The 55,727-nt window shown below is 73.3% G+C and carries 50 protein-coding genes, 2 pseudogenes and 1 riboswitch (1 of these 53 running past the window's edge); of the genes and pseudogenes, 30 read left to right on the top strand and 22 right to left on the bottom strand.

Features of this window, described 5'->3' with window-relative positions; translation table 11 throughout:
- Positions 1–467, bottom strand: the 5' portion of a protein-coding gene (locus AB0472_RS29190; RefSeq protein ID WP_366360604.1) for an aminotransferase class I/II-fold pyridoxal phosphate-dependent enzyme. It extends 706 nt beyond the left edge of the window; 467 of the gene's 1,173 nt are visible here — the first part of the coding sequence; it begins with the start codon at positions 465–467; its stop codon lies beyond the left edge, outside the window.
- A 190-nt stretch (positions 468–657) separates the two neighbouring features.
- On the opposite strand from AB0472_RS29190, the gene AB0472_RS29185 reads away from it, so the two are divergent.
- The gene (locus AB0472_RS29185; protein WP_366360602.1) at positions 658–2,031 is read left to right on the top strand and encodes a S1 family peptidase; all 1,374 of its coding nucleotides are present in this window, start codon (positions 658–660) and stop codon (positions 2,029–2,031) included.
- A 100-nt stretch (positions 2,032–2,131) separates the two neighbouring features.
- Here the strand turns inward: AB0472_RS29185 and AB0472_RS29180 are convergent, their stop codons facing one another.
- Together AB0472_RS29180 and AB0472_RS29175 are read right to left on the bottom strand one after the other, a co-directional pair.
- On the bottom strand, positions 2,132–2,287 hold the full coding sequence (locus tag AB0472_RS29180) for a hypothetical protein (protein WP_351500593.1): 156 nt from the start codon (positions 2,285–2,287) through the stop codon (positions 2,132–2,134).
- Between the two features lie 153 nt (positions 2,288–2,440).
- Entirely contained in the window at positions 2,441–3,586 is a 1,146-nt protein-coding gene (locus tag AB0472_RS29175) for an ROK family transcriptional regulator (protein WP_366360600.1), read from the bottom strand.
- Between the two features lie 141 nt (positions 3,587–3,727).
- On the opposite strand from AB0472_RS29175, the gene AB0472_RS29170 reads away from it, so the two are divergent.
- The gene (locus AB0472_RS29170; protein WP_366360598.1) at positions 3,728–4,927 is read left to right on the top strand and encodes a Gfo/Idh/MocA family oxidoreductase; all 1,200 of its coding nucleotides are present in this window, start codon (positions 3,728–3,730) and stop codon (positions 4,925–4,927) included.
- Between the two features lie 28 nt (positions 4,928–4,955).
- Here AB0472_RS29170 and AB0472_RS29165 read toward each other — a convergent pair whose 3' ends face one another.
- Positions 4,956–5,651 (bottom strand): L,D-transpeptidase family protein, encoded by a 696-nt coding sequence (locus tag AB0472_RS29165; RefSeq protein ID WP_366360596.1) that lies wholly within the window; start codon positions 5,649–5,651, stop codon positions 4,956–4,958.
- 202 nt (positions 5,652–5,853) lie between these two features.
- Between AB0472_RS29165 and AB0472_RS29160 the strand changes: the two genes are divergently transcribed.
- Positions 5,854–7,248, top strand: coding sequence for a pyridoxal-dependent decarboxylase (locus AB0472_RS29160; protein WP_366360594.1), 1,395 nt, complete (start codon positions 5,854–5,856; stop codon positions 7,246–7,248).
- Here the strand turns inward: AB0472_RS29160 and AB0472_RS29155 are convergent.
- Positions 7,234–8,052 (bottom strand): SDR family NAD(P)-dependent oxidoreductase, encoded by an 819-nt coding sequence (locus AB0472_RS29155; protein WP_366360592.1) that lies wholly within the window; start codon positions 8,050–8,052, stop codon positions 7,234–7,236. The genes AB0472_RS29160 and AB0472_RS29155 overlap by 15 nt on opposite strands.
- 50 nt (positions 8,053–8,102) lie before the next feature.
- Between AB0472_RS29155 and AB0472_RS29150 the strand changes: the two genes are divergently transcribed.
- A complete protein-coding gene (locus AB0472_RS29150) occupies positions 8,103–8,633 on the top strand; it encodes a hypothetical protein (protein WP_366360590.1) in 531 nt (176 codons plus the stop codon).
- A gap of 34 nt (positions 8,634–8,667) precedes the next feature.
- On the opposite strand, the gene AB0472_RS29145 is transcribed toward AB0472_RS29150, so the two are convergent.
- Both AB0472_RS29145 and AB0472_RS29140 read right to left on the bottom strand, forming a co-directional pair.
- Positions 8,668–9,297 (bottom strand): MBL fold metallo-hydrolase, encoded by a 630-nt coding sequence (locus AB0472_RS29145; RefSeq protein WP_366360588.1) that lies wholly within the window; start codon positions 9,295–9,297, stop codon positions 8,668–8,670.
- Positions 9,297–10,385, bottom strand: a complete 1,089-nt coding sequence (locus AB0472_RS29140; protein ID WP_366360586.1) for an S-(hydroxymethyl)mycothiol dehydrogenase — start codon at positions 10,383–10,385, stop codon at positions 9,297–9,299. The genes AB0472_RS29145 and AB0472_RS29140 overlap by 1 nt, the downstream gene beginning before the upstream one ends.
- Positions 10,386–10,603: 218 nt before the next feature.
- On the opposite strand from AB0472_RS29140, the pseudogene AB0472_RS29135 reads away from it, so the two are divergent.
- The 3 genes and pseudogenes from AB0472_RS29135 to AB0472_RS29125 form a co-directional block, all read left to right on the top strand.
- Positions 10,604–11,950, top strand: a pseudogene (locus AB0472_RS29135) (MBL fold metallo-hydrolase); the annotation flags it as partial.
- Complete coding sequence (locus tag AB0472_RS29130; RefSeq protein ID WP_366360749.1) at positions 11,948–12,271, top strand: rhodanese-like domain-containing protein; 324 nt, start codon at positions 11,948–11,950, stop codon at positions 12,269–12,271. The pseudogene AB0472_RS29135 and the gene AB0472_RS29130, both read left to right, overlap by 3 nt.
- The gene (locus tag AB0472_RS29125; protein WP_366360584.1) at positions 12,268–13,020 is read left to right on the top strand and encodes a sulfite exporter TauE/SafE family protein; all 753 of its coding nucleotides are present in this window, start codon (positions 12,268–12,270) and stop codon (positions 13,018–13,020) included. Before AB0472_RS29130 ends, AB0472_RS29125 begins: the two co-directional genes overlap by 4 nt.
- Positions 13,021–13,329: 309 nt before the next feature.
- Here the strand turns inward: AB0472_RS29125 and AB0472_RS29120 are convergent, their stop codons facing one another.
- On the bottom strand, positions 13,330–13,617 hold the full coding sequence (locus AB0472_RS29120; protein ID WP_366360582.1) for a metal-sensitive transcriptional regulator: 288 nt from the start codon (positions 13,615–13,617) through the stop codon (positions 13,330–13,332).
- Between the two features lie 91 nt (positions 13,618–13,708).
- On the opposite strand from AB0472_RS29120, the gene AB0472_RS29115 reads away from it, so the two are divergent.
- Complete coding sequence (locus AB0472_RS29115; RefSeq protein WP_366360580.1) at positions 13,709–14,290, top strand: rhodanese-like domain-containing protein; 582 nt, start codon at positions 13,709–13,711, stop codon at positions 14,288–14,290.
- Positions 14,291–14,414: 124 nt separating this feature from the next.
- Positions 14,415–16,136 carry an ABC transporter ATP-binding protein gene (locus AB0472_RS29110; RefSeq protein WP_366360578.1) on the top strand — a complete coding sequence of 574 codons (1,722 nt, stop codon included), beginning with the start codon at positions 14,415–14,417 and terminating at the stop codon, positions 16,134–16,136.
- 70 nt (positions 16,137–16,206) lie between these two features.
- Here the strand turns inward: AB0472_RS29110 and AB0472_RS29105 are convergent, their stop codons facing one another.
- Complete coding sequence (locus tag AB0472_RS29105; protein WP_366360576.1) at positions 16,207–16,503, bottom strand: hypothetical protein; 297 nt, start codon at positions 16,501–16,503, stop codon at positions 16,207–16,209.
- Between the two features lie 173 nt (positions 16,504–16,676).
- On the opposite strand from AB0472_RS29105, the gene AB0472_RS29100 reads away from it, so the two are divergent.
- Entirely contained in the window at positions 16,677–17,042 is a 366-nt protein-coding gene (locus tag AB0472_RS29100; RefSeq protein WP_366360574.1) for a nuclear transport factor 2 family protein, read from the top strand.
- 172 nt (positions 17,043–17,214) lie between these two features.
- Positions 17,215–17,297, top strand: a riboswitch (ZMP/ZTP riboswitch).
- Positions 17,298–17,322: 25 nt separating this feature from the next.
- Positions 17,323–18,171 (top strand): bifunctional 5,10-methylenetetrahydrofolate dehydrogenase/5,10-methenyltetrahydrofolate cyclohydrolase, encoded by an 849-nt coding sequence (locus AB0472_RS29095; RefSeq protein ID WP_366360572.1) that lies wholly within the window; start codon positions 17,323–17,325, stop codon positions 18,169–18,171.
- 3 nt (positions 18,172–18,174) lie between these two features.
- Here the strand turns inward: AB0472_RS29095 and AB0472_RS29090 are convergent, their stop codons facing one another.
- The gene (locus AB0472_RS29090; protein ID WP_366360570.1) at positions 18,175–19,143 is read right to left on the bottom strand and encodes a CU044_5270 family protein; all 969 of its coding nucleotides are present in this window, start codon (positions 19,141–19,143) and stop codon (positions 18,175–18,177) included.
- Complete coding sequence (locus AB0472_RS29085; protein WP_366360568.1) at positions 19,136–19,678, bottom strand: sigma-70 family RNA polymerase sigma factor; 543 nt, start codon at positions 19,676–19,678, stop codon at positions 19,136–19,138. Before AB0472_RS29085 ends, AB0472_RS29090 begins: the two co-directional genes overlap by 8 nt.
- A gap of 105 nt (positions 19,679–19,783) precedes the next feature.
- On the opposite strand from AB0472_RS29085, the gene ctaD reads away from it, so the two are divergent.
- Both ctaD and AB0472_RS29075 read left to right on the top strand, forming a co-directional pair.
- Positions 19,784–21,382, top strand: a complete 1,599-nt coding sequence (gene ctaD / locus AB0472_RS29080; protein WP_366360566.1) for a cytochrome c oxidase subunit I — start codon at positions 19,784–19,786, stop codon at positions 21,380–21,382.
- Positions 21,379–21,726: a hypothetical protein gene (locus tag AB0472_RS29075; protein WP_366360564.1), complete on the top strand. Its 348-nt coding sequence runs from the start codon at positions 21,379–21,381 to the stop codon at positions 21,724–21,726. The genes ctaD and AB0472_RS29075 overlap by 4 nt, the downstream gene beginning before the upstream one ends.
- A 56-nt stretch (positions 21,727–21,782) precedes the next feature.
- Here AB0472_RS29075 and AB0472_RS29070 read toward each other — a convergent pair whose 3' ends face one another.
- Positions 21,783–23,762, bottom strand: a complete 1,980-nt coding sequence (locus AB0472_RS29070; protein WP_366360562.1) for a ricin-type beta-trefoil lectin domain protein — start codon at positions 23,760–23,762, stop codon at positions 21,783–21,785.
- Positions 23,763–24,121: 359 nt separating this feature from the next.
- Entirely contained in the window at positions 24,122–24,781 is a 660-nt protein-coding gene (locus AB0472_RS29065) for a TetR/AcrR family transcriptional regulator (protein ID WP_366360560.1), read from the bottom strand.
- Positions 24,782–24,957: 176 nt separating this feature from the next.
- Between AB0472_RS29065 and AB0472_RS29060 the strand changes: the two genes are divergently transcribed.
- On the top strand, positions 24,958–26,205 hold the full coding sequence (locus tag AB0472_RS29060; RefSeq protein ID WP_366360558.1) for a YncE family protein: 1,248 nt from the start codon (positions 24,958–24,960) through the stop codon (positions 26,203–26,205).
- A 59-nt stretch (positions 26,206–26,264) separates the two neighbouring features.
- Here the strand turns inward: AB0472_RS29060 and AB0472_RS29055 are convergent, their stop codons facing one another.
- A complete protein-coding gene (locus AB0472_RS29055; RefSeq protein ID WP_366360556.1) occupies positions 26,265–28,121 on the bottom strand; it encodes a cellulase family glycosylhydrolase in 1,857 nt (618 codons plus the stop codon).
- Between the two features lie 326 nt (positions 28,122–28,447).
- Positions 28,448–28,945, bottom strand: a pseudogene (locus AB0472_RS29050) (lantibiotic dehydratase); the annotation flags it as partial.
- A gap of 91 nt (positions 28,946–29,036) precedes the next feature.
- On the opposite strand from AB0472_RS29050, the gene AB0472_RS29045 reads away from it, so the two are divergent.
- From AB0472_RS29045 to AB0472_RS29015, 7 genes are read left to right on the top strand one after another with little or no spacing between them, the layout of a single operon-like run.
- Complete coding sequence (locus AB0472_RS29045) at positions 29,037–29,519, top strand: (2Fe-2S)-binding protein (RefSeq protein ID WP_366360554.1); 483 nt, start codon at positions 29,037–29,039, stop codon at positions 29,517–29,519.
- Positions 29,516–31,993: a molybdopterin cofactor-binding domain-containing protein gene (locus AB0472_RS29040; protein ID WP_366360552.1), complete on the top strand. Its 2,478-nt coding sequence runs from the start codon at positions 29,516–29,518 to the stop codon at positions 31,991–31,993. The genes AB0472_RS29045 and AB0472_RS29040 overlap by 4 nt, the downstream gene beginning before the upstream one ends.
- Complete coding sequence (locus tag AB0472_RS29035; protein WP_366360550.1) at positions 31,990–32,844, top strand: FAD binding domain-containing protein; 855 nt, start codon at positions 31,990–31,992, stop codon at positions 32,842–32,844. The genes AB0472_RS29040 and AB0472_RS29035 overlap by 4 nt, the downstream gene beginning before the upstream one ends.
- Positions 32,845–32,859: 15 nt before the next feature.
- On the top strand, positions 32,860–33,735 hold the full coding sequence (locus AB0472_RS29030) for a MoxR family ATPase (protein ID WP_366360548.1): 876 nt from the start codon (positions 32,860–32,862) through the stop codon (positions 33,733–33,735).
- Positions 33,736–33,741: 6 nt separating this feature from the next.
- Positions 33,742–34,950 (top strand): VWA domain-containing protein, encoded by a 1,209-nt coding sequence (locus AB0472_RS29025; protein WP_366360546.1) that lies wholly within the window; start codon positions 33,742–33,744, stop codon positions 34,948–34,950.
- Complete coding sequence (locus AB0472_RS29020; protein ID WP_366360544.1) at positions 34,943–36,049, top strand: XdhC/CoxI family protein; 1,107 nt, start codon at positions 34,943–34,945, stop codon at positions 36,047–36,049. The genes AB0472_RS29025 and AB0472_RS29020 overlap by 8 nt, the downstream gene beginning before the upstream one ends.
- Before the next feature lie 28 nt (positions 36,050–36,077).
- A complete protein-coding gene (locus AB0472_RS29015) occupies positions 36,078–36,695 on the top strand; it encodes an SRPBCC family protein (protein WP_366360542.1) in 618 nt (205 codons plus the stop codon).
- Between the two features lie 403 nt (positions 36,696–37,098).
- Here the strand turns inward: AB0472_RS29015 and AB0472_RS29010 are convergent, their stop codons facing one another.
- Positions 37,099–37,599: a metallophosphoesterase gene (locus AB0472_RS29010; RefSeq protein WP_366360540.1), complete on the bottom strand. Its 501-nt coding sequence runs from the start codon at positions 37,597–37,599 to the stop codon at positions 37,099–37,101.
- Positions 37,600–37,695: 96 nt separating this feature from the next.
- Here AB0472_RS29010 and AB0472_RS29005 point away from each other — a divergent pair, with 96 nt between their 5' ends.
- From AB0472_RS29005 to AB0472_RS28995, 3 genes are read left to right on the top strand one after another with little or no spacing between them, the layout of a single operon-like run.
- Positions 37,696–38,133 (top strand): MarR family transcriptional regulator, encoded by a 438-nt coding sequence (locus AB0472_RS29005; protein WP_351711812.1) that lies wholly within the window; start codon positions 37,696–37,698, stop codon positions 38,131–38,133.
- On the top strand, positions 38,130–39,554 hold the full coding sequence (locus tag AB0472_RS29000; protein WP_366360538.1) for an MFS transporter: 1,425 nt from the start codon (positions 38,130–38,132) through the stop codon (positions 39,552–39,554). The genes AB0472_RS29005 and AB0472_RS29000 overlap by 4 nt, the downstream gene beginning before the upstream one ends.
- A gap of 8 nt (positions 39,555–39,562) precedes the next feature.
- Positions 39,563–40,147, top strand: a complete 585-nt coding sequence (locus AB0472_RS28995) for a hydrolase (protein ID WP_366360536.1) — start codon at positions 39,563–39,565, stop codon at positions 40,145–40,147.
- A gap of 80 nt (positions 40,148–40,227) precedes the next feature.
- Here AB0472_RS28995 and rfbD read toward each other — a convergent pair whose 3' ends face one another.
- The 5 genes from rfbD to AB0472_RS28970 form a co-directional block, all read right to left on the bottom strand.
- The gene (gene rfbD, locus AB0472_RS28990) at positions 40,228–41,109 is read right to left on the bottom strand and encodes a dTDP-4-dehydrorhamnose reductase (protein WP_366360534.1); all 882 of its coding nucleotides are present in this window, start codon (positions 41,107–41,109) and stop codon (positions 40,228–40,230) included.
- Positions 41,109–42,107 carry a dTDP-glucose 4,6-dehydratase gene (gene rfbB / locus AB0472_RS28985; protein ID WP_366360532.1) on the bottom strand — a complete coding sequence of 333 codons (999 nt, stop codon included), beginning with the start codon at positions 42,105–42,107 and terminating at the stop codon, positions 41,109–41,111. Before rfbB ends, rfbD begins: the two co-directional genes overlap by 1 nt.
- Positions 42,104–43,171, bottom strand: coding sequence for a glucose-1-phosphate thymidylyltransferase (locus tag AB0472_RS28980; protein ID WP_366360530.1), 1,068 nt, complete (start codon positions 43,169–43,171; stop codon positions 42,104–42,106). Before AB0472_RS28980 ends, rfbB begins: the two co-directional genes overlap by 4 nt.
- Before the next feature lie 138 nt (positions 43,172–43,309).
- Positions 43,310–43,585, bottom strand: coding sequence for a hypothetical protein (locus AB0472_RS28975; protein ID WP_366360528.1), 276 nt, complete (start codon positions 43,583–43,585; stop codon positions 43,310–43,312).
- Positions 43,586–43,637: 52 nt separating this feature from the next.
- Positions 43,638–46,085 carry a SpoIIE family protein phosphatase gene (locus tag AB0472_RS28970; RefSeq protein ID WP_366360526.1) on the bottom strand — a complete coding sequence of 816 codons (2,448 nt, stop codon included), beginning with the start codon at positions 46,083–46,085 and terminating at the stop codon, positions 43,638–43,640.
- Between the two features lie 197 nt (positions 46,086–46,282).
- On the opposite strand from AB0472_RS28970, the gene lanKC reads away from it, so the two are divergent.
- From lanKC to AB0472_RS28950, 4 genes are all read left to right on the top strand, one after another.
- Positions 46,283–48,874 (top strand): class III lanthionine synthetase LanKC, encoded by a 2,592-nt coding sequence (lanKC, locus tag AB0472_RS28965; protein ID WP_366360524.1) that lies wholly within the window; start codon positions 46,283–46,285, stop codon positions 48,872–48,874.
- Positions 48,875–48,932: 58 nt separating this feature from the next.
- A complete protein-coding gene (locus AB0472_RS28960) occupies positions 48,933–49,049 on the top strand; it encodes a SapB/AmfS family lanthipeptide (protein WP_093506696.1) in 117 nt (38 codons plus the stop codon).
- 85 nt (positions 49,050–49,134) lie between these two features.
- Complete coding sequence (locus AB0472_RS28955) at positions 49,135–50,841, top strand: ABC transporter ATP-binding protein (protein ID WP_366360521.1); 1,707 nt, start codon at positions 49,135–49,137, stop codon at positions 50,839–50,841.
- Positions 50,838–52,520: an ABC transporter ATP-binding protein gene (locus AB0472_RS28950; protein WP_366360519.1), complete on the top strand. Its 1,683-nt coding sequence runs from the start codon at positions 50,838–50,840 to the stop codon at positions 52,518–52,520. The genes AB0472_RS28955 and AB0472_RS28950 overlap by 4 nt, the downstream gene beginning before the upstream one ends.
- On the opposite strand, the gene AB0472_RS28945 is transcribed toward AB0472_RS28950, so the two are convergent.
- Positions 52,497–53,105, bottom strand: a complete 609-nt coding sequence (locus AB0472_RS28945) for a response regulator transcription factor (RefSeq protein ID WP_366360517.1) — start codon at positions 53,103–53,105, stop codon at positions 52,497–52,499. The two genes, AB0472_RS28950 and AB0472_RS28945, sit on opposite strands and share 24 nt — an antisense overlap.
- Before the next feature lie 346 nt (positions 53,106–53,451).
- Here AB0472_RS28945 and AB0472_RS28940 point away from each other — a divergent pair, with 346 nt between their 5' ends.
- Together AB0472_RS28940 and AB0472_RS28935 are read left to right on the top strand one after the other, a co-directional pair.
- On the top strand, positions 53,452–55,608 hold the full coding sequence (locus tag AB0472_RS28940; RefSeq protein ID WP_366360747.1) for a SpoIIE family protein phosphatase: 2,157 nt from the start codon (positions 53,452–53,454) through the stop codon (positions 55,606–55,608).
- Positions 55,605–55,727, top strand: a 123-nt coding sequence (locus AB0472_RS28935) for a phosphopantetheine-binding protein (protein ID WP_366360745.1), incomplete at its 3' end; no start/stop codon positions are given. The genes AB0472_RS28940 and AB0472_RS28935, both read left to right, overlap by 4 nt.

The following is a 55,727-nucleotide window of genomic DNA, read 5'->3' as shown; positions in this document are numbered from 1 at the left end:
TCGAGGTCGATCCGGCCGTCGCTGCCGAGCGGAGCCTCCACCACCTCCCGGTCCAGGTGCGCGACGAACTGGTAGAACGGCGGGTACACCGGCGAGTTGACGACCACCGGGTCGCCGGGCCCGGTGACCAGCTTCAGCATCTCGACCACGCCGAGCATCACGTCGGGGACGATCGCGGTGCGGGTCACGTCGAGCCCGTGCCAGCCCCAGCGCTTCGCGGCGAACCCGGCGAGCGCCTCGGCGTAGCCGGTGCCGGCCGGGTAGCCGGTGTCGCCGAGTTCCATCGCGTCCGTGACGGCGCGGACGACGGCGGGGGCGAGCGGCACGTCCATCTCGGCCACCCACACCGGGAGCACGTCCTCGGGGTAGGTGCGCCATTTCATGCTGGTACGACATCGCAGCCGGTCGAGGGTGAGGGCGCGCAGCGGGTTCGGCTCGCCCGGAGTCTCCTGCGGGATGCTGGTCATGGGCTCAAGATAGGCGGCCGGGGCGGCCCCGGGAACGAGGCGTACGGCCGTGCCGTACTGCCACGGGATCGTAAAGATCACTGTCGCCGTGAACACCCCGGAGGCCGCCCGCGTATGGAGAGCAGGGCGCTCGACGACCGGAGGGCCCCGCGGTGCAGGCACCGCGCGTTCGGGGTTTCGGGAGCCATGGATGAGGCACGCACGACGACGGGTCGTCCGGCGGGGGACACAGCTGGCGGCGGTCGGCGGACTCCTTCTGGGGGGCGCGATGGTCACCACGGCCATGGCGAGCGAGACGCCCGGCACGTCCGCCGTCCCGTTCAGTGCGGGCTCCGCGACCGAGGCGGGCAACACCGGTGCGGCGCTGGTGGCGAAGCTCGGCACCGCCCGTACGGCGGGCAGCTGGATCGGCGCCGACGGCAAGCCGGTGGTCGCGGTGACCGACGCCGAGGCCGCGGCGGCCGTGAAGCAGGCCGGCGCGGAGCCCAGGATGGTGTCGCACAGCATGAACGAGCTGAAAGCGGCGACCGCCACGCTGAAGGCGGCGCCCCGGGTGGCCGGCACCGCGTGGGCGGTGGACTACAAGACCAACCGGGTGATGGTGGAGGCCGACAGCACGGTCTCCGCCTCGGACTGGTCGGACCTGAGCCGGGTCGCCACGGGCATCGGCAGTTTCGTGCAGATGCAGCGCTCCGAGGGCCGGTTCACCACCCGGCTGAACGGGGCGCAGCCCATCCTGTCGACGGGCGGCCGCTGTTCGGCGGGGTTCAACGTCACCAACGGGACCACCGACTTCATCCTCACCGCCGGTCACTGCGGTCCCGCCAACACCATCTGGTTCGACGAGGGGCAGGGCAACGACCAGCAGGTGGGCACCACCATCGACACGCAGTTCCCGGGCAACGACTTCTCGCTGATCCAGTACGCGTCCGGGAAGGCCGGTGACAACGCGGACGTGGTCGCGATCGGCAACGGCCAGGGCGTGCGGATCACGGGGGCGGCCGACCCGACGGTCGGCGAGAAGGTGTTCCGCAGCGGCTCCACCAGCGGGCTGCACGACGGCACGGTGACCGCGCTCAACGCGACCGTCAATTACCCCGAGGGCACGGTCACCGGGCTCATCCAGACCAATGTGTGTGCCGAACCGGGCGACAGCGGGGGCCCGTTGTTCTCCAACGGCATCGCGCTGGGAATGACCTCGGGCGGCAGCGGTGACTGCACCACGGGCGGGGTGACGTTCTTCCAGCCGGTGACGCGGGCGATGGCGGCGCTGAACGTGCAGCTGATCGTGGAGAAGCAGGCCGCCGGGCAGGGCGCCGCGCCCGCGCCGTCCGCGTCGGCCAACCACAGCGCCATCGCGCCGAGCGCGGCCTCGCCGGGTTCGACGGCGCCGGTCACCGGGGACGACACCGGCCTGATCGCCCGGCTCACGGACACCCGCAACATCGGACCGGGTCTGCTGGTGATCGGGGGCAGTCTGATCGCGCTGGTGGGCACACGCTTCATCCGTGCCGAACAGGACCGCAAGGCGTACCAGCGCTACTACTCGGCCACTTGGGGCTGACGGGGGCGGTGCGAGGTCTGCCGCGCGAGGTCTTGCGAGAAGGGGCACCCGGCCGCTGCGGGTGCCCGGGAGGGGCAGGTCAGGCCGTCTGGCCCGGCTGCTACGGGGTCGCCGCCGCCCATTCGAGGACGAGCCGCTGGTACTCCTCGCGCTGCTCGGTGCTCAGTGTCCCGCCCGACCGGAGCCACAGGGCCCGGATCTCCTCGTTGACCTCGTCGGCCGATCGCTCGGTGACGGTTTCAACAGTGGTGGACATGGTGTGAAGCATATGCCGCTCGACGTGAAGGCGCCGTGAGTAAGTACGACCGATGCGGACATATCGGACCGTGTTACTCATCACGTCAATGCGTCCGGCACGGGCGGGAGTTCGATGCGGTCCGGCAACGCCCGCACCTGCGGAAACGACAGTTCAGCCACCGGCACGGCCGAGCACCAGGACCTGGATCGCCAGGACGGCCGCACCCCGCGCCCAGTCGTGGAAGTCGGAGACCTTGGTCTCCAGGCCGATCGGGACGGCGAGCGGATGCCGGTGGGCGCGGACCGTCTCCCGCACCGTGTCGCCGGCCACCTCCATCAGGCCGACCCCCTCCCCGGCCAGCAGGATCTTCTGCGGCATGGCGAAGTTGGCGATCTGCGCGAGCAGCATGCCCAGGGCCCGGCCGGCCTCGCCGACCACCCGCGCGGCCATCGGCTCGCCCGCGGCGGCCCCGGCGAGGATCTCCTCGTACGAGGCGTCGCGGCCGGTGGCGGCGCGGACCTGGTAGCGGATGCTGGGGATGGTGAGCAGCGACGCGGCGCTGCCGCGCTCGCCCTGCGGGGTGAGCGGGCCCAGGGGGTCGATGATCCAGTGCCGTCCGAAGCCGCGGTCCTCCTCGGCGCAGGGGACCCGCCTGCCGCCGAGCACCAGGCCGTAGCCGATGCCGGCGCCGATGGTCAGGACGACGAAGCGGTCCAGTCCGCGGCCGGCGCCGAACCAGGTCTCGGCCTCGACCAGGGCGGCCACGTCGTTCTCCACGACGACCGGCAGCCCGGTACGCTCCCGCACCAGTCCGGCCAGCGGGACGTCGCGCCAGGACAGGTAGGGCGACTCGCCGACCACCGCGTTCTCCCGCACGAACCCGCCGACACCGATGCCGATGCCCGCGATCGCGGGGTGCCGCCCGGCGAGCTCGGCGGTCATGTCGGCCAGCAGGTCGGCGACGTACTTCGGGTCGTGGCCGGTGAGCGGCCGGTCGAGGCGGTCGACGATGTCGCTCCGGAGACTGGTGACGACGGCGTAGACCATCTCCTCGGTGATCTTGAAGCCGAGGAATGACCGGGACTCGGCGACCACGGCGAGCGGCTGCGAGGGCCGGCCCTGCCGCGCCTCCGGGGCGCCCGTCCAGGGGGCCTCGACGAGCAGACCGGACTCGATGAGCGGCTTGGTGAGGCGGGTGAGGCTGCCCTGGGAGAGATTCAGCCGACGGGCCAGCTCGGTACGCGACAGCGGGCCGTTGACGAGCACCTCGATCGCCACGGAACGCTCCGCGGAGCTCAGCGGCAGCCAGTCGGTCACGGTATTCCTTTTCTTCCGGAACTGAAGCAACCAAGCCACCCTACTGTGCGCCGGGTGCGCCGCATAAGCGCCCTGTCCGCACCTTTCTGACTTCCTTCCGCCCCTTGACGCCAAGATTCTTCCGCGACGAAAGTAACCCCCATGACTTTCTCACTCGGCATCGTCGGCGCCGGACAGTTCTCCGGCCAGTTCGCCACGCTGTTCCAGGCCCATCCCGGCGTCGGCGACGTGTACGTCACCGACCTGCTGCCCGAGCGGGCGGAGAAGCTCGCCGCCGCCCAGGGTCTGGCGGGCACCTTCCCGTCGTACGAGGCCATGCTGGAGTCGGGCGTCGACGCGGTCGCGATCTTCACCCAGCGCTGGACGCACGGCCCGCTGGTCCTGCAGGGCCTGAACGCCGGCAAGCACGTGTACTCCGCGGTCCCCATGGCGATCACGACCGAGGAGATCGCCGCGATCATCGACGCGGTCAAGGCGACCGGGCTGACGTACATGATGGGCGAGACCAGCCAGTACAACCCGGCGACCGTGCACGCCCGCAACCAGATCGCCAAGGGCGCCTTCGGGCGGCTCTTCTACGCCGAGGGCGACTACGTCCACGACATGGACCTCGGCTTCTACGACGCCTACCGCTACAGCGGCGGCGAGAACTGGAAGGCGACCGCCAGCTATCCCCCGCTGCTCTACCCGACGCACGCGGTCGGCGGGGTGCTCGGCGCCTGGCAGACGCACGCGGTGAGCGTGTCGGCGATCGGGGTCGTGGACGACCGGGGCGACGGCGTCTTCGACAAGGAGGTCAGCCAGTTCGGCAACGACGTCTCCAACGCGACCGCGCTGTTCGAGGTGGCCGGTGGCGGCTCGTTCCGTACCAACGAGTTCCGGCGGGTGGGCTACCCGTCGCACATCCGTGAGTCCCGCTTCCGGTTCTTCGGCACGGAGGCGAGCATGGAGCAGCTGGCGACGGTGGCGCTGTGGCAGGACAAGAAGGGCGTGCAGGACATCAGCGAGCTGCTGGAGCCCAAGCCGACCATGTCCCCCGACGACCCGTCCCTCCAGCACATCGCGCCGGAGCTGCGGGCCGCCTTCACCTCCGGGTCGGCCCCGGTGCACGACCGGGCCCGGCTGCCGCGCGAGTTCGACACGCTGCACAACGGGCACGAGGGCAGCCACCACTTCCTGGTGGACGACTTCGTGACCGCCGTCAACACACGCGCCCTCCCGACGGTCAACGCGTGGGTCGCGGCCCGCTACACCCTGCCGGGCATCGTCGCGCACGAGTCCGCGCGGCAGGGTGGGGCCAGGCTGGAGATCCCGGACTTCGGGGACGCCCCGGAGAGCTGACCGGGGCGGTGGCCGGGGCCGGGTGCCGTCAGGTGCCCGGCTTGCGGCCGTAGACGTAGACGTCGTCGCCGTTCTTCAGGAGCGACCAGTACTTCTTGGCCGTCGCCGTGGTCATGTTGACGCAGCCGTGCGAACCCGGCGGGTTCCACATGCTCAGCCCCACCGCGTGGAAGGCCTGGCCGCCGTCGAAGAACTGGCTGTAGGGCATCGACACGTTGTACAGCGAGGAGACGTGGTCGATGTCACGCCAGTAGATCTTCTTCAGGCCGGTGCGGGTGACGTACCCCTTGCGGCCGGTACGGACCGGGACCGGGCCGTAGACGAGCTTGTTGCCGTCCTGGATCCAGCTGAGCTGGAGCGTCAGGTTGACGCACGCGATGCGCCCCTTGTTGGTGGGGCACTTGCCGTCCTTGTTGGGCTTGTTCCCGACGGCCTTCTGCTTGTTCATCAGGTCCATCACGCCCCAGGTGACGGAGCCCGCGTAGCCGATGTCGGGCGTGATGCCGTGCTTGTCCTGGAAGGCCCGGATCGCCTTGCAGTCGGCGGCGGACTGCTTGCCGTCCACCGGCCGCCCGAGGAACTTCTCCACCTGCTTCTGGTACGGCCCGGCCTGCGTGGTGCAGCTCGCCGCCTGCGCCGGAGCGGAGGTGAGGGCGAGTGTGAGCGGTGCCACCAGGCCCGTGACACCGAGCACGACGGCACTTCGTCTGCGTATGTCCCCCATATGAAATCTGTCTCCTTTTCCGGTTTTTCCTGTGCTGTGGTCTCGTCGTACTGGACCGCCCGATGCGCGGCATTGGTTGTAGCCCGAGGCGGGCTGTGACGAAACGGTTAACTTAGCCGTCGCGGCCGCCCCGGCGGGCACCGGTCCACCTACCCGGAAGTGGACCGCGCCACAGCATCGTGGCCGACCTAGTGTGCGGGGCATGCATCCCGCACTCGCCGGCGATCTCGCCCGGCTTCCCGAACTCCTCCAGTCCGCCCGAGACGTGGCCGCCCGTGCGGCGGCCGGGGCGGCCGAGCGCCCGGTCGCCGCGCCCGGGCCCGCACCCGCGCGGGCGCCGCTGCCCGAGCACGGGGAGGGCGGCGCCGGCGCGCTGGCCCGGTTCACCGAGCGGTGGGCGCCGGGAATGTCCGCCTCAACCGGGCCACGCTACCTCGGTTTCGTCACTGGCGGTGTGACCCCCGCCTCCCTCGCCGGTGACTGGCTGACCTCGGCCTACGACCAGAACCTGGCCGCCGACACCGGTTCTTGGGGTGCCGCCCTGGAGCGCGAGACGGTCGGCTGGCTGGCCGGGCTGTTCGGACTCGGCGACGCGCACAGCGGGGCCTTCGTGACCGGCGCCACGATGTCGAACACGGTCGGTCTGGCCATCGCCCGGGAGTGGCTCGGAGAGCGGCTCGGGGTGGACGTCTCCCGGGCGGGCGCCGCCGCGCTCGGCCCGGTCGACGTGCTCTCCGGGAGCCCGCACTCCAGCATCGGCAAGGCGCTGTCCGTCCTCGGCATCGGCCGGGACCGGCTGCGCCCGGTGCACCTGCTGCCCGGCAACCGGGAGGCGGTGGACGTGACCGCCCTCGACGCGGCGCTGGCCGCACTGGGCGGGCGGCCGGCAATCGTCGTCGCCAACGCGGGCACCGTGAACACCGTCGACTTCGACGACCTGCGCGCGATCGCGGCCCTCAGGGAGCGGTACGGCTTCTGGCTGCACGTGGACGCCGCGTTCGGTGCCTTCGCCGCCCTCTCCCCCGCCCACGCCCCGCTCGTCGCGGGTCTCGACGCGGCCGACTCGGTCTGCGTGGACCTGCACAAGTGGCTCAACGTCCCCTACGACGCGGCCGTGCAGTTCACCCGCCGCCGCGACCTCCAGGTGGCGGTCTTCCGGAACGAGTCCCCGTACCTCGGTCTGCCCACCGGCACCCCGGACTTCCTGCACCTCACCCCGGAGACCTCCCGGCGGATGCGGGCGCTGCCGGCCTGGTTCACGCTCACCGCGTACGGCCGGGACGGGCACCGCGAGATCGTCGAGCGCAACGTCACCGAGGCCCGCCGCCTCGGCGCCGGCGTCGGGGAGCTGCCCGCCCTCCGCCTGCTGGCTCCGGTCCGGCTCAACGTCGTCTGCTTCACCCTCGCCGAACAGCCCACGCAGGAACGGGTGGCCGCGCTGGCCCGGGCGGTCGCCGCGTCCGGGGAGGGGTTCCTGACGCCGACGGTGTACCGCGGGGTCCCGGCGCTGCGGGCGGCGTTCAGCAACTGGCGGACCACCGAGGACGACACCCGGCGCGTACTGGCCGCACTCGCGACCGCGTCAGTGGCGCTCTGAGCCGAGCCGGGCCTCCCGGTGCGGCCGCAGCGCCGCGTGGAACCCGCCGTGCACGGCGGTGAGTCCGCCGTCGACGCCCAGGGCGGTGCCGGTGATCCAGGCGGCGTCGCGGGAGGCGAGGAAGGCGACCGCCGCGGCGACGTCCTCGGGCTCGCCCACCCGGCCGAGCGGGTACAGCGAGCGGACGGCGTCGAGTTCGTCGTCCCGGCCCGCCCAGGCCGAGGTGCGGACCGTGCCCGGCTCCACCAGGTTGACCCGGACCCCGCGCGCGGCCGCGTGCCCGGCGAGGGTGCGGGTCAGCGAGGCGAGGCCGGCCTTGGCGGCGCTGTAGGCGTGGTTGCCGAAGTCGGCGCGGGCGTTGACGGATCCGATGCTGACGATCGCGCCCCGGCCGGAGGCGGCGAGATACGGGAGGGCGGCGCGGCAGCAGCGGTGGACGCCGGTGAGCGTGACGTCGAGATCGAGGGCCCAGGCATCGTCCGGCTGGTCCTCGAAGAGGGGGAGGTCCGGGGTGCAGTGCGCGGCGCAGTTCACCAGGACGTCGAGCGTGCCGAAGAGGCCGACGGCCCGTTCGACGGCCGCCTCCACCGAGTCGCGGTCGGCGACGTCACAGGCGAACGCCTCGACCGCCAGGCCCTGTTCGCGCAGCGCGGCGGCCGTCCGCTCCGCCTCGGGCAGGTCCCGGTCGGTCGCCAGCACCCGCGCGCCCTCCTCGGCCAGCCTGCGGGCGACGGCCGCGCCGATGCCGCGGGCCGCGCCCGTGACGAGAACTCCGTATCCGGCAAAGCGAGTCAGTCCGGTCATGACGACGACCGTACGGGCCGCGCGATCAACAGGACAGATACCGTGCGCACATGACCGCGTTCCTGCAGCAACTCCCGGCCTTGATAGGCGTCGTGATCGGCGCGCTCGGTTCGTATCTCGCGGTGGTGCGGGGCGACCGGGCACGGTTCCGGCAGGAACAGGAGGCACGCTGGGAGGAGCGGCGGCTGACGGTGTACGCGGAGTGGGCGCAGGCGTTGAAGAGGACTGTCTCCGTCGACTACCGGGTGGCCGCGCATCTGGGCAACGACCCGCATCCCCACCCGCTCTCCCCGCAGGAGGCCGCGCCCCTGCTGGCCGCGGCCCAGTTGGACCGTGATCCCTACGGCGAGAAGCTCATCATGCTGGGCAGCCCGGCGGTGGTCGGCAAGGCCCAGGAGTGGGTCGTCGCGGTCATGGAGATGGAACGCTTCCTGCGGGAGGGACGGCAGGCCCCCGAGACGTGGCGGATCCTGCTGGACCGGCAGCGGGACGGCCGCGACGCCTACTACGCGGCCGTGCGCGCGGACCTGGCACTGCCGCCCGGGCACTCCGGGCGGCTGCCGCTGCCGGTGGAGACGTGAGGCTGCCATCGCCCCGCCTCACGTCCGTCGCGGCTCAGTGCCCCCGGGCGATCCACTCCGCCAGGTGCGGTGCCTCGGCGCCGATGGTGGTCGGGTCGCCGTGTCCGGTCAGGACCTTGGTCTCCGGCGGGAGGGTGAGCAGCTTGTCCCGGATGGAGTCGATGATCGTCGGGAAGTGCGAGTACGACCGTCCGGTGGCGCCGGGGCCGCCCTGGAAGAGGGTGTCGCCGGTGAAGACGACGCCCAGGCCGGGGTCGTGGAGGCAGACGGCGCCGGGCGCGTGACCCGGCGTGTGCAGGACGGTCAGGTCGGCGCCCGCGGCCTCGATGACCAGCCCGTCGGACAGGTGGTTGTCGGGGTCGCGGTCGGGGTGGGTGAGCTTCCACAGCGGCAGGTCGTCGGGGTGCAGCCAGATCTTGGCACCGGTGAGGTCCGCGAGGGCGGGCGCGGCGTCGATGTGGTCGTTGTGGGCGTGGGTGCAGACGATCGCCTTCAGGACACGGTCGTCGACGGCCTCGGCGATGGCCCGGGCGTCGTGGGCGGCGTCGATGACGATCACCTCGCGTTCGTCGCCGACGATCCAGACGTTGTTGTCGACGTCCCAGGTGCCGCCGTCGAGGGTGAACCGGCCGGAGGTGACGAGGCGTTCGATGCGGGTGGTCATCACAGCACCACCACCGAACGCAGCACGTCGCCGCCGTGCATCCGCTCGAACGCCTTCTCCACCTCGTCGAGCTGGATGGTCTCGGTGACGAAGGCGTCCAGCGGCAGCCGCCCCTGCAGGTGCAGGTCGATCAGCATGGGGAAGTCCCGGGAGGGCAGGCAGTCGCCGTACCAGCTGGACTTTAGGGCGCCGCCGCGGCCGAAGACGTCCAGGAGGGGCAGTTCCAGCTTCATCTCGGGGGTGGGCACGCCGACCAGGACGACGGTGCCGGCGAGGTCGCGGGCGTAGAAGGCCTGCTGGTACGTCTCCGGGCGGCCGACCGCCTCGATGACGACGTCGGCGCCGAAGCCGCCGGTCAGGCCGCGGATCGCCTCGACCGGGTCGGTCTCGCGCGAGTTGACCGTGTGGGTGGCGCCCAGGGAGCGGGCCTTCTCCAGCTTCCGGTCGTCGATGTCGACGGCGATGATCTTCGCGGCGCCCGCGAGCCGGGACCCGGCGACCGCCGCGTCGCCGACCCCGCCGCAGCCGATCACGGCGACCGAGTCGCCCCGGCCGACGCCGCCCGTGTTGATCGCGGCGCCGATGCCCGCCATCACCCCGCAGCCCAGCAGCCCGGCGACCGCCGGGGAGACGGCCGGGTCGACCTTGGTGCACTGTCCGGCGGCGACCAGCGTCTTCTCGGCGAAGGCGCCGATGCCGAGGGCCGGGGCGAGCTCCTGCCCGGTCGAGGCGAGGGTCATCCTCTGCTTGGCGTTGTGGGTGTTGAAGCAGTACCAGGGCCGCCCGCGCAGACAGGCCCGGCACTGGCCGCACACGGCACGCCAGTTGAGGATCACGAAGTCACCGGGTGCGACGTCCGTGACGCCCTCGCCGACCGACTCCACCACTCCGGCGGCCTCGTGGCCGAGCAGGAAGGGGAACTCGTCGGTGATCCCGCCCTGCTTGTAGTGCAGGTCGGTGTGACAGACCCCGCAGGCCTGCACCTGTACGACGGCTTCGCCCGGCCCCGGGTCGGGCACCACGATCGTCTCGACCCGCACGGGCTCGTCCTTGCCCGGTGCGATCACGCCGCGTACTTCCTGCGCCATGGGCCTGCCCTTTCGTCGCTCTTCTGACGTGCTGTCTTCCGACCCTACGCGGGAACGATCAGCGACGGCACGCATGGGCCGATGCGGATCTTCCCGCCTCGCCGCCGTTCGTGCGGCCATCACCTCCGCCACATACCCCCGGGGGTACCTCTGCTACGGTGATCCATATACCCCCGGGGGTAATTCACCAGGGGGATCGAGGAGAGGAGTGTGCTGCCGTGTCCTTCGTCGACACCATCGAGGTGCCCGGACTGGGCAACCGCAGTTATCTGGCGGGCGGGGCGCACGGCGCCGTCGCCGTCGACCCGCCACGGGACGTCGACCGGGTGCTGGCGGCCGTCGCCCGCCGCGGGGTGCGGCTCACCCAGGTCATGGAGACGCACGTGCACAACGACTACGTCTCCGGCGGCCTGGAGCTGGCCCGGCTGACCGGGGCCGCGTACGTGGTGCCGGCCGGGGCGCGGGTGGCGTACGAGCGGGTGCCGGTGGCCGACGGGGACGTGCTGGAGATCGAGGCGGGCCTCGCGGTGCGCGCGCTGGCCACTCCCGGACACACTCCGCACCACACGTCGTACGTGCTGGAGGAGAGCGGCCGCGCGGTGGCCGTCTTCACCGGCGGTTCGCTGCTGATCGGCACGGTCGGCAGGCCCGATCTGGTGGAGCCCCGGCTCACCGGTGAGCTGGCGCGGGCCCAGCACGCCTCGGCGCACCGGCTGGCCGCCGAGCTGCCGGACGCGACGGCGGTGCTGCCGACGCACGGCTTCGGCAGCTTCTGCTCGGCCGGGGACGCCACCGGGCCGGCCACCACCGTCGGCCGGCAGCGCGTGGAGAACGACGCGCTGGTCAAGGACGTCGACACGTTCGTCGCGGAGCTGCTGGCCGGGCTCGACGACGTACCGGCGTACTACGCCCACATGGGCCCGTTGAACTCCGGTGGTCCGGCCCCCGTCGACCTCACGCCACCGGGCCGGGCGGACGCGGCGGAGATCGCGGTGCGGCTGGCCGCCGGGGAGTGGGTGGTGGACCTGCGCAACCGGGTGGCGTTCGCCGCGGGGCATGTCCCGGGCACCCTGAACTTCGAGGCCGACGGACAGCTCGCCACCTACCTGGCCTGGCTGCTGCCCTGGGGGCGGCAGGTCACGCTGCTCGCCGAGTCGGCGGCCCAGCTCGCCGCCGCCCAGCGCGAGCTGACCCGCGTCGGCATCGACCGCCCGGCCGTGGCGGCCACCGGCGCACCCGAGGCCTGGCTGCGCCCGGGCGAGCGGCCCCGCTCCTTCCCCCGGGCCCGCTTCGCGGACCTGGCCGCACGCGGCACGGAGGACGTGGTCGTCCTGGACGTGCGCCGGGACACGGAGCGGGCCGGCGGTCACATACGGGGCTCGTTCCACATACCGTTGCACCAGGTGCGGGACCGGCTGGGCGAGATACCCGGCGGCACGGTGTGGGTGCACTGCGCGGGCGGGATGCGGGCCGCTGTCGCCGCCTCGCTCCTCGACGCGGCCGGGCGCGACGTGGTGGCCGTGGACGACGGGTTCGCGGCCGCGCGGGCGGCCGGGCTGCCGATGGCCCGGCTCACCCCGGCCGAGGCCCGGGAGCGCACGGACGCGGAGGCCGTCCTGCTGGACGTCCGCGAGGCCGAGGCGTGGGCCGCCGGACACGCACCGGGGGCTGTGCACGTCCCGCTGTCCGGGCTGGTGGCCGGGGCTCCGCTGCCGCCGGCCGCGGCGGGCCGCCCGCTCGTCGTGATCTGCCGCTCGGGGCGGCGCTCACGGGAGGCGGCCGCGCTGCTGACCGCCCGGGGGCTGGACGTCGTGGACGTCGTGGGCGGGATGACCGCCTGGCACGCGGCGGGGTTCGCCGTGACCGCCGAGGGCAACGCCGGATGACCGCGCTCCTGCTCGCCCTCGGCGCCGGGGCCGTCACCGGGCTGGCACTCGGCGCCCTGGGCGGCGGCGGCAGCGTCCTGGCCGTACCGGCGTTGATCTATCTGCTCGGCTTCACCCCGGCCGCGGCCACCACCGCGAGCCTGGTCGTCGTCACCGTCACCTCGGTCACCGCGCTCGTGGCGCACGCCCGCGCGGGGGCGGTGCGGTGGCGGGCCGGTGCCGTGTTCGCGGCGGCCGGGATCGGGCCGGCGGCGGTCGGCGGGGCGGTCTCCCGGCAGGTGCCGGCGGCGGTGCTGACCGGGGCGTTCGCGGTGCTCGCCGCTGTGGCGGCGGTGCGTATGCTGCGGCCGGCGACCGCCCCGTGCACGGCGCCGACGGCAGCGGCGCGGGCGTTGCGGGTGGCCGGGGCGGGCGCCGGTCTCGGCGCGGTGACCGGGGTGCTCGGGGTGGGCGGCGGCTTCCTCGCCGTACCGTCCCTGGTGAACGTCGTGGGGCTGCGGATGCGCGCGGCGGTCGGTACCAGTCTGCTGGTCATCACGATCAACTCGCTCACCGCGCTGGCGGCGCGCGCCGGTTCGGCGGCGGACGTCGACTGGTCGGCCGTGGGCCCCTTCGCCGGGGCCGCGATCCTCGGCGCCTGGGACGGCAGGCGGCTCGCGGCCCGGCTCTCCGCGGGCACCCTGCAGCGGCTCTTCGCCTACGCGCTGCTCGCGGTGGCCGCGGTCATGCTGGCCGATGCCGTCGGCTGAGCGCTCCGCGGGAAGCGCCGCGATGTGCGGGAAGCGCCGCGATGTGCGGGAGCGCCGCGATCTGCCGACTGCGGCGCCGTCGTGGCTGGTCGCGCAGTTCCCCGCGCCCCTTCGGGGCGCTGCCGCTCGGGCCGTCGCACCGTTCCCCGAATCCCATTCGGGGCGCTGCCGCTCAGGCCGTTGCACCGTTCCCCGCGGGCTTTTCGGGGCGCTGCCGCTCAGACCGTTGCACAGTTCCCCGAATCCCATTCGGGGCGCTGCCGCTCAGGCCGTTGCACCGTTCCCCGCGTCCCCCCGCGTTGCTGGTGTTCAGGCCAGGGAGAGGAACAGCTTCTCCAGTCGTGCCTTCATCTGCTCGGTCGTCTCGTTGTCCGAACCGCTGCGGGCGGGGTCGATGATGCACTGCTGCAGGCCGGTCGCGATGATCGCGAAGCCTGCCCGGTCCAGGGCACGCGAGGCGGCAGCGAGCTGGGTGACCACGTCCTCGCAGTCGCGGCCCTCCTCGATCATCTTGATCACGCCGGCGATCTGCCCCTGTGCCCGGCGCAGCCGGTTCAGCACCGACTTGAGCTCGTCGCCCTCGAACCGAAGCTCCACGACCACCACTCCTCACATACCCGTAGGGGTATGGTACCCGCCCCTCGGGCGAACCCCTCACCGATCACCGCTGGGAAGGATCCCACCCGCCATGACCTCCGCTGCCCCGAACCCGGACCTCACTCCCGACCAGGCCCTCGCCCGCCTGCCCCTGCTGACCGTCGTCGACGTCCGCACGCCCGGCGAGTACGCCGCCGGCCACGTGCCCGGTGCCCACAACATCCCGCTGGACGACCTGCGCCGGGCGCTGCCCGCGCTCCGCGCCACGGACGGCGAGCTCCTCCTGGTGTGTGCCTCCGGCGCACGGGCCGAGCGTGCCCGGGCGGCCCTCGCCGAGCACGGCGTCCCGGCGGCCACCCTCATCGGCGGTACCCGCGGCTGGGCCGGACACGGTCACGCACTGGACCGGCCGAGGGGCGGGTCCCGTGCGGCCTGGGCCATGGAGCGCCAGGTGCGGTTCGCCGCCGGGGCGGCCGTCCTCGTGGGCCTGGGCCTCGGCCTGCTGCACCCGGCCGCGCTGCTCCTGTCGGCGGGGGTGGCGGGCGGCCTGGTGTTCTCCGCGCTCACCGACACCTGCGGCATGGCCGCGGTCCTGTCGAAGCTGCCGCACAACCGCCCGCGTCCGGCCGACCTCGACGCGACCCTGGCGAAGCTCGGTTCCGCCCGGAGCTGACCGGGCCCCGGAGCCGCGAACGGCCGCCGTAGCCTGGGCAGGTCGGAGGGCACCGCCCGCCGCCCGGACGAGGAGCACCGTGACCGCCGCAGACGCAGTTCCGACGCCACCGAGGAAGGAGCCCGTGTTCCGGCTGCTCCTCTCCTACGTACGGCCGCACCGCTGGGCCCTGTTGACCGGTGCGACGCTCTCGCTGGTGACCGGCGCGACCGGACTGCTGCTCCCGCTGGTGGCCCGGGGGCTGATCGACGACCTGTCCCACGACCGTTCCATCACGGGCAAGCTGCTCGCGATGGCGGGTCTGGTCGTCGCCAACGCCGGGGTGGGCGCGCTGGGTTCGTACGTGCTGCGGCGTGCCGGTGAGTCGGTGGTGCTCGGGGCCCGACGCACCCTGTCGTCATACCTGCTCAGGCTGCGGATCACAGCGGTGGACCGGACCGAACCCGGGGACCTGATGGCGCGGATCACCTCGGACACCACCCTGCTGCGCGAGGTCACCACGGACTCGCTGGTCGCACTCGGCACCGAGGGACTCACCCTGGTCGCCACCGTGGTGATGATGGGGCTGGTCGATCCGGTGCTGCTCGCCGTCACCCTCGTCGTGATCGCCGCGGCGGGCACGGTGGTGGGCACGATCGTGCCGCGCATCAACCGGGCGAGCCGCCGTGCGCAGGACGCGGTCGGGGAGATGGGGGCCTCGCTGGAGCGGGTGCTGGGCGCCCTGCGCACGGTGAAGGCGTCCGGCGCCGAACACCGGGAGGAACTCGCCCTGCACGAGGCCGCCGAGGAGTCCTGGCGGCAGAGCGTGCGGGCCGCCAAGTGGTCGGCCGCCGCGGGCAACACGGCGGGGCTCGCGATGCAGCTGGCGTTCATCACCGTGCTCGCGGTGGGCGGGGCGCGGGTGGCGACGGGCGCGATCGGGGTGGGCACGCTGGTGGCGTTCCTGCTCTACGTCTTCTATCTGATGCAGCCGATCCAGCAGGTCGTCGGGGCGGTCACCCAGTACCAGACCGGCGCCGGCGCCCTCGCCCGGATCCAGGAGGCGCTGCGGCTGCCGGCCGAACCCCCGGCCCGGCCCGCCGAGTTGCCGTCCGTCGGCACCGAACCGGCCTCGGTCGCCTTCACCGACGTGCGCTTCCGCTACGCCGACGACCTGCCGTACGTCCACCACGGCGTCAGCTTCGACGTCCCGGCGCGGGGCATGACAGCGTTCGTCGGGCCGTCCGGCGCGGGCAAGACCACCGTGTTCTCGCTGATCGAGCGGTTCTACGACCCCGAGTCCGGCACGATCGCCGTGGACGGCCGCCCGGTCGCCGACTGGGAACTGCCGCTGCTGCGTTCGGCCATCGGGTACGTCGAGCAGGACGCTCCGGTGCTGTCGGGCACCCTGAAGGACAATCTGCTGCTGGGCAACCCGGAGGCGGACGAGGACGCGGTCGCGCGGGTGCTGAAGACGACCCGGCTCGACGGTCTGGTCGCCCGGCTGCCGCGGGGGCTGGAGACCCTGGTCGGTCATCGCGGCACCAAGCTGTCCGGCGGGGAGCGCCAACGGGTGGCGATCGCACGGGCGTTGCTGCGCCGACCTCGGCTGCTGCTGTTGGACGAGGCCACCTCGCAGCTCGACGCGGTGAACGAGGCGGCGCTCCGGGACACCGTCGCCGACGTGGCGCGGTCGACGACGGTGCTGGTGGTCGCGCACCGCCTGTCGACGGTGACCATGGCGGACCGGATCGTCGTCATGGAAGCGGGCCGGGTCCGCGCGGTGGGCACCCACCGGGAGCTGGTGGCGGCGGACCCGCTCTACGCGGAGCTGGCGGCGACGCAGTTCCTGGCGTCGGAGCACTGAGAGCGGGGCACCGGGAGCGCGCGGCGAGGAGGGCCGCCCCTGCCGGGACGGCCCTCGGTGTTCGGCGCGGTCAGGCTTCGATGCCCGGCAGCAGCCCCATGGCGGGCGCGGCCAGGTCGGTGAGCTGGTGCAGCTCGCCGAGCTTGTGGAGTCCGTTCAGCCCCTGCACCTGCTCCGAGACCTTCGGCATCCGGTCCCGGTACTCCGCGGGGATGTCGCCGCGGGTGACCGAGTCGAGCACGCCGAGCGCGGTGAGCTTCCCGGGGTGCTGCGCGCCCGCGTCGGCCGCGTTCGCGAGCGGCGCGGCGAGGCCGGAGACCCCGACCGCAAGGCCGACGGCGGCGACGATACGTCGTGTTGAGATCATGTCCTCAGCAACGGCCCCGGGACCGGGCCGGACACGGGCAGCCGGTCCCCCTCACCCGCAAGGCGGAGCGGGCGGCCTGCGCTTGCCGAGCCCGACGGGGCGGGGGACGCTCGATGTGAGGGGCTCGCGCGGCCCGCTCCAGATCGGGTCGCGGGGTCCCGCAGGAGGTCACCATGGGCACTGCGACGGGTTCCACGTTCGACACCGACACGCTGCGCCGGGCGATAGAGGGGAACACCGGGAACAGCCTTCTGGCGCTCTACGCGGACGACGCGGAGATCCGCATCATCGACCGCGACACCCAGCCCAGCCACCCCAAGGTCCTGCACGGCCGCCGGGACATCGCCGCGCTGCTGGACGACGTCTACAGCCGCGACATGACGCACAGGCTGGACCGGTGCATCGTCCAGGGCGACCAGGCCGCCTTCAGCGAGTCCTGCGAGTACGGGGACGGGGTCCGGGTGCTCGCCGAGTCGATGATCACGCTGCGCGACGGCAAGATCGCCGAACAGATCATGATCCAGGCATGGGACGAGTAGTCGCCAGGACCGGGAGGATCCAGATCAGCTCCCGGCTGACCTGGACCTTCTCGGCGCGGGCGGCGCTGGGGCAGGCCCGCCGGCCACGGCCTCGCGCGTGCACGGCGCTGCTGCGGGCGCTGCTGCGGACCGCGCACTGCCGCCGAAGACGCCGAGGGTCTCGGTTACCCTGAGGGCGGGCCGTGACTGGCGCTGAGGTGGAGCACCACCGGGGAGCGGCCCGCAGTGTCGTTGCCGTGCGCCTGGGCGATCGAGGTCGAACCAGCCCAGGAGTGTGCGCATGACCCAGGCCAGTCTCATGGACGGCACCGCCGTCGCCCGCCGGATCGTCGAGCAGACCGCGCAGCGGGCGGCCGGCCTTACCGCACGGACCGGCGTCACGCCGTGTCTGGCGACCGTGCTGGTCGGCGAGGACCCCGCCTCCGTCACCTATGTCCGGATGAAGCAGAACCGCAGCCGCACGGCGGGCATCGCCTCCCGGCACGTGGCGCTGCCGGCCACCACGACCACCGCGGAACTGGTGAGCGAGCTCCGGAGATTGTCGGCCGACCCGGCGGTGCACGGCATCCTGCTTCAGCACCCGGTCGGCGGACACATCGACGAGCGGGCCGCGTTCGAGGCGATCGCGCCGGAGAAGGACGTGGACGGCGTGACCTTCGCGTCGTTCGCGACGATGAGCTTCGGCCTGCCCGGCTTCGTCTCCTGCACCCCCGGCGGCATGCTGCGCCTGCTCGACGCCTACGACGTCGACCCGGCAGGGAAGCGGGCGGTGGTCGTCGGCCGCAGCGCGATCCTGGGCAAGCCGGCCGGCATGCTGCTGCTCGCCCGCGACGCCACCGTCACCTACTGCCACTCCCGCACCCGGGACCTGTCCGCGGTCGTCCGGGAGGCGGACATCGTGGTCGCCGCCGTCGGCCGGCCCCGGCTGATCCTGGGCCGGGACCTCAAGCCGGGCGCGGTCGTGCTGGACGCCGGCTACAACGAGGGCAACGTCGGCGACGTCGACTTCGACACCGCCGTCGAGCGGGCCTCGCTGATCACGCCCGTGCCGGGCGGGGTCGGCCCGATGACCATCGCCGTGCTGCTGGAGCAGACGGTGGCGGCGGCCGCCCGACAGCTCGGGGTGTGAGGGTCAGCGCAGCCAGGCGCGGTACTCCATGACGTCCCCGGCCCGCACCCCGTACTCGGGCTCGTCCCGGGTGAAGGTGGTCTCCAGACCGAGCACGGCACCGGTGGCCGGGTCCAGGATCAGCATCCGCCGTCCGCCGGTGCCCGCGTCGAGGACGTACGCCTGTCCGGTGCGGCCCAGTCGGTCGGTGACCTGCCCGGCGGGCCGCAGCCCCTTCGCCTCGGCGAGCAGGTCGGCCAGGGCCGCCGACTCGCGTGCCCCGAGCGTCCAGTTGTCCAGCAACTCCACAGTGGCGTCGAGGAGTTCGGGCGTGGTGAGGGTGTCGCTGTGGATCAGGTCGGTGAGGTAGGCGCGGAGCTTCGCGGGGTCGTGCGGGGGTGTGGACAGGGGCGGGGCGTCGCCCCACATCGGCGGGAACGTCTGCCGGCTGAGCACATGGCCGTCCTCGACCCGGCCCGTGTCGGTCAGGACGGGCCGGCCCGCGTGGTCCGGGTCGGTCGCCACGACGACCTCGGTGTGGGTGTCGTCCGCCCGCCAGCGCACCACGCGCTCCTCGGGCAGGGTGACCGGTGGCCTGTCGTCACTCATGGCCAGGCTCCAGGACTGCACGTGGGTGCCCCGGCGCAGCGCCGGGGAGCCGTCCGTGGCGGCCACGGCCGCGAGTTCCGCGACCTGGGCGAGCGGTACGGCGGTGGAGTGGGCGCGGACGGTCAGCGGCCGGGGTGCGGCAACCGCCGGGGCGCCCGAGGAGCCGCCGAGCAGCACGGTCAGTGTGGTGGCCGTCACGACGGCGGCCGCGGCCAGCCCCCACAGCAGCCGGGGCCGGGCCCAGGTCCGGCGGCCGGGGCGGTGGTCGTGCAGCAACCGGTTGAGGTGCCGTTCGGCGGTGTGGTCCAGGGGGCCGTCACCGAAGTGGGGGCCGTCGGCGGGTACCGGGTCGGCGGTGTGCAGCAGGTCGAGTTCGTCAGCCATGGCGGTGTTCCTCGGGAAGGGCCTCGGCGGCGGGCGGGCGCAGTCGGTCGATCTCGGCTCTGAGCCGCCGGCGGGCGCGGTGCAGCCGCATCGCCGCCGCCCGGCCGCCGCAGCCCAGGACGACCGCGATCTCGTCGGCCCCGAGCTCCTCCCACGCGGCCAGCCGCAGCACCTCCTGGTCGGCCGGGGACAGCCGGGCCAGCGCGTCGTGCACCCAGGCGCCGGGGCGCTCGCTGTCCGGGGCGGCCACGATGTGCCGTGCGTGCGCCGTCTGGTCGTTGCCCAGCCGGTCCAGCAGCCGGCGCCGGCGCCCGTATCCGCGTACCGCGTTGGCGAGGCAGTTGCGTGCCACGCCGTACAGCCAGGGCAGCGGGGCCGCCGGCAGATCGGCGCGGCGGCGCCAGGCCACCGTGAACACCTCCGCCACCACTTCCTCCACCTCGCCGGCCCGCCCGTCCAGTCGCCGCGCGACATAGCGGCTGACCGCCCAGTAGTGCTCGCGATAGGCAGCGGCGAAGATCTCGTCGTTGCTCATGTCCCGTTCTTGTCCGGCACCTCTCCGCACGTCACACCCGTCTCCGTGACGCTCGTCGCATCTGCCAAGTGTGACCGGTGGGCACAGCACGGACACAGGCGGGGCATGAGGAACCTCAAGTGGCTGACGACCACGGATCACAAGACGATCGGGACGCTGTACCTGGTCACGGCGTTCTCGTTCTTCTGCGTGGGCGGGGTGATGGCCCTGCTGATGCGCGCCGAGCTGGCCCGCCCCGGTCTGCAGATCATGTCGAACGAACAGTTCAACCAGGCGTTCACGATGCACGGCACGATCATGCTGCTGATGTTCGCGACCCCGCTGTTCGCCGGCTTCGCGAACTGGATCATGCCGCTGCAGATCGGCGCCCCGGACGTGGCCTTCCCGCGCCTGAACATGCTCGCCTACTGGCTGTACCTGCTCGGCTCCAGCATCGCGGTGGGCGGTTTCCTCACCCCGCAGGGGGCTGCCGACTTCGGCTGGTTCGCCTACGCACCGCTCTCGGACGCGGTGCGGACCCCGGGGATCGGCGCCGACATGTGGATCATGGGCCTGGCCCTCTCCGGCTTCGGCACCATCCTCGGCGCGGTCAACTTCATCACCACGATCATCTGCATGCGGGCCCCGGGCATGACCATGTTCCGGATGCCGATCTTCACCTGGAACGTCCTTCTCACCGCCGTGCTGGTCCTGCTCGCCTTCCCCGTCCTCGCCGCAGCCCTGTTCGCCCTGGAGGCGGACCGGAAATTCGGGGCACATGTCTTCGACGCGGCGAACGGCGGGGCGCTGCTCTGGCAGCACCTGTTCTGGTTCTTCGGCCACCCGGAGGTGTACATCATCGCGCTGCCGTTCTTCGGCATCATCAGCGAGGTCATCCCGGTCTTCGCCCGCAAGCCGATGTTCGGATACATGGGCCTGGTCGCGGCGACCATCTCGATCGCCGGTCTCTCGGTGACGGTCTGGGCCCACCACATGTACGTCACGGGCGGTGTCCTCCTCCCCTTCTTCTCCTTCATGACCTTCCTGATCGCCGTCCCGACGGGAGTGAAGTTCTTCAACTGGATCGGCACCATGTGGCAGGGCTCGCTGTCCTTCGAGACACCCATGCTCTGGACCATGGGCTTCCTGGTGACGTTCGTCTTCGGCGGCCTGACCGGCGTGATGCTCGCGTCCCCGCCGATCGACTTCCACGTCTCCGACTCGTACTTCGTCGTCGCCCACTTCCACTACGTGGTCTTCGGTACGGTCGTCTTCGCGATGTTCGCCGGATTCCACTTCTGGTGGCCCAAGTTCACCGGCAAGATGCTCGACGAACGCCTCGGCAAGATCACCTTCTGGACGCTGTTCATCGGCTTCCACGGGACGTTCCTGGTCCAGCACTGGCTGGGCGCCGAGGGGATGCAGCGCCGGATCCCCGACTACCTGGCGGTCGAGGGGTTCGCCACCCTCAACACGGTCTCGACCATCTTCTCGTTCCTGCTGGGCTCGTCACTGCTCCCGTTCCTCTACAACGTCTGGAAGACGGCCAAGTACGGGGAGAAAGTGGAGTCGGACGACCCGTGGGGCTACGGCCGCTCCCTGGAGTGGGCGACCTCCTGCCCACCCCCGCGCCACAACTTCGTCTCGCTGCCGCAGATCCGCAGCGAGTCACCGGCCTTCGACCTGCACCACGCCCCCATAGAGCGGGAGTTGAGCGTCCAGTGACGGCACGGGAGGAGGAACGGGCGCTGGTGACCCAGGTCGAGGGGCATCTGCTGCTGTCCGCCACCAGGGAGGAGGGCCGGCGGGCGGCGGCTCGGCTCGCGGACTGCTTCGGCTGGCTCACGGAGACCCAACGCGCCGACCTCGTGCAGCATTTCGAGAACGAGTACATGGCCGTGGCCAGACTGTCCTGGCAACGCACGTCACATCGCGCCGAGCAGTTGAGGCACGAGTACGAGTCGAGATACCGGTCGCTGCGCCGGCGCCTCGTGGCGTGCTGCCTGGGGGCCTGCGCCCTGCTGACGGCAACAGTTCTGCTGACGCTGTCCGCAAGAGCGCCCCAGTAGGGCGCGGGGAGCTGTGCGACCGGCCACAGCCCACCCGCGTCCGACCGGTCACCTGCTCAACTCCGGCTCCACTGCTGATTGGTCCCGCCATTGCAGGCCCACAGCACCAGCGAGGTCCCGTTCCCGGTCGCCGCCCCGTACGCGTCCAGGCACAGCCCGGCGTTCACGTTCGTGATCGTCCCGTCCGCGTTCACGTTCCACTTCTGGTTGGCCTGCCCGTTGCAGTCCCAGATGACGACCTTGGTGCCGTTGGCGGTGCCCTGGTCGTAGGCGTCCAGGCACTTGTCGCCGTACACCACGAACTCCTTGCGGGAGGTGTACGTCCAGGCCTGGTTCTGGCCGCCGTTGCAGTCCCAGATCTCGGCCTGCGTGCCGTTGGTGACGGTGTTGTCGTAGACGTCGGCACAGCGGCCGGACTGCGTGCCGACGAGCAGGCTGCCGTTGGTGCCGGGGATCGGGCCGACCGTGATCGCGCCGAGCGCGGGCAGTGAACTCCCGCTGAAGGTCAGTGTGTTGCCCGACCCCTTGGCCAGGTTGACCTGCACGGACACGGTCCCCTGCGCTGATCCGGTCGGCGGGAAGGACACCGTCGTGGCCGTCTGGCCGTTGACCTGGAGGGTGCCGGTGACGGCGGTGGAGCCGGTGTTGGTGTACGCGACGTCGACGACGTCCAGGCCGGTGCTCGCGGCGCCGACCCCGGTGTACCTGCCGGTGGCGGACGCGCCGTAGCTCGTGCTCGCCGCCTCCGTACCGCCGCTGACCTTGAGCATCACCGAGCCGCCGGCCGGGACACCGGCGGTGTAGCTCGTGGCGTACGAGCCGAGGTCCGTCTGCGCCCACAGGTCGCGGACGGACGCCGGGGCGCTGGTCAGGCCGAGGTCGGACCAGCGGACGGTGATGTTCTGGGCGGCGGAGGTGCGGTTGAGGAGGACGACCGCGCGGTTCCCGGTTCCGGAGAGGACCCTGCCGTAGACCTGGAGGCCGGCGGTGTCCTCGGCGACCTTGACGCCCTGGAGGCCGCGCGGGTCCTGGTCGACGGCGACGACGTCGGAGTTCTTGAGGATGGCCGCCGTCTCACCGGTCATCGTGGTGAGGTCGTTCCCTGCGAGCAGCGGGGCGCCGGAGATCGCCCACAGGGCCATGTGGGTGCGGTTCTGGGCCGCCGTGAGGCCGGACATGCCGACGGTGAGCATGTCGGGGTCGTTGTAGTAACCGGTGTGCTGGGCGGCCGGGTGCAGGCTCTGGTCGAAGTTGGACAGCACCGCCGACTGCGACGCCGTGCCGCCGTAGTAGTAGATGTCCGTGCTGGTCCGCCACATGGGGGCGAGGCCCGTCGCCCAGTTCCAGGTGTTCTGGTAGCCCCAGTTGCAGATGGACAGGGTCAGCGGCCGGCCGGTGGTGGCCACGGCGGTGGCGACGGCCGAGCTGATCGACTTGTACGTGGTGGCCGCGTCCAGGCCCTCGGCGTCGCCGCCGCACCAGTCGACCTTCACGAAGTCGAAGCCCCACCGCGAGAACTGGAGCATGTCCTGGCCGTAGTGCCCCTCGCTGCCGGTGCCGGCGGCGGCGGGGCGGCCGGTCGGGTAGTAGTAGCCGCAGCCGTTGGCGCCCGCGTCGGTGTAGATGCCGGCCTTCAGGCCCTTGCTGTGGATGTAGTCGGCGATGGCGCTCATGCCGCCGGGCCACTCACTCGTGTCGACGGTGATGTTGCCCGCGCTGTCCCGGGTGCCCTGCCACCAGCCCTCGTCGATGTTGATGTACCGGTAGCCGGCGTCCGGGAGCCCGGCCGCGACGAACGCGTCGACCTGTGCCTTGATGACGTCGTAGTCGATCTTCGCCGCGAAGCTGTTCCAGGAGGCCCAGCCCATCGGGGCGGTGGGCACCGCGATCTGCCGGACCGTCGCCGCCCGGGCCGGTCCCGGCACGGCGAAGAGGAGCGCGACGGCGGCCGTCAGGGCCAGGGCGAGGGTGCGCAGGGCGGCAGACCACAGGTGTCGTACGAGACCGCTGCCGGTCGATCTGGGCGGGGGGTACATGCGGCTCCTCCACGGGGGTGCACGAGGGGGGTACACGGGGGGCACTCCTCACACTCGTTCGGGATATCGAACTCAGATCGGTGACCCGAACATGCCGGCGCGCTGACCGTAGGGCCGCCGGAGGGTGAAGTCAACGGCTGGGACACGCGTGAAGTCGCCCTCGCCTTCGCGACGTTCACCCCTGAGGGCGCGCTCGCCGCCACGACCGCCGGTCGTGTGCACAGCGACCATGGCGGCGGGTCTCGCGGGGCGACGTGGCCCCGTCAGGAGCGCCGGAGGTGCCGCGGCCGAGGGCTGGGGGGGGAACTGCGCGACCGGCCACCCCGCACCCGCGGCCGAACGTCACCCCCCCCCTCGGCTCACCCCCTGGGCCGCCACCCCTCCGGCCGCAGGATCCCCACCAGCAACCGCACCAACTCCGCCACGACGTCGTCCAGCGTCGCCTCCACCCATCCCGCGCTCCAGTCGTGCAGCAGCCCGTTCACGCTGCCGATGAACGCCGTCGCGGCCAGCCGGTAGTCCCGCGGCGCCGCATCCCCCCGCGCGACCGCCGCGTTCGCCTCGGTGCATATCAGCTCCACCCACCGCGCCCGCCGGGCCAGCCGCTGCTCCTCCAGCCGCGGGCTGACCCCGATGATCTCCACGAAGGCGATGCGGATCCGCCGCGGGTCCGACGTGACGTCCCGTGCGTACGCCCGGAACAGCACCGTCACCCGCTCGGCCAACGGCAGCGGTTCGGCCTCGGCGAACGCGTCGGCCACCGCCTGCTCCGCCCACCCGTTGACCTCCAGGTGCAACGCGGCGAGCACGTCCTCCAGCGTGTGGAACTCCTCGTAGAACTGACGCGTCGACAGACCCGCCGCCTGACTCAGCGCGGCGACGGTCGTGGCACGGAACCCCGGCGCCTCGCCGAAGAGCTGGAGCGCCGCGTCCAGGAAGCGCCGACGCCGGTCGGCCTTGCGTTCCGCGGCGGACCGGCCGCCGTAGCGACCCGTCGGTGCCTTGAGCCTGCCCGCCAAGACTGCCCCCTCCGTTGACCGCCCGATGGCCGATTTTCTCGCGTACGCCTCTTGTGGAGACAGCGACCCCTTCCTTACTTTTCAGTAAGTTCCTTTTGAACGCGCCCGTGTTCAGATTCCGTGACCCAGTGACGGCATGTGCGCGTCCCCACCCCCCCTCAGAGGAGAGAGCAGTCATGCCTGCTGTCAGACCCAGGCACCTTTGCTCCGTAGCCGCCGCCCTCGTCCTGACCGTCGCCGCACCCGCGACCGCCGCCACCGCGGCGGCCGACGCCTCCCTGCGCGAGGTGCTGTTCGTCGGCAACAACTGGGACGGCACCGCGACCGTCCTGAACTCGTCCGGCGACTTCGCCAAGGTCGGCCAGATCAACGTCGTCCCCGACAAGGACGCACGGATCGCCGAGATCAACGCCGACCCCATCAAGTGGATCTACTACATGTCGATCCGCAACGAGGTCGGCCAGGGCCACGACCAGTACGTGGACGACATGTACTCCACGCCGGACGGGAGGTCCGTGGTCGTCTCCCGCCCGAGCTTCGCCGACGTCGTCTCCATCGACCTCGCCACCGACACGATCAACTGGCGTTTCCCGGTGGCTGGTTACCGCGCCGACCACATGGCCGTCTCCCCCGACGGGACGAAGGTCGCGGTCTCGGCGTCCACCGCGAACAAGGTCCAGGTGCTGGACATCGACACCGGCAAGGAGCTGGGCGAGTTCGCCACCGGTGACAAGCCGCACGAGAACGTCTTCAGCCCCGACGGCAAGTACATCTGGAACATGTCGATCGGCGAGGTCACCACCTCGCTCGACGACCCGGTCTGGGACTGGACGAAGGGCGACCGGCACATCACCGTCGCGGACGCCACGACCTACAAGCAGGTCAAGACCATCGACATGCGGGCCCGGCTGGACGCGATCGGGCTGAAGGACTTCTCGGACGCGGTCCGGCCCGCGGCCTTCACACCCGACTGGTCGAAGATGTACTTCCAGGTGTCGTTCTTCAACGGCTTCCTGGAGTACGACATCGCCACCGACAAGATCACCCGGGTGAAGACCCTGCCGGCGAACCCGGCGACCAGCACCGACCGCACCACCTGGCTCCTCGACTCGCGCCACCACGGCATCTCGATGAAGCCGGACGGCACCAAGCTGTGCGTCGCCGGGACGATGGACAACTACGCCACCATCGTCGACCGTGCCACCCTCCAGGAGGGGCTGCTCATCACGGCGTCCACCCCGTACTGGGCCACGGTCAGCGGTGACGGCAAGGACTGCGTCATCTCGGAGAGCGGCGCCGACCAGGTGACGGCCATCGACTTCGGCACCGGTCAGAAGGTGACCTCGGTGCCGGTCGGCGACCATCCGCAGCGTGTCCGGCTCGGCCATGTGCAGGCCGACTGGAGCGGTGCGAAAGGTAGTTGACGGTCCATCATGACCTTCGGCCTCCGGGCTGCGCGGCACCCCGGAGGCCGAAGCGGTGCTCAGAACTTCGCCGCCACCCAGGCGGCCAGCTCCGCCCTGGCCCCGTTGAGCACGGTGGAGCCGGGCGAGGACGCCCCGTTGGTCACCAGCGCGAAGTGCAGCACGCCGGAGTCCGAGTCGGTGAGCAGCAGTCGGCGGCTGCCCGTCCCACCCGGTTCCGCCGCCACCCCGACCGGGGTCGAGGAGGTGTACGACGGGGGCGCGTAGACCGTGCCCAGGTCGGAGACGACAGTGGTGGACGCGGTCGCGAAGGAGGCCGGGAGGTGCAGTTCGGTCGGTGCGGTGGCGCTGCCGGAGCGCCAGACCTGGACGGCGTACTGGCCGGAGCCGACCAGCGCGGCCACGTTCGGCAGCGAGCTGGGCACCGGGTTCCAGGTCAGGGTCGTGGAGCCGTCCCGGGAACGGTCCTCGTAGGTGAAGGCGAGGGTGGCGCCCGAGGTGGCGGACGGGTAGATCCGGTCCAGCAGCCGGGCGTCCTGACGGAGCGTCACAGTACCGGAGTCGGTCGTGTTCACGGCCGACATGTCCTCGTCGTTCCAGGCGTCACCCGAGGTGAGGACCTTGTCGGGGTTGTCGTTCATCAGCTCGTGGTGGCGGCCGCTGTAGATGTCCCACTGCCACTGGGTGCCGGAGAGCACCGGACCGGAGGAGGCAGGGGTGGACCACCAGGTGGCCCCGGACAGACGGGAGTCGAGGGCCTGGTACATCGCCTTGTCGACGGTCGGCGCCTTGCCGGCGGTGGTGCCGGACAGCGGATGCCCGAACTCGCTGACGATCGCGGTGGTTCCGGCCGCCGAGGCGCGGTCGCGGACGGTGCCGAAGTCGGTGCTGTACTGGCCGTCCGAGGCGTTGCCCCACATCAGGATGCCGGAGATGGCCTTCTGGTCGTAGAAGTGGGTGTTGAAGACGTAGCGCGAGCCGAGCGTGCCCGCGTCCAGGAGGCCGCCCTCCTCCTTGGTGACGTTGCCGTTCCAGAAGAGGTTCGGTTCGACGAGGGCGGGCTTGGCGCTCCAGCCGGCCGCGTCCATCCGGGCGCGGAACTTCTGATAGAAGGGCCACAGCCGGCTCTGCTCCCAGGTGCGGGAGGTCTCGCCGGAGTCGTAGGAGCCGGCGTACGGCTCGTTGTACGGGTCGAAGCCGACCACCGCGGCGAACTCGTCGGACGTCAGGTGCTGGGCCAGGTAGGTCATGGTGGTCTGGGCGGTGGCCAGGAAGGCGTCCTGGAGGCCGTGGTTGTTGTGCCAGAAGTCGTACTGGCCGTCCTGGACCGCCGCGTTCTGGGTGATGTTCTGACCCCAGACGAAGCAGATGCCGCAGTACTCGGTCGGGTAGTCGCCGAGCTCCACCGCCCATGCGGGGGCGCCGTCGCCGGTGTACCAGCTGCCCGAGTTGAACAGGTGGCGGGAGTACAGGTCCTGGTGGAAGTCGGGGAAGACTCGGATGCCGGCGTCGAGGAACGCCTGCATCTGCGCCGTCACGTCGGCCAGGTAGCCGGTGTCGACCTGGCCCTGGACGGGTTCGGCATGCGCCCAGGAGAGCAGGAAGCGCACGGCGTTGCCGCCGCCGAGGGCGCGCAGCGCGGTGGCGGACTTCTGCGCGTCGGCGACCGAGGCGAAGGGCAGGCCGCTGTTCTCCTCCAGCTTGGTCTCGCCGGAGACGTTGTAGCCGCGCAGCACGACCTCGCGGCCCTGGCCGTCGGTGAAACGGCCGTTCTGGACGGTGAGCGCGGTGCCGTCGAACCAGAGGGAGCCGGACGGGGTGGCCGCGGTGGCGGACGGGGCGCCCGCCACCGCGAGGAATCCGCAGAGGACAACCAGGACAACGATCAGACGTGCCCGGATATTCGTCATGTCCATTACAGTCGGGTGATTTCCGGACACAGTCAATACTTCTGACTCACGAGTAAGTTGAGTACCGGTGCACTCACCCGGCCACGCGGCCCGCCACGTGCAACAGGTGCTCCTCGCGGCTCAGCGGGTCGCGGCCGGTCCGCGGCCGTCCGGGACCGGCCCCCGCACCACCGGTGCGCAGTGGACGGAGGCGGTCTCCAGCTCGCCCTGCCGTTCCCGATCACCGTTGCCTCCGGCGCGAATGCTCCCTGCACGTGCGCCGGCACCGCTGCGGAGAGGCGGTCGAGGGGCCCTCCGCGCCGGGAGACTCGATCGTCGTGCCCGGTTCGCACTCACACCGGGATGACGCCGGGCCAGTACCGCAGGAAAGAGCGCTGATCCCGGCCGCCGCCGTCCCGGGCGACGAGCGTGCAGAAGAAGTCTATGGACCGGGGTGGGACTCCCGCGGGCCGATGCAGGCGGTCGACCGTGTCATCGTCCAGGACCACGTCCCGGCCGTCGTGCAGAAGCGACTCGACCAGCAGCCGCGACCGCTCGGCGCGGCGGTCCGCATCGTCGGCCTCGGGCTTGGCGAAACGGGCGTCGTAGCCTTCGGGGAAGCCGAGCCCGGTGTCCGGATCGACGACTCGGAGCAACGGGACCGCCCGCCCCAGGCCGTACCGGTCGAGGAAGCGTACGTGGTACCTCGCCATCGCTCGTGACCGCGACGTGTGGGGGGCGGCCACACGCTGCAGAACACTGGCCGCACGCTCGGCCTCACGCGCGACGTCGTGCGGGAGCGTCACGTCGAGATCGAGGGCGATGTCGACCTGGACGGCCTCGTGGTCACCGCTCGCCGCCCTCTCGACACGGCTCTAGAGTGACCTACATCACGCCGCCTGGCTGACATCCCTCGGTCCCGCCGCACGGTCTGGAGGCCACATGACCCACATCAAGGTGACGGTGGACGGCACGCGCTACGAGGACGAGGTGGAACCCCGTCTGCTGCTGGTCCACTACCTGCGCGACCGCCTCGGTCTGACCGGCACCCCGATCGGCTGCGACACCTCGAACTGCGGCGCGTGCACGGTCGACCTGGACGGGGTGACCGTCAAGAGCTGCTCGGTGCTGGCCGTCCAGGCGGACGGCTGCGCGGTGACCACCGTCCAGGGGCTGGCCACGGACGGGGAGTGGACGGCGCTGCAGCGCGCGTTCCACGAGCGGCACGGCCTGCAGTGCGGCTACTGCACGCCCGGGATGATCATGGCGGCCCGCGATCTGCTGAACGAGAACCCGCACCCCACCTCCGACGAGGTCAGGCAGGCCCTGGAGGGCAACCTGTGCCGGTGCACCGGCTACCAGAACATCGTCCGCGCGGTGCTCGCCGCCTCCGGGCAACAGGTACCCGAGGAGGCCACGGCATGACCGACCAGGCCGTGCAGGCCGCGGCACACGAGATCGGCCGTGCCCGGCTGCGCAAGGAGGACGCCCGGCTGATCACCGGCCAGACCAACTGGACCGACAACATCCAGGTCGCCGGACTGCTCCACCTGGCCGTCCTGCGCAGCCCGATGGCGCACGCCCGCATCACCCGCGTGGACGTCTCCCCCGCCCTCGAACGCCCCGGTGTCGTCGCCGCGTTCACCGGCGCCGATCTCGCCGGGAGCCTGGGCTCGCTGCCCTGCGCCTGGCCGGTCACCGAGGACATCGTGCTGCCCGACCACCCGCCGATCGCCGTCGACGAGGTCCGGCACGCCGGCGACCCGGTGGCCGTCGTGGTGGCCCGCGACCGGTACGCCGCCGCCGACGCGCTGGAGGCGATCGAGGTCGACTACGACCCGCTGCCCCCGGTCCTCGACCTGGAGGCCGCCCTCGCCGACGACGCCCCGCTGGTCCACGCGGACAAGGGCACCAACCGCTGCTACACCTGGCCGCTCGCCACCGGCGAGAGCTTCGAGGCGGTACGGCGGCGCGCCGAGGTGACCCTCAAGCGCCGCTACCACCAGCAGCGGCTGATCCCGAACGCCATGGAGCCGCGCGCGGTGGTGGTCACCCCGATCGCCGCCTCCGGCGAGTACACGGTCTACTCGGCCACCCAGATCCCGCACATCCTGCGGATCATGCTGGCCACCGTCACCGGTATCCCCGAGCACAGGCTCCGGGTGATCGCCCCGGACGTCGGCGGCGGCTTCGGCTCCAAGCTCCAGGTGTACGGCGAGGAGGCTGTCGCGCTCGCCGTCGCGCGCAGGCTGGGCCGTCCGGTGAAGTGGACGGAGTCCCGCTCCGAGGGCTACCTCGCCACCCACCACGGCCGCGGCATGATCCAGGACATCGAGGTGGCCGCCACCCGCGAGGGCCGGCTGCTCGGCCTGAAGGTGGACCTGACCGCCGACATGGGCGCCTACCTGATGCTGGTCACCCCGGGCATCCCGATCCTCGGCGCCTTCATGTACCCGGCGATCTACAAGATGGACGCGTACGAGTTCACCTGCACCGGCGTCTTCACCACCCGGACGCCCACCGACGCCTACCGCGGCGCCGGGCGCCCGGAGGCGACCTTCGCCATCGAGCGGATCATGGACGAGCTGGCCGCCGAACTCGGCCTGGATCCCGTGGAGTTGCGGCGCCGGAACTGGATCCGGCACGAGGAGTTCCCGTACACCTCGATCGCCGGGCTGACCTACGACAGCGGCAACTACGAGGCGGCCACCGAGAAGGCCCTCGCGCTGTTCGGGTACGACGGCCTCCGCGCCGAGCAGCGCCGGCGCAACGAGGCCGGTGACACCGTACGCCTCGGCATCGGCGTGTCGACGTACACCGAGATGTGCGGGCTGGCCCCGAGCCGGGTGCTGCGCGATCTGCGGTACGCGGCGGGCGGCTGGGAGGCGGCGAGCATCCGCATGCTGCCCACCGGCAAGGTCGAGGTGGTCACCGGCACCAGTCCGCACGGGCAGGGCCACGAGACCTGCTGGAGCCAGATCGCGGCCGACGTGCTGGGCGTGCCGTTCGAGGACGTCGAGGTGGTGCACGGCGACACCCGCTCCTCCCCGCAGGGCATGGACACCTACGGCTCGCGGTCGCTGGCCGTCGGCGGCGAGGCCGTGCACCGGGCGGCGACGCAGGTGGTCGAGAAGGCGCGGAAGGTGGCCGCGCACCTGCTGGAGGCCAGCGAGCAGGACCTGGAGTTCACCGACGGCGTGTTCGCGGTGAAGGGCTCGCCGGAGGCGCGGAAGACCATCCAGGAGATCGCCTTCGAGACGTTCACCGGCCATGACCTGCCCGACGGCGTGGAACCGTCCATCAACGCCGAGACGGTGGTCGACCCGGAGAACTTCTCCTACCCGCACGGCACCCACCTGTGCGCCGTCGAGGTCGACACGGAGACCGGGAAGACGCAGATCAGGTCGTACGTCTGCGTGGACGACGTCGGCCATGTCGTCAACCCGATGATCGTCGAGGGCCAGGTGCACGGCGGTCTCGCGCAGGGCATCGCGCAGGCGCTGTTCGAGGAGGCCGTCTACGACGACGAGGGCAACCTCGTCTCCGGGACCATGGCCGACTACCTGGTGCCGTCGGCGGCGGACCTGCCGGACTTCGTCACCGACCGGACGGAGACCCCGGCGGCCTCGAACGCCATGGGGGTCAAGGGGGTCGGCGAGGCCGGGGCGATCGCGTCGACGCCCGCGGTGGTCAACGCCGTGGTGGACGCGCTGCGCCCGCTGGGCGTCACCGACGTACGGATGCCGTGCTCACCGCAGCGGGTGTGGCAGGCCCTGCGGTCCGCCCGGGGCGGAACGAGCGAGGAGACCGCCGGCACCGGTCCGGCGCGGTCGGGCCAGTCCGGGCAGGCCGCCCGCTCCGGCGACCTGGGCCAGTACGGTGAGGAGGGTTCCGCATGATTCCCCCCACGTTCGAGTACACCCGCCCGGCCACCGTCGACGAGGCGGTGGGCGCGCTCGCCGACGGAGGCGAGGAGGCGAAGGTGCTGGCCGGCGGACAGAGCCTGCTGCCGTTGCTGCGCCTGCGGCTCGCCTTCCCGGAGCTGGTGGTGGACGTCGGCCGGATCCCGGAGCTGCGCGGGGTCCGCGAGGACGGCGACACGCTCGCCATCGGCGCGCTGACCACCCACCACGACGTCGTGCACGACCCGCTGGTGCGGCGGCACGCCGGGCTGCTGGCGGCGGCCACCGCGACCGTCGCCGATCCCGCGGTGCGGCACCGCGGCACCCTCGGCGGGTCCCTCGCGCACGCCGACCCGGCCGGGGACCTGCCCGCCGTGGCGCTCGCCCTCGACGCCGCACTGGTGGTCGCCGGGCCGGGCGGCCGGCGCACGATCCCGGCCCGGGAGTTCTTCGTCGACTACCTCCAGTCGGCGCTCGCACCCGACGAGCTCCTGGTGGAGGTGCGGATCCCGAAGACGGACGGCTGGGGATTCCACTACGAGAAGTTCCACGCGGTCGCCCAGTCCTGGGCCGTCGTCGCGGTGGCCGCGCTGGTGCGGCGCGAGGACGGGCACATCGCCGAGGCGCGCATCGGGCTCACCAACATGGGCTCCACCCCGCTGCGGGCCGGCGGGGTGGAGCGTGCGCTGTGCGGCGCCGACGGTCCGCAGGCCGTGGCCCGGGCCGCCGAGGCCGCCGCCGAGGGGACCCGGCCCGCGCAGGACCTGTCGGCCTCGCCCGAGTACCGCGAGCACCTCGCCCGGGTGCTGACCAGGCGGGCCGTGCTGACCGCCGCCGGAATGGGGTGAGCGCCGATTCCCCCGATGGACGACCCGGAGCAGGTGGGGGCCCGCCTGGCGGAGACGGGGTACCTCACCGACGAGGGACTGGCCGTCACCTGCTTCCTGGCCCTCAGACTGCACCGGCCGCTGTTTTGCGAGGGCGACGCCGGCGTGGGCAAGACCGCGCTGGCCGCGGCCCTCGCGGAAGCGCTGGGCGCACCGCTGATCCGGCTGCAGTGCCACGAGGGCATCGACGCCTCCCAGGCCCTGTACGACTGGGACTTCCCGCGCCAGCTGCTGCACCTGCGGGCCGCCGAGGCGGCGGGCGTGCAGGACGCGGACCGGCTGGAGAGCGAGCTGTACGACCGGCGCTTCCTGATCGCCCGGCCCCTGCTGCTGGCCCTCCAGCGGCATCCGTCGGTGCTGCTGGTCGACGAGATCGACCGGGCCGACGACGAGTTCGAGGCGTTCCTCCTGGAGCTGCTGTCCGAGTATGCGGTGACGATCCCCGAACTGGGCACGCTGCGGGCCGAGGTGCCGCCGGTGGTGGTCCTTACCTCGAACCGGACCCGCGAGGTGCACGACGCGCTGAAGCGGCGGTGCCTCTACCACTGGTTCGACCATCCCTCCTTCGCCCGCGAACTGGCCATCGTGCGCGGCCGGTTGCCGCAGGTGTCGGCCCGGCTGGCGGAGCAGGTCACGGCGCTGGTGCAGGCGCTGCGGGGCGCGGACCTGGTCAAACCGCCGGGGGTGGCGGAGACGCTGGACTGGGCGGAGGCGCTGGACGCGCTGGGGGCGAGCGAGGTGGACGCCGAACTGGCCGTGGCGACACTGGGTTCGGTGCTGAAGTACCGGGAGGACACGGAGCGGGCGCGCGGGCTCGATCTCTCGGCGGTCCTCGCGGCCCGGGGCGGGTGAGAGGGCATGGGCGCGGCGCTGTCGAGAACGGCCGGGGTGCCGGCCGATGCCGTGCTGCTCGGTTTCGTACGGGCGTTGCGGGCGGCCGGGGTGGACGCGAGCGCGGAGCGCGGGTATGCGTTCGTGCGTGCGGTGGCCGCGCTGCGGCCCGGGATGCGCTCGGACGTTTACTGGGCGGGACGGGCGACGCTGTGCGGCGGCCGGGACGACCTGGAGCGGTACGACAGGGTGTTCGCCGCGTACTTCGGCCCGTCCGCCGCCCCTGCCCGGCAGCCGCCGCGCACCGCTCCCCCGCCCCGGCTGCGGCTCGTCGCCCGGGAGACGGCGTCGGCGCCCCGGACTCCCGGTGCGGGCGAGCCGCCGGGTCCGCCCACGGCCGTCCTGGCCAGCTCCGCCGAAGTCCTTCGCCAGCGCGACGTCACCGAGCTGGATCCCGCCGAGCGGGCCCAACTGCGCCGTCTGCTGGCCGCGTTCACGCTGGAGGGTCGGACGCGTCGCTCGGCGCGGCGCCGGCCGGCCAGGCGCGGGAAGGTCGATCCGCGGCGCACGGTACGGGAGTTGCTGCGGCGCGGCGGAGAACCGGCCCTGCTGCGTCGGCACGCGCGGGTGGCGCGGCCGCGCCGGGTGGTACTGCTCGTCGACGTGAGCGGTTCGATGGGCCCGTACGCCGACGCGCTGTTGCGGTTCGCGCACGCGGCGGTGCGCGCGGGCCGTACGGAGGTGTTCACGGTCGGCACCCGGCTGACCCGGGTGACCCGTGAACTGTCGCACCGGGACCCGGACCTGGCGATGGCGGAGGTCGCCGCCGCGGTCCCCGACTGGCGTGGCGGGACCCGGCTCGGCGAGCTGCTGCGCGAGTTCCTCGACCGGTGGGGGCAGCGCGGCATGGCGCGGGGCGCGATCGTCGTCCTGCTCTCGGACGGCTGGGAGCGCGGCGATCCGCAGCTGCTCGGGGCACAGATGCGCCGGCTGCACGGCCTGGCCCATCAGGTGGTCTGGGCGAACCCGCGCATGGCGCGGCCCGGTTACGCGCCGCTGGCGGCCGGGATGGCCGCGGCGCTGCCCAGCGTGGACGCGTTCGTGGCGGGGCACAGCCTGGCGGCGCTCGAGCGGCTCGCCGCGGTGGTGCGCGGGGCGCGGACCGGTGCCGCGCCGGAGCCGGGCCCCGGGGACAGGCCGGGGACGAGACCGGAGAAGGGAGCGGACGGTGCGTGAGATTCTGCCGACGCTGGCCGGCTGGCACGCGGCCGGGATCCCGTTCGGCCTCGCCACGGTGGTCGCGGTGAGCCGCAGCGCGCCGCGCGGACCCGGTGCGGCCATGGCCGTGGGTCCTGACGACGAGGTGGTGGGCAGTGTGTCCGGCGGCTGTGTCGAGGGCGCCGTCTTCGAGCTGGCCCAGGAGGTCGTCGCGACCGGGGAGCCGTCGCTGCAGACCTTCGGCTACAGCGACGCGGACGCGTTCGCGGTCGGGCTGACCTGCGGCGGCGAGATCACCCTGCTGGTGCGGCCGGTGACCGCGGACTCCGACCCGGCGTTCGGCGCGGTGGCCGGGTCGGTGGCCGCGGGCGAGCCGGTGACGGTGGCGACGGTGGTGGACGGGCCCGCACGGCGGGGCGCCACGCTCGCCGTCTGGCCGGACCGGACGGCGGGCTCGCTCGGCACGACCGGTCTCGACGTCGCCGTCACCGCCGACGCGCGCGGCGAACTCGCGCTCGGCGCCTCCGTCCTGCGGCACTACGGGCCGCACGGCGAACGCCGCGAGGACGCGGTCACCGTGTTCCTCCAGTCGTTCGCGCCGCCGCCCCGGATGCTGGTCTTCGGCGCGATCGACTACGCGGCCGCGGTGGCCCGCATCGGTGACTTCCTCGGCTACCGGGTCACGGTCTGCGACGCCCGCCCGGTCTTCGCCACCCCGAAGCGCTTCCCGGCCGCCGTCGAGGTCGTCGTCGACTGGCCGCACCGCTATCTCGGCGGCACCGCCACCGACGACCGCACGGTGATCTGCGTCCTCACCCACGACCCGAAGTTCGACGTGCCGCTGCTGGAGGAGGCGCTGCGCCGGCCGGCCGCCTACATCGGGGCGATGGGCAGCCGCCGGACCCACGACGAACGGCGCGCCCGGCTGGCCGGGTCCGGTCTCACCGAGGCCGAGCTGTCCCGGCTGCGCTCACCGCTCGGCCTCGACCTCGGCGCCCGCACCCCGGAGGAGGTCGCGGTGTCCGTCGCCGCCGAGATCGTGGCCCTGCGCTGGGGTGGCAGCGGCGCACCGCTGACCACGACGAGCGGTGCCATCCACGCGTCCGCCGTCCGCTGACCGGGCCGACCGCCAGGAGGAGCGAGTCATGCAACTGCACCACGAATTCAGCGTCCCCGTCCCCGTCGACGAGGCCTGGCCCGCGCTCCTCGACATCGAACGGGTCGCGCCCTGCCTGCCCGGCGCGGCCGTCGAGGACTACGACGGCACAACGGTGACCGGCTCGGTGAAGGTCAAGGTGGGCCCGGTGACCGTGACCTACAGGGGCACGGCGGTGTTCGAGGAACAGGACGAGCCGGGCCACCGGATCGTCCTGGTGGCGAGCGGCCGGGAGACCCGCGGGCAGGGCACGGCCCGGGCCACGGTCACCGGGACGCTCACCGCCCACGAGGAGGGCACGGCGGTCTCGGTGGACACCGACCTGACGGTGACGGGCCGCCCGGCCCAGTTCGGCCGCGGGGTGCTGGCGGAGGTGGGCGACCGGCTGGTGGGCCAGTTCGCGAGCTGCCTGGCGGAACGGCTGACCGAGCGGCGCGACGACGGCCCGGAGGCGGTCGACGAGCCGGAGCCGGAGCCGCTGGACCTGCTGCGCACGGCCGGCCTGCCGGTGGCCAAGCGCGTGGCGGCGACGGCAGCGGCGGCCGCCCTGGTCGCCTGGGCGCTGACCAGGCTACGGCGGCGGTGCCGCCCGTCGCGGCGCCGATGACGGCACCGCCCGCCCCTCCTCGGCGCCGGGGACCCGGCCGGACCACGCCCTCCCGCACCGCCCCGCCACGACGCCTCAAGGGGCGCTGGGGGTAACCCGGCCGAAGGCTTGGGGGGAACTGTGCGACCGGCCACGACGGCGCCGCAGCCGCCGACGGCGGCCCTCGGCGCACGGTCAGGCGTCCCGCCACCCACCCGGCAGCAAGGCCGGCGCAAGCACCGCGGCGACCACGTACAGCCCCGCCGACCCCGGCGCCACCTCGTGGAACCCCCGTACGAACCGGTCCTGTTCCCCCGGCCGCCCTGCCACCGCCTCAGTTACCGCGATCCCGACGTGTGGGGGTGTCCGTGATCCGTTCCGGGTCACCACCCGGCGCTGACGTACCCCCTCGGCCCGGCCGCCGTCAGCGTGGCGGCAGCCGGTGCAGGGTCACCTCGGTGAGGGCGCCGTCGGCGGCGGTCGCGGTGAGGTAGGTGCAGTGCGGCTGGCGGCGGCGGTCGGTCGGGGAGCCGGGGTTGAGCAGGCGCAGGCCGCCGGGGGCCGTGGTGTCCCAGGGGATGTGGCTGTGCCCGAAGACCAGGACGTCCAGGTCCGGGAAGCGGGCGGCGCAGCGGGCCTCGCGGCCCTGGGCGGGGCCGGTCTCGTGGACCACTCCGAAGCGCAGGCCGCCGAGGTCGGCGTGGGCCACCTCGGGGAGCCGGGCGCGCAGGCCCGGGCCGTCGTTGTTGCCGTACACCCCGACGAGGCGGCGGCTGCGGCTCTCCAGCAGATCGAGGGTGGCCTCGTCGACCCAGTCGCCGGCGTGCAGGACGACGTCGGCGCGCGGGAGTTCGGCGAGGACCTGGTCCGGGAGCCGCTTGGCGCGCAGGGGGAGGTGGGTGTCGGAGACGAGGAGCAGGCGCACCCGGCCAGCGTAGGCCAGGGAACTCCACAGAAATCATCAGTCCAGGCTTAACAGTTTCGACTGGACAGTTCGGGCTGACGGTTCTACCGTGGGCGCATGGCAGAGATCTCCGACTCCGCGACCCGCGCGGCACGCGACCTGCGCGTGATGTTCAGCAGGATGCGCCGCCGTATCCGCGAGGTCGCCCAGGACGCGGACCTGACCCCGTCGCAGGAGTCGGCCCTCACCCTGGTGTCGAAGCACGGCGCGGCCACGGCCAGTGCGCTGGCCTCCGCCGAAGGGGTGCGGCCGCAGTCGATGGCGGCCACCCTGGCCGCGCTCGACCAGCAGGGGCTGATCCGCCGCAGCCCCGACCCGACCGACGGCCGCCGCCAGCTGGTCACCCTGACCGAGGCCGGCCAGGCCCGTGTCGAGGGCAACCGGCAGGCGCGTGACGAGTGGCTGGCCCGCGCCTTCCAGGACCGCTACACCGAGGACGAGCGCCGGACCCTGCTCACCGCGATCGAGCTGCTCGAACGGCTGTCCCGCCCGTGATACCGAGGCTCACCGCACGAACCGGCAGGGACACCCGCAAGGACACCCGCCCGGCCCCCGCCGGCTTCGACCGGCGGCTGATCGCGCCGATGGTCCTCGGGTCGGTACTGAACCCGATCAACTCCTCGATGATCGCGGTGGCCCTGGTGCCGATCGGCATCGCCTTCGGGGCGCCGCCCGCCGAGACGGCGTGGCTGGTCACCGCGCTGTACCTGGCGACCGCCGTGGGCCAGCCGGTGATCGGCCGGCTCGTGGACATGTACGGACCGCGCCGGCTCTACCTCGCCGGCACCGGCCTGGTGGGCGTCGCCGGGCTGATGGGCGCTCTCGCCCCCTCGCTGGGCGTGCTGATCGCGGCCCGGGTGCTGCTCGGTTTCGGTACGTCGGCCGCGTACCCGGCGGCGATGCGGCTGACCCGCAGCGAGGCCGAGCGCACCGGGCAGGACAGCCCGGCCGGGGTGCTGACCGCGCTCGCCGTGTCCGCCCAGACCGTGGCCGTGATCGGCCCGACGCTGGGCGGGATCCTGATCGGCACCGGCGGCTGGCACCTGGTGTTCACCGTCAACGTGCCGCTGTCCGCGGCCTGTCTGGTGCTCGGCGTGAAGTGGCTGCCGAGGACCGCGACCACCGGGCAGCGGCAGCGCACGGACCTGCCCGGCATGGCCCTGTTCGCCGTCCTGCTGGTCTCGCTGATGCTGTTCCTGATGAGCCCGGGAGCCGACCGCTGGTACCTGCCGGCGCTGACCGTGGCCACGGCCGCCGTCTTCGCGGCCCGGGAGCTGCGGGTGCCCGACCCGTTCGTCGACCTGCGCGTCCTCGGCGGCAACGTCCCGCTCGTCGTCACCTACGTGCGCCAGCTGCTCGCGTACACCACCTCGTACGCCTTCCTGTACGGCTACACCCAGTGGCTGGAGCAGGGCCGCGGCCTCAGCGCCTCCACGGCCGGGCTCGCGCTGCTCCCGCTGTCGGCGGCCGCGCTCGTCACCGCCACGGTCACCGGCCGCCGGGAGGCCGTCCGCGCCAAGCTGGTGATCGGCTCCGTGCTGCAGATCGCGGGGTGCGCGGCCCTGCTGCTGGTCGGCGCCGGCAGCCCGGTCTGGCTGCTGCTCGCGGTCGGCGCGCTGCTCGGCGTCCCGCAGGGCCTGCTCGGGCTGGCCGCGCAGACGGCGCTGTACCGGCAGGCCGACCCGGAGCGCATCGGTTCCGCGGCCGGGCTGCTGCGCACCTTCATGTACCTCGGCGCGCTGGGTTCCTCCGCCGCCACCGCGGCGTTCTACCCGCACCGCGCCGACACGGGCGGGCTGCACGGCCTGGCCCTGTTCATGCTCGCCGGCTCGGCACTGCTGCTGGCGATCACCCTGCCGGACCGCTCCCTGGCCCGGCTCACCCCCGAACCCCGTCAAGCCCCCCGAAAGGCCTGATCCACCCCATGTCTTTGAGCACGCTCGACCCGCGCACCGCCCTCGTCGTCATCGACCTCCAGCAGGGCATCGTGGGCATGCCCACCCAGCCCCGCACCGGCGCCGAGGTGGTGGCCCGCACGGTGGAGCTCGCCGACGCGTTCCGCGCCCAGGACCTGCCCGTCGTCCTGGTCCGGGTCTCCTTCGCGGCCGACTTCGCCGACGCCGTCCCGGGCCGCACCGAGCGCCAGGCCCGCGGCCTCGCCTTCCCCGAGGGCTGGGACGCCGTCGTCGACGAACTGTCCGGCCACGACGGCGACATCCTCGTCACCAAGCACAACTGGAGCGCCTTCCACGGCACCGACCTCGACGTCCAGCTGCGCCGCCGGGGCGTCACCCAGATCGTGCTGACCGGCATCGCCACCAGCATCGGGGTGGAGTCCACCGCCCGCGACGCCTACGCCCACGGCTACCACGTGACGCTCGCCACGGACGCCATGGCCGACGGCGACGGCGAGGCGCACGCCAACAGCGTCGAGCGGATCTTCCCGCGGCTCGGCGAGTCCGGCAGCACGGCCGAGGTCATCGAACTGCTCGCCAAGACCCACGGCTGAACCCGCCGGCCCATACGCCGCAGGGCGGCCGACGCGCTCGATGAGCCGTCGGCCGCCCTGCGGCGCGTTGCCGAGGTGTCCTACGCGGACATCTCCTTGCGGATGAGCGGCAGCCCCTCCGCGAGTGCCTGCCGCCAGTCCCGCAGCGGCTCAAGACCGGCCCCGGCCCACCGGTCGTGCCCGAGGACGCTGTAGGCGGGGCGGGGTGCGGGGCGGACGAACGCCTCGCTGGTGGTGGGGCGGACCCGCTCGGCGTCGGCGCCGAGCAGGCGGAACACCTCACGGGCCAGCTCGCACCAGGTGGCCGCACCGGAGTTGGTGCCGTGGAAGACGCCGTGCGCGCCCTCGTCCCGGCCGAGGCGGGGGCCGAGGTCGGCGATCCGGGCGGCCAGATCGGCGCTCCAGGTGGGCTGGCCGCGCTGGTCGTCGACGACGTCGAGGGTGTCCCGGCGGGACTCCAGCTCGATCATGGTGCGCACGAAGTTCTTCCCGTGCGTGCCGTACAGCCAGGCGGTGCGGACCACCGCGCTCGCGCCCGGGAGTTCCGCGAGGACGGCGCGCTCGCCCGCGAGCTTGGTGCGCCCGTAGGCGGTGCGCGGGGCGGTCGGGTGGTCCTCGGGGTACGGGCTGGTGCGGGCCTCGCCGTCGAAGACGTAGTCCGTCGAGACATGGACGAGGCGGGCGCCGTGCCGGGCGGCGGCGCGGGCCAGCAGGCGCGGGCCCTCGCCGTTGATCAGCAGGGCCCGCTCCTCGTCGGTCTCGGCGTCGTCGACGGCGGTGTACGCGGCGCAGTTGACCACGAGGTCGGGCCGGTGCGCGGCGAGCGCCGAGTCCACCGAGTCGGCGCTGGTGACGTCGAGGCCGGCGCGGCCGAGGGCCACGACCTCCTCACCCCGGCGGGCGAGCTCCTCGGTCACGTCGTGGCCGAGCATGCCGCCCGCTCCGGCGACGAGCCACTTCATCAGTGCTTCTCCTGCTCCTTGCGGGACTCCAGGGCGGCGCGCTCCTTGAGCGGCTCCCACCAGTCCCGGTTGTCGCGGTACCAGGCGACGGTGTCGGCGAGGCCGGAGGTGAAGTCGTGCTTGGGGGTGTAGCCCAGCTCGTCGTGGATCTTGCTCCAGTCGACGGAGTAGCGCTGGTCGTGGCCCTTGCGGTCGGCGACCCGGTCCACGCGCTCCCAGTCGGCGCCGCAGGCTTCGAGCAGCAGGCCGGTGAGCTCCTTGTTGCTGAGCTCGGTGCCGCCGCCGATGTTGTAGACCTCGCCGGCCCGGCCGCCGGTGCGGACCAGGTCGATGCCCTGGCAGTGGTCCTCGACATGCAGCCAGTCGCGGACGTTGCTGCCGTCGCCGTAGAGCGGGACGTTCTTGCCGTCGAGGAGGTTGCTCACGAAGAGCGGGATGACCTTCTCGGGGAACTGGTGCGGCCCGTAGTTGTTGGAGCAGCGGGTGACGCGGACGTCCAGGCCGTGGGTGCGGTGGAAGGCCAGCGCGAGCAGGTCCGAGGAGGCCTTGGAGGCGGAGTACGGCGAGTTCGGCTGCAGCGGGTGGGTCTCGGGCCAGGAGCCGGTCTCGATGGAGCCGTACACCTCGTCGGTGGAGACGTGCACGAACGGGCCTACGCCGTGGCGCAGGGCCGCGTCGAGCAGGGTCTGGGTGCCGACGACGTTGGTGTGGACGAACGCGCCGGCCCCGTCGATGGAGCGGTCGACGTGCGACTCGGCGGCGAAGTGCACCACCTGGTCGGCGTCGGCCATCATCCGGTCCACCAGCTCGGCGTCGCAGATGTCGCCCTGGACGAAGGTCAGCCGCGGGTGCGACTCGGGCAGGTTCGTCAGGGTGCCCGCGTAGGTGAGCTTGTCCAGCACGGTGATGTGCGGCGCGTCAGGGGCGGTGTCGGCGAGCAGGCCGCGGACGTACGTGGAGCCGATGAAGCCGGCGGCGCCGGTGACGAGGAGATTCATGAACGGATCTGCACCTTGCTGTGGTCTCCGAGAACGAGGCGGTGGGCGCTGGGGGTGCCGGGTGCCGGGGTGACCTCGACGTGCCGGCCGATCAGCGAGGACTCGATCCTGCCCACCCCGTCGATGGAGGAGTCCCGCAGCACTATGGAGAACTCCAGCTCACTCGCGGTGATCCGGCAGTTCTCGGCGACCGACGTGAAGGGGCCCACGTACGAGTCGCTGACGACGGTCCCGGCGCCGATCACGGCGGGACCGACGATCCGGGAGCCGGTGACGCGCGCGCCCGCCTCGACGACCACGCGGCCGACGATCTGGCTGGCCTCGTCGACCTCGCCGTCGATGCGCGGCTCCTGGGACTCGAGGACGGTCCGGTTGACCTCCAGCATGTCGACGACGTTGCCGGTGTCCTTCCAGTAGCCCTTGATCACCGTGGAGCGCACGTCGGCACGCTGGTCGATGAGGTGCTGGATGGCGTGGGTGATCTCCAGCTCGCCGCGCCAGGACGGCTTGATGGCGCGCACGGCGTCGTGGATGGCGGGCGTGAAGAGGTAGACGCCGACCAGGGCGAGGTCGCTCTTGGGCTCCTGCGGCTTCTCCTCCAGGCCGGTCACCTGGCCGTCGGCGTCCAGCTCGGCGACACCGAACGCGCGCGGGTTGGGCACGTGGGTGAGGAGGATCTGGGCGTCGGGGCGGGTCTCGCGGAACTCCTCGACCAGCCCGCTGATGCCGCCGACGATGAAGTTGTCGCCGAGGTACATGACGAAGTCGTCGTCGCCGAGGAAGTCGCGCGCGATCAGCACCGCGTGGGCCAGGCCCAGCGGCTGGTCCTGGGGGATGTAGGTGACGTCCAGGCCGAACTTCGACCCGTCGCCGACCGCCTCCTCGATCTCGGCGGCGGTGTCGCCGACGATCATCCCGACCTCGGTGACGCCCGCGGCGGCCAGGGATTCGAGCCCGTAGAAGAGCACGGGTTTGTTCGCCACCGGTACGAGCTGTTTCGCCGATGTGTGGGTGATCGGCCGCAGCCGTGTTCCGGCACCGCCGGAGAGCACCAAAGCCTTCATTCGCTACACCTTATAGGTGAACATCTGGTTGAGACGTTCTTCTGTTTTCCTGACTGGTTACGACAGTATGGCCTCGGCGCGGACGTGATGTGACCACCAGGTGCCCCGGAACGGCATCCCGGCGGTTTTTTCTGCAGGTCAGGAACCTTCCGGCCAGGCCGCCGCGCGCTCCACCTCGGCCTCGATCTCGGCCCTGGACCGGCCCTCGTCGCGGGCGTACTCGTTCACCGCGGTCAGCTCGTCCCGGGCGAGGTCACGCCAGGCGCGCAGGGCGGTCTCGTAGGTCTCCGACTGGGCGCCGCCCGGCTGCTGCCGGGCCGGTGGCCCGTAGGTGTCCCGCAGTTCCAGGACCTTGTCGTGGGCCGCGTCGGCCGCGCGGTGCTTCGCCACGAGTTCTTCGAAGGTGTGTGCCACGTCAAGGACACTAAGGAGAGTCGGGCCGCGCCGCCTGTCGAGAGCGCGGGGGTCAGTCCGTCAGGACGAGATCCGCCCAGACCTGCTTGCCGCCGCTGGCCGGCACGGTCCCCCAGGCGGTGGACACCGCCTCCACCAGGAGGATGCCGCGCCCGCCGGTGGCCTCCCAGCCGATGTTGGTGGGTTTCACCGGGCTGCGCGGCGAGGCGTCGGCGACGGCGATGCGCAGTCGGTGGTCGACCAGGGTCAGGTCGAGCCGGACGGGCCCGTCGGTGTGGATCAGGGCGTTGGTGACCAGTTCGGAGACGGTCAGCAGGGCCGTGTCCATGGCCGCGTCGGTCACGCCCCAGGAGCGCAGGGTACGCCTGCTGAAGCGGCGGGCGTGCCGGGCCGCCTCGGGGACCCGCCACACCGTCCAGCTCTCCCGCAGCGGGCGGACGGCCATGCCGTCGTAGCGCATGAGCAGCAGGGCGACGTCGTCGGCGTGGTGGGCGCTGCCGAGCAGCGCGTCGGCGACCAGGCCGAGGTGGGCCGGGTCGGAGCCGGCGAGGTCGCGGGCGAAGCGCTCCATGCCCTCGTCGATGTCGGCGTCGGGGGACTCGACCAGGCCGTCGGTGGTGAGCGCGAGCACGGTGCCGGGGCGCAGGCTGAGCTGGGTCATCGGGAACTCGGCCCGGTCGAGCACGCCGAGCGGCGGGCCGCCCTCGGTCTCGGCGATCCGCGTGGTGCCGTCCGGCTGGCGCAGGACGGGGGGCAGGTGTCCGGCGCGCACGCACCAGGCGGTGCCGTCCTCCATGTCGACGTCGACGTAGCAGCAGGTGGCGAAGAGGTCGCTCTCCATGTCCAGGAGCAGCCGGTTGGCGTGCGAGACGACCACGTCGGGGGTGTGCCCCTCGGCGGCGTAGGCGCGCAGCGCGGTGCGCATCTGCCCCATGAGGGCGGCGGCGCTCGCGTTGTGGCCCTGGACGTCGCCGATGACCAGGGCGACGTGGTTGTCGGTCAGCGGGATCACGTCGTACCAGTCGCCGCCGACCTCCAGGCCGCCCTCGGTGGTGGGCAGGTAGCGGGCGACGGCCTCGGCGCCGGGCAGCCGGGGCAGCCGGCGCGGCAGCAGGGCGCGCTGCAGCATCCCGACGAGTTCGTGCTCGGCGTCGAAGGCGTGCGCGCGCATCAGGGCCTCGCCCGCCAGGCCGGCGGAGGCGGTGAGCAGGGCGCGTTCGTCGGGGCCGAAGTCGTGCGGGGCGTCCCAGCCGATCAGGCAGGCGCCGGCCATCCGGCCGCCGGCGGGCAGCGGAAGGACGGCGAGGCCGCCGGGACCGACCTCGGCGAGGGCGGGTTCCAGGGCGGCCCGGGCGGGCCAGATCTGCGCGCGGCCCTCGCGCAGGGCGGCGGCGAGGGTGGGCATGGACCGCACCGGGGCGTCGGGCCACTCGCTGCGCCACTCGCTGCGCCACAGCTCCGGCCAGGACTCGGCCTCGGGCGGGTCGAGGACGGTGACGACCAGGCGCTCGTTCTCCAGTTCGGCCAGGGCGATCCGGTCGGCCTTGAGCGGCCCGCGCAGCGCGTGGACGACGGCCCGGCCGACGTCCTTGACCGTGCGGGCGGTGGCCAGGGCGGCGGCGAGCTGCTGCACCCGGGTCACGTCGGTGACGTCCGAGCGGAGCGTGGACGCGTCCGCGACGGTGCCGGCCAGCCGGGCCGGGTGCCCCTCGCCGCCGGGCACCAGCCGGCCGCGCAGCCGCACCCACTTGGGCGGGCCCGAGGGCTGCAGGATCCGGAACTCCAGCTCGCGGTCGCCGATGGACATGTGGTCGGCCTCGACGACGGACATCAGGGCGGGCAGGTCCTCGGGGAGGGTGCGGCCCAGCAACGTCTCGACCTTGCCGTCGAACTCGTCGCGGCCCATCCGGAAGAGGTCGAGGATGCCCTCGCCGACCGCGATCCGGCCGGTGTCCATGGCGAGGCTGAAGGCGTCGGCGGGCAGTTCGCCGGTGTCCGTGGCCATGGGGAGCGGGGCGGGCAGGACGATCGTCCGGGCCACCAGGCCCAGGCAGGCGCGGTCCTCGGGGCCGAACCCGTCGTCGCGCTCGCTGACGGCGACGAGGAGCCCGGCGCCGGCGGGCAACGGCAGGGCGGCCAGCCAGAACTCCTGGGACGGGGTCCGCCGCGCCTCGGGGCAGCCGGCCAGTTCGTCGGGGCCGAGCCAGACGGACCGTCCGGTGCCGTACGCCTCCGCCGCCGCGGACCGTCCGATCGCCGGATAGGCGTCGCGCAGCCCGTACAGCGTGCGGGGCAGGCCCGCCGACTCGGCGAGGCGCAGCACGGTCCCGTCGTCCCCGGGTGTGTACACCCCGGCGAAGGCCGCGCCCGCGAACACCAGCGCCTGTTCGAGCACGCGACGGAGCCGATCGGGTGCGCCGGGACCGCCAGTGAGCGTTTCGAGGGCGATTTCGGCGCGATCCGTTCTCGTTGGGCGTATCGCAGCACCCTCACTGACCACGCCGCCATTACAGCGCTTATGAGGCGTCTGCGCAGCCCCTGTGACCGTTCCGTGGAGGACGGGGAGCCGGCCTGCTCGAAACCCACCGAACATGTCTTGACCCGTGCGTTCCGCACGGCCTTCTCGTGACAGACGTGACTGTCCGCGACCGTGTGACGCCTGGAAGTGTCGGGGCCGGCCCACGGAGGGGGAGGCGGATGGACGGACGGTACGAGGTGTACGCGCTGGCCGACCGGCACTTCTACGACACGCCGGACCGGCTCGGGAGCACCGGACCGCGGACGGAACGGCTGTTCGCCGCGGCGCGGCGCGCGGTGCCCGAGGACTGGCGGGCGGCGCGCTCCGGGGACTGGCTGACCATGACCCCGCTCGGCGCGGACGGCGCGCCTCAGCCCTCGCCGGCCCAGGGCTGGAAGATCCACTCTTCGGCCACCCGGGCGAACGCGGAGCGGATCGCGGCGATCGTGTGGGACTACTGCGTACCGCGCCGCATCCCGTTCAAGTTCGTCCCGGGTCCGCATCTGCTGCACCTGCGCAACGCGAAGTACGCGGGCCGCGACACCAGTGGGAAGTTCGTCACGGTGTACCCGCCCGACGAGGACCGGCTGCAGGAGGTGCTGCGCGAACTGGGCGCGCTCCTGGAGGGCTTCGAGGGGCCGTACATCCTGACCGACCTGCGCTGGAACGACGGGCCGCTGTACGTCCGCTACGGCGCGTTCGCGCGCACCTACGTCGTCGACGAGCGCGGCGCACTGGTGACGGCGGTGCGGGACGGAGCGGGCCGGGCGGTGCCGGACCGGCGGACGCCGGCCTTCCAGGTGCCGGAGTGGGTGACGCTGCCCGACTTCCTGCGGCCGCAGCTGGCGGCGCGGGAGGCCACGACGGTGGGCGAGCTGCCGTACCGGATCGAGAAGGCGCTGCACTTCTCCAACGGCGGCGGGGTGTACGCCGGGACCGACACCCGGGACGGACGGCGGGTGGTGCTCAAGGAGGGGCGGCCGCACGCGGGTCTCGCGGCCGACGGCGCCGACGCCGTCGCCCGGCTGGGCCGGGAGAAAACGGCTCTCGAGGCGGTGGCCGGCACCGGGGTGGTGCCCGAGGTCCGGGACTGGTTCACGCTGGGCGGGCACCGGTTCCTGGTGACGGACCTCCTGGAGGGCCGCCCGCTCAACGCCTTCTTCGCCGAACGGCATCCGCTGCTCACCGCGGACCCGGATCCCGCGGCGGTGCGCGACTACACGGCCTGGGCGCTGCGCATCCACCGGAAGGTGGCGGAGGCCGTGGCGGCGGTGCACGCGCGCGGCATCGTCTTCAACGACCTGCACGTCTTCAACGTCATGGTCGGGCCCGACGAGGAGTCGGTGTTCCTCGTCGACTTCGAGGCGGCCGCCCCGGTGGACGAGAACGGCCGCCAGGTGGTCGCCCATCCGGGCTTCTTCGCCCCGCCGGACCGCAGGGGCGCCGAGGTGGACCGGTATGCGCTGGCCTGTCTGCGGCTCGCCCTGTTCCTGCCCGTGACTTCACTGTTCGTCGTGGACCGCGGCAAGGCGGCGCATCTCGCGGACGTGATCGCCGGTCAGTTCCCGGACGTACCGCGGGAGTTCCTGGACGAGGCGGTCGCGGAGATCACCCGGGGCGCCCCGGCCGCGCGTCCGGTCGCACCGGCGGACTGGCCGCACAGCCGGGACTCGATGGCCAAGGCGATCCTCGCCTCCGCGACGCCCGGGCGTGACGACCGGCTCTTCCCCGGTGACATCGCCCAGTTCGGGGACGGCGGCGGGCTCGGCCTCGCGCACGGCGCGGCCGGGGTGCTGTACGCCCTGGACCGGGCGGGCGCCGGCCGGTACGAGGAGGGCGAGCGCTGGCTGCTCGACCACACCGCGCCCCCGCCGCCCGGCACCCCGCTGGGCCTGTACGACGGTCTGGCGGGTGTCGCCCACGTCCTGGACCTGCTCGGCCACCGGCAGCGCGCCCTGGACCTCGTGGACGGCGTCCTGCGGGAGAACTGGCGCAGCCTCTCCTCCGACCTGCACGGCGGCCTGGCCGGTCTGGGCCTGGTGCTGGACTCCCTCGCCGACACGACCGGTGAGTCGGAGCTGCGCGCCCGCGCCGCCGAGGTCGCGGAGATCCTCCTGCGACGGCTCGCCGAACCGCTCCCGGACACGCCCCGGCGGCGCGCCGGGCTGCTGCGCGGTGCGACCGGGCCCGCGCTGTTCCTGCTGCGGCGCCACGAGCGGACCGGCGACGCCGACCTGCTGGCGGCGGCCGGCCGGGCGCTGCGCCGGGACCTGGACGGCTGCGCGCTGCAGAAGGGCGGGGGCCTGGAGGTCGACGAGGGGTGGCGCACGCTGCCCTACCTCGGCGACGGCAGCGTGGGGATCGGCATGGTGCTCGACGACTGGCTCGCCCACGGGGCCGACGCGACCGGCGACCTCGAGCGCGCGCGGGCCGCGATCCGCACCGCCGCCACCGCACGTTTCTACGCCCAGCCGGGCCTCTTCCAGGGCCGCGCGGGCATGATCCTGCACCTCGCCCGGACCGGTGCCGATCCGGACCGGCTCGCCGCGCAGGTCGACGGGCTCGGCTGGCTGGCGATGGCCTACCAGGGCCGGCTCGCCTTCCCCGGCCACCAGATGATGCGGCTCTCCATGGACCTCGCCACCGGAACCGCCGGGTGCCTGCTGGCGCTCACGGCCGCCCTCGACGGCGGCCGCGCCGCCCACCTGCCGTTCCTCCCGCCGCCACCGGCGGCCCCCAGAACGCGGCTGCGCGCTTCGGCGCGGTCGTGACACAACCCCGTCCCCGACAACACCCGGGGGGCCGCTCGGTCCCCGGAAAGGACACGCTATGGCACTGCTCGACCTGCAGACGATGGAGTCCGAGGAAGGTCACGACGGCGGCGGCGCCAGCACGGTGAGCCTGCTGTCGTGCGTCTCGGCGGCGAGCGTCCTGCTCTGTCTCTGACCTGCACCACGAGACCGGCTCCGGGCGGCGCCCTCCTTCGGGAGGGGGCCCGTCCGGGGCCTTCGCCGATACGAGGGGTGCCGCGATGACCCGACCCGCGCACCGCGATCCGATGCGCACCGCCCTGCGTCACGCGGGGACGCGCTGCGCCGCCCTGTGCCTGGTGGGTTCGGCGGCCACGGCCGCGGGGCTGCTGCTGCCCGCGGTGCTGGGCCACGCCCTGGACCTGCTGCTGGCGGGCGCACCGGCGACCGCGTGGGTGGCCAGGGCCGCCGGCCTGGTGCTGCTGCTGGCCCTGCTGGACGGCTGCGCGAGCGTGCTGGCCGGGACCGTCGACGCGCGGGCCACGGCCGGGCTGCGCAAGCGGGTCACCGGGCACGTGCTGGCGCTGGGCCCGCGCGCGGCGGCCCGGTTCGGCGCCGGGGACCTGGTCGCCCGGCTGGTCGGGAACGCCGCGCAGGCCGGAACCGGGCCCGCCGCCCTCGCCGCCCTCCTCGCGGCCCTCGCCGGTCCGGTCGGCGGGGTGGTCGCGCTCGGTCTCGTCGACCCGTGGCTCGCGGCCGTGTTCCTGGCCGGGGCGCCGGTACTCGCGCTGCTGCTGCGGGCGTTCACCCGGGACACCTCGGTGTGCGTCGCCGCGTACCAGCGGGAGCAGGGCCGGATCGCGACCGCGCTGGCGGAGGCGGTCGGCGGCCACCGGACGATCGTGGCCGCCGGTCTCCAGGCCCGGGAGGCGGAGCGCGTGCTGCGCCCGCTGCCCGCTCTCGGCCGCGCCGGACACCGCATGTGGCGGGTGCAGGGCCGGGCCGCCGCCCAGGCGGTCACCGTGGGCCCGCTGCTCCAGCTCACGGTCGTGGCGGTGGCGGGTCTGCTGCTCGCCCGGCATCGGATCTCGGTCGGCGAGGTGCTCGCCGCCGCCCGCTACGCCGTCCTCGCGACGGGCGTCGGCGTGCTGGTCGGACAGCTCGCCGCCACTGCCCGGGCGCGCTCGTCCGCGAGCCGCCTCGGCGAGGTGCTGGCCCTTCCCGCGCCGGCCCACGGCAGCCGCCCGCTGCCCCCGGGCCCCGGCCGCCTGGAGCTGCGCGCGGTCACCGCCCGCCGGGGTGACCGCACGGTACTGGACGGGGTCGACCTGGCCGTCCCCGGCGGCACCGCCCTGGCCGTCGTCGGCCGGTCGGGCACCGGCAAGTCCCTGCTGGCCGAACTGGCGGGCCGGCTGGCCGATCCGGACGCCGGGGAGGTCCTGCTGGACGGCGTCCCGCTGCCCGCGCTGTGCCACGACGCGCTGCGCCGGGCCGTCACCTGTGCCTTCGCCCGCCCCGCCCTCCTCGGCCGGAGTGTCGCGGACACCATCGCCTTCGGCCTCACCACCCCCTCCGCCGCCGAGATCCGCTCCGCCGCCGCCAGGGCGCAGGCGGACACGTACATCCGCCGCCTGCCCGGCGGCTGGGCGACCCGGCTCACCGACGCCCCCCGCTCCGGCGGCGAGTCGCAGCGCCTCGGGCTGGCCCGCGCGTTCGCACACCCCGGCCGGCTGCTGATCCTCGACGACGCCCTGTCCAGCCTGGACACCGTCACCGAACACCGCGTCACCGCGGCCCTGCTGGCGCCCGGCCCGGGACCGACCCGGCTGATCGTCGCGCACCGCCCGTCGACCGCGGCCAAGGCGGACGCGGTGGCCTGGCTGGACGGCGGCCGGGTGCGGGCGGTGGGAACCCATGCGGAACTGTGGCGGGACCCGGAGTACCGGGCGGTGTTCGGGGCGCGCGCGGCCGAGGGTGCGGCCCGGTGACCGCTCCGCTGCTCCGGGTGGGCCGGACCGTCGGGGTGCGCCTGGTGTGCTGGTCGCTGCTGGAGGCCGGGCAGACCTTTCTGCTCGGCTACGCCCTGGCCCGTGCCCTCGACGCCGGGTTCCTGGCCGGGGACGCGCGGACCGGGCTGTGGTGGCTCGCCGCGGCCGCGGCCGCGGTGGTGGCGGGGGCGTACGGGACCAGGCGGGTGTACGGGGTGGTCGCCGACCTCGTGGAGCCGGTGCGGGACCGCCTGGTGGCGGGGGTGGTCGCGCGCGGGGTGCGGGAGGGCGATCCGGGAGCGCTGTCCGGGCTGACCCAGCAGGCGGAGATCGCCCGGGACACCCTCGCCGGGCTGGTGCTGGTGTCCCGGTCGTTCGTGTTCACGGCCGTCGGCGCGCTCACCGGGCTGTGCGCGCTCGCGACGCCCCTGCTGCTCGTGGTGCTGCCCCCGCTGCTGGCCGGGCTGGCCCTGTTCGCGGCGACACTGCGCCCACTGGCCCGTCGTCAGGAGGCCTTCCTGGCCGCCGACGAGGCGCTCGCGGCGGAACTGGGCGCGGTGGGCCCGGCGTTGCGGGACGTCACCGCGGCGGGGGCCGAGGAACAGGTCGCCGCGCAGACCGGGCGGCGGGTGGACGCCGAGTTCCGGGCCGCCCGCGCACTGGCCCGCTGGAGCGTCCTGCGGGTGGCGGCGCTCGCGGTCGGCGGCCAGCTGCCCCCGGTGCTGCTGCTCGCCGCCGGGCCCTGGCTGCTCACCCACGGCGTGACCGCGGGAGCCCTGGTCGGCGCGCTCGCCTACGTGACGCAGTCCCTGCTGCCCGCGCTGCAGAACCTGGTGCACGGTCTGGGCACCGGCGGGGCCCGCCTCACGGTCGTCCTGCGCAGGCTCCGCCCGCCCCCGGATCCCGGGCCGCCCCCGGCGCCGGCCGCGGAGGGGGTCGCCGGCGCCCCGGCCCTCTCCTTCTCCGCCGTCACCTTCGCCTACGGCCCGGCGAGCACCCCCGTCCTGGACGGACTCGACCTCGTCGTCCCGTGCGGCGGTCACCTCGCGGTGGTGGGCCCGAGCGGGATCGGCAAGTCGACGCTGACCGCGGTGGCCGCCGGGCTGCTGGACCCGGAGCACGGCGCGGTCCGGGTGTACGGCCGTCCCGCACCGGGGGCGCGGGCGGCCACGCTGCGAGTGCTGATCCCGCAGGAGGCGTACGTCTGCACGGCCAGCCTCGCCGAGAACCTGGGGCTGCTGCGCCCCGACCCCGTCCCGGTTCCCGAGCTGCTGGCCGCGGCCGAGGCGGTCGGGCTCACGCCGCTGCTCGACCGGCTGGGCGGTCCGGACGCACCGGTGCGGCCGGCGGCGCTGTCGGCGGGTGAACGGCAGCTGGTCGCGCTCACCCGTGCCTACCTCTCCCCCGCCCCGCTCGCCCTCCTGGACGAGGCGACCTGCCATCTCGACGCGGCGGCCGAGGCCCGTGCCGAGAGGGCCTTCGCCACCCGGCCCGGCGGCACCCTGGTGGTCGTCGCGCACCGGATCGACTCGGCCCGCCGCGCCCGGCGGATCCTGGTGATGGACGGCTCCCGCACGGCCCACGGCACCCACGAGGAGCTGCTGCGCACCTGCGCCCTCTACCGGGAGCTGGTGGCGCCCGGCGGGGCCGCCGGGTCACAGCCACCCCTCGCCCTGTGAGATCCGGATCGCGTCGACGCGGTTGCGGGCCCCGGTCTTGCGGGTGATCGCCGCCATGTAGTTGCGGACGGTCCCGTGGGACAGGTGCAGACTGCCGGCGATCTCCGCGATGGACGCCCCGCCGGCCGCCAACTCCAGCACGCTCAGCTCCCGTCGGGTGAGCGGGATCTCGGCCGCCCTCAGGAAACCGAAGCCCAGCGAGTCGTCGACGAAACGTTCCCCCTCGGCGGCCCGCCGGATCGCCTGCACCAGCCGATCCGGCGCGTTCGCCTTGTCGACATAGCCGAGCGCCCCCGCCTCGGCCGCCCGCTTCAGCAGCCCCGGCCTGTTCGCACCGGCAAGCACCACGAGCCGCGGCGCGGGCGCACCGGGCTCCGCCGGGCGCAGGTCGGCCAGCGGTGGCACACCGTGGGTGCCGGAGCTGTCGAGGTCCGCCGCGCACACGTCCGGCCGCACCGCCCGGACCCGCCCCCGCGCACCGTGCCACGGCGTGTCGTCCACGCTCAGCCCCGGTTCCCGCTCCAACCACTCCGCCAGGACCGATCTCACCAGACACACGTCGTGCACCAGAAGTACCCGGACCACCGCCGCCCCCTCAGCCAGACATACGTCGGTTCTTCCGTTCAAGGTGTGGAACGCGTGCCCCATTGTTGGCACCGTCCACCCTTCCTGGGCGCGAAGATCCGGCCATCAGGGTGCGCGGGGGCGCACGCCCGGCGCTCGTACCCGGGCCCGCGCTTCGGCTGCGGGGGAATGTGCCGGGGCGAACGGGGTAACCCGGGCCCACCCGGTGCGGGGGGGGTACCCCGGCCCGCCCGATACCGGGGCCCACGCGCCTCTCGCCGTGCGCCGGTCGCCGCGACGAGGGAGCCTTGATCCCGAGGACGCGACGCGCGGCCGGACGAGGAGGTGGTCGGGCGTGTCCGACGGGATGGGGGCGCCTCCGGCCGGAACGGAGCCCGGCGCCGAGGTGCCGGCGGCCGACGGCAGCCGTTCCGGCAGGCCGCTGCTGTCGCTGGCCCTGGCCGCCATGATGGAGGAGGTCCAGGCGCACTCCGGCGCGGTCTACCTGCTCGCGGCCGACGAGCCGGTCCTGGAGATGTCGGTGACGGCGGGGCTGCCCCGGGCCTTCGCGGCGCCCTGGGCGCGGGTCGGGCTGAGCGCGCCGATCCCGGTCGCGGAGGCGGCGCGCGACCGGCGGCTGGTGTGGGTGGGCGGCGAGGAGGACATGGCCCGCCGGTACCCCCGCATCGCGGTGGTCCTCCCGTACGCGTTCGCGCTGGCCGCACTCCCCGTGGCGACGCCGGACACCGTGTACGGGGCGGTGTACGTGACCTGGCCCGGGGCCCATCCGACGGTGCTGTCCGACCGGGAACGGGAGTCGCTGACCGCGGCGTGCGACCGGCTGGCGGTGCGGCTGGAGCGGGTCGCCCGGCAGAACCGTCCGCTGCGCACCGAACCGGATCTGCTGGCGGCGCCCCCGTCGGGGGTGGCGGGCACGCTGGGCCCGGTCGAGGCGGCGCGGATGGTGGGACGGCTGCCGTACGGGCTCGCCTCGCTCGATCTGCACGGCCGGGTCGCCTTCGCCAACGGGGCGGCGGCCGAACTGCTCGGTGTGCACGTCGACGATCTGCTGGGCACCCAGCCGTGGGTGTCGGTGCCGTGGCTGAACGACCCGATGTACGAGGACCGCTACCGGGCGGCGCTGCTCAGCCAGCACGTGACGTCGTTCGTGGCGCTGCGGCCGCCCGGCGACTGGCTGTCGTTCCGGATGTATCCGAGCACGACCGGGCTGACCACCCGGATCAGCCGGGCGCGGGCGGTCGCCGAGATGGTGGGGGCGATACCGCGCGCGGACGCGGCGCCGGCCCACCGGCTGGTCAGCATCTCGCAGGTGCTGAGCCTGGCCGGGGCGCTGACCGAGGCCGTCGGCGTGCAGGACGTGGTGCAGCTGGTGGCGGACGAGGTCGCCCCGTCCGTCGGCAGCCAGGCCGTGGTGATCCTCGGCCCGCGGGGCGGACGGCTGCACATGCTGGGGCACCGCGGGTACGAGGATCCGCGGACCGTGGAGCGCTTCGACGGCCTCCCACTGGCCGAGCGCACGCCCGGCACCCATGTCCTGAACACCGGAGTGCCGGCGTTCTTCGAGTCGAGGGAGCAGCTGGATCGGCTGTACCCGGACCGGCACGACACCGCGGACGGGTTCGCCGCCTGGGCGTATCTGCCGTTGATCGCGTCGGGCCGCCCGGTGGGCACCTGTGTCCTCGCCTACGCCGAGCCGCACGTCTTCCCGGCCGACGAGCGTGCCGTCCTCACCAGCCTGGGCGGGCTGATCGCCCAGGCGCTGGAGCGGGCCCTGCTCTACGACGCGAAGAACCAGCTGGCGCACGGTCTGCAGGCGGCCCTGCTGCCGCGCTCGCTGGTTCCGCCGCCCGGTATCGAGGCGGCGGCGCGCTATCTGCCGGCCATGCACGGCATGGAGATCGGCGGCGACTTCTACGACCTGGTGCCCACCCGGCCGCTGGCCGCGGCGGTGATCGGGGACGTGCAGGGCCACAACGTGACGGCGGCCGGGCTGATGGGCCAGATCCGTACCGGCGTACGGGCCTTCACGAGCGTCGGGCAGGCGCCGGAGGAGGTGATGTGCAGCACCAACCGGCTGCTGATCGACTCCGGCGCCGAACTCTTCGCGAGCTGTCTGTACCTGCGGCTGGACCCGGAGCGGGGGCGCGCGGTGATGGCCCGGGCGGGACATCCGCCGCCGCTGCTGAGGCGTCCGGACGGGCGGGTACGGGTCCTCGACCTGGCCGGCGGCCCGTTGCTCGGCATCGACTCGGAGGCGACGTACCCGACGACCGAGGTGTCGCTCGCGCCGGGCTCGGTGCTCGCCCTGTACACCGACGGGCTGGTGGAATCCCCCGGCGTGGACATCGAGGACGCCCTGGTCGGTCTGGGGGAACTGCTCTCGGAGAACGGCGACCAGCCCCTGGACCGGCTCGCCGACACGCTCGTGCGGCACAGTGCGGCGGCGCAGGAGCGTGTCGATGATGTCGCGGTGCTGTTGCTGCGGGCCGAGGCCGACGGCTGACCCGCGCCGACGGTGCCCGGTCCGGTCGCGGAGCCTTCGCCGAGGTGCTCGGTGACGACCGGGTGGGGGCCGACCAGAACTTCTTCGACGCGGGCGGCCACTCACTGCTGGCTGCCCGG

It is taken from the genome of Streptomyces sp. NPDC086777, assembly GCF_040702065.1.
Lineage (GTDB): Bacteria > Actinomycetota > Actinomycetes > Streptomycetales > Streptomycetaceae > Streptomyces.
This window is presented reverse-complemented; position numbering and strand designations above follow the sequence as displayed.

What these genes read in the sequence shown, in the direction of transcription:
- AB0472_RS29015 (WP_366360542.1), top strand. Translation starts at nt 36,078, where the DNA reads ATGCAACTGCACCACGAATTCAGCGTCCCCGTCCCCGTCGACGAGGCC.
- AB0472_RS29115 (WP_366360580.1), top strand. Translation starts at nt 13,709, where the DNA reads ATGACCTCCGCTGCCCCGAACCCGGACCTCACTCCCGACCAGGCCCTC.
- AB0472_RS28980 (WP_366360530.1), bottom strand. Translation starts at nt 43,171, where the DNA reads ATGAAGGCTTTGGTGCTCTCCGGCGGTGCCGGAACACGGCTGCGGCCG.
- AB0472_RS29165 (WP_366360596.1), bottom strand. Translation starts at nt 5,651, where the DNA reads ATGGGGGACATACGCAGACGAAGTGCCGTCGTGCTCGGTGTCACGGGC.
- AB0472_RS29170 (WP_366360598.1), top strand. Translation starts at nt 3,728, where the DNA reads ATGACTTTCTCACTCGGCATCGTCGGCGCCGGACAGTTCTCCGGCCAG.
- AB0472_RS29060 (WP_366360558.1), top strand. Translation starts at nt 24,958, where the DNA reads ATGCCTGCTGTCAGACCCAGGCACCTTTGCTCCGTAGCCGCCGCCCTC.
- rfbB (WP_366360532.1), bottom strand. Translation starts at nt 42,107, where the DNA reads ATGAATCTCCTCGTCACCGGCGCCGCCGGCTTCATCGGCTCCACGTAC.
- AB0472_RS29145 (WP_366360588.1), bottom strand. Translation starts at nt 9,297, where the DNA reads ATGACCACCCGCATCGAACGCCTCGTCACCTCCGGCCGGTTCACCCTC.
- ctaD (WP_366360566.1), top strand. Translation starts at nt 19,784, where the DNA reads ATGAGGAACCTCAAGTGGCTGACGACCACGGATCACAAGACGATCGGG.
- AB0472_RS29155 (WP_366360592.1), bottom strand. Translation starts at nt 8,052, where the DNA reads ATGACCGGACTGACTCGCTTTGCCGGATACGGAGTTCTCGTCACGGGC.
- AB0472_RS29040 (WP_366360552.1), top strand. Translation starts at nt 29,516, where the DNA reads ATGACCGACCAGGCCGTGCAGGCCGCGGCACACGAGATCGGCCGTGCC.
- AB0472_RS29130 (WP_366360749.1), top strand. Translation starts at nt 11,948, where the DNA reads ATGGCCCGGCTCACCCCGGCCGAGGCCCGGGAGCGCACGGACGCGGAG.
- AB0472_RS29025 (WP_366360546.1), top strand. Translation starts at nt 33,742, where the DNA reads ATGGGCGCGGCGCTGTCGAGAACGGCCGGGGTGCCGGCCGATGCCGTG.
- AB0472_RS29030 (WP_366360548.1), top strand. Translation starts at nt 32,860, where the DNA reads ATGGACGACCCGGAGCAGGTGGGGGCCCGCCTGGCGGAGACGGGGTAC.
- AB0472_RS29005 (WP_351711812.1), top strand. Translation starts at nt 37,696, where the DNA reads ATGGCAGAGATCTCCGACTCCGCGACCCGCGCGGCACGCGACCTGCGC.
- AB0472_RS29105 (WP_366360576.1), bottom strand. Translation starts at nt 16,503, where the DNA reads ATGATCTCAACACGACGTATCGTCGCCGCCGTCGGCCTTGCGGTCGGG.
- AB0472_RS29180 (WP_351500593.1), bottom strand. Translation starts at nt 2,287, where the DNA reads ATGTCCACCACTGTTGAAACCGTCACCGAGCGATCGGCCGACGAGGTC.
- lanKC (WP_366360524.1), top strand. Translation starts at nt 46,283, where the DNA reads ATGGACGGACGGTACGAGGTGTACGCGCTGGCCGACCGGCACTTCTAC.
- AB0472_RS29055 (WP_366360556.1), bottom strand. Translation starts at nt 28,121, where the DNA reads ATGGACATGACGAATATCCGGGCACGTCTGATCGTTGTCCTGGTTGTC.
- AB0472_RS29035 (WP_366360550.1), top strand. Translation starts at nt 31,990, where the DNA reads ATGATTCCCCCCACGTTCGAGTACACCCGCCCGGCCACCGTCGACGAG.
- AB0472_RS29095 (WP_366360572.1), top strand. Translation starts at nt 17,323, where the DNA reads ATGACCCAGGCCAGTCTCATGGACGGCACCGCCGTCGCCCGCCGGATC.
- AB0472_RS28960 (WP_093506696.1), top strand. Translation starts at nt 48,933, where the DNA reads ATGGCACTGCTCGACCTGCAGACGATGGAGTCCGAGGAAGGTCACGAC.
- AB0472_RS28940 (WP_366360747.1), top strand. Translation starts at nt 53,452, where the DNA reads ATGGGGGCGCCTCCGGCCGGAACGGAGCCCGGCGCCGAGGTGCCGGCG.
- AB0472_RS29090 (WP_366360570.1), bottom strand. Translation starts at nt 19,143, where the DNA reads ATGGCTGACGAACTCGACCTGCTGCACACCGCCGACCCGGTACCCGCC.
- AB0472_RS28995 (WP_366360536.1), top strand. Translation starts at nt 39,563, where the DNA reads ATGTCTTTGAGCACGCTCGACCCGCGCACCGCCCTCGTCGTCATCGAC.
- AB0472_RS29185 (WP_366360602.1), top strand. Translation starts at nt 658, where the DNA reads ATGAGGCACGCACGACGACGGGTCGTCCGGCGGGGGACACAGCTGGCG.
- AB0472_RS29160 (WP_366360594.1), top strand. Translation starts at nt 5,854, where the DNA reads ATGCATCCCGCACTCGCCGGCGATCTCGCCCGGCTTCCCGAACTCCTC.
- AB0472_RS29045 (WP_366360554.1), top strand. Translation starts at nt 29,037, where the DNA reads ATGACCCACATCAAGGTGACGGTGGACGGCACGCGCTACGAGGACGAG.
- AB0472_RS29140 (WP_366360586.1), bottom strand. Translation starts at nt 10,385, where the DNA reads ATGGCGCAGGAAGTACGCGGCGTGATCGCACCGGGCAAGGACGAGCCC.
- AB0472_RS29125 (WP_366360584.1), top strand. Translation starts at nt 12,268, where the DNA reads ATGACCGCGCTCCTGCTCGCCCTCGGCGCCGGGGCCGTCACCGGGCTG.
- AB0472_RS29085 (WP_366360568.1), bottom strand. Translation starts at nt 19,678, where the DNA reads ATGAGCAACGACGAGATCTTCGCCGCTGCCTATCGCGAGCACTACTGG.
- AB0472_RS28955 (WP_366360521.1), top strand. Translation starts at nt 49,135, where the DNA reads ATGACCCGACCCGCGCACCGCGATCCGATGCGCACCGCCCTGCGTCAC.
- rfbD (WP_366360534.1), bottom strand. Translation starts at nt 41,109, where the DNA reads ATGAAGTGGCTCGTCGCCGGAGCGGGCGGCATGCTCGGCCACGACGTG.
- AB0472_RS29150 (WP_366360590.1), top strand. Translation starts at nt 8,103, where the DNA reads ATGACCGCGTTCCTGCAGCAACTCCCGGCCTTGATAGGCGTCGTGATC.
- AB0472_RS29070 (WP_366360562.1), bottom strand. Translation starts at nt 23,762, where the DNA reads ATGTACCCCCCGCCCAGATCGACCGGCAGCGGTCTCGTACGACACCTG.
- AB0472_RS29100 (WP_366360574.1), top strand. Translation starts at nt 16,677, where the DNA reads ATGGGCACTGCGACGGGTTCCACGTTCGACACCGACACGCTGCGCCGG.